A 46,386-nucleotide genomic window follows, 5' to 3' on the forward strand; every position below is an offset into this window, starting at 1 on the left:
ACCTAATGGTCTTTCACCTTGTGTATAATAAGGTGAAAGACCATTAGGTAGATTATCATCAAAAATTATATGTTTAAAATTATTTTTTAATAAAAAACCAATTCTTTTTGAAAAACATACATGGTCATCAAAAATAATTAATGTTTTACTTTTATTTAACTTATGCCAATTTATTTTTGAAATATCTTTATCATAGTAACTAACATCATCATAAATTATTTTTCTATTGGACAAATCAATGTCAATTGAAAAAATATTAGTTTTCTTTAATGTATTTCTTATCAACCATGTAGTTTGACCTCTCCAAACACCAGATTCAATTACATTTGTTGGTTTAATTTTTTTTAGTAAACAATAAACCGCAAAACAATGATCAATTCTCATTCCACTAGTATTATCCTTAATTGGACGTGAATTATAAATTTTTAAAAATGATTTAAATTTAAGTTTTAGATTATCGTTATTAAACATACGATTATGGTGAGCCGTGATGGACTCGAACCATCGACCCATTCCTTAAAAGGGAATTGCTCTACCAACTGAGCTAACGGCCCACAAAATTGATTCATTTTTTTTAAACGAATATTGTGTATATACAGATAATTTTTTTTTTTTCAATTCGTTGAATTTAAAAGTTTTGATTAATTAAGGTTGTTAAATTAAGGAATTTGACATGATTATTCATACAAAATGGCACAGTTACTCTAACTACAACTTATCTATGTATTTATTATGAAAATCATCAAAAGTCCCAGAATAAATATTTTTTCTAATTTGTGACATTAATTCTTGATAAAAATTAATATTATGAAGCGTCAATAGCATTGAAGCTAATATTTCATTAGTATTAAATAAATGATTTAGATAATTTTTTGAATATTTATTTAAATTAAGATTTTCACAATTTGGATCAAGTGGCGTATTATCATTTTGATACTTATTATTTTTAATATTTACCCTTCCATTCCATGTAAAAGCTAAACCTGTCCTTCCAGATCTGGTAGGTAACACACAATCAAACATATCTATACCTCTTTTGACTGCACCTAAGATATCTGATGGTGTTCCAACACCCATTAAATAGTGAGGTTTGTCGATAGGTAAATATTCTTTGATGTCATCTAAAACATTAAACATTTCAATTTGTGTCTCACCAACTGCTAATCCTCCAATAGCATAACCATCGAAACCAATTTTAACTAATTCCTCAAGTGATTTGAGTCTTAAATCTTTAAATAGACCTCCTTGAACAATTCCAAATAAAGCTTTATGAGGATTGCTCCCAAAAGCTAGTTTAGATCTTTCAGCCCAGTAAAGTGATAAATCCATTGATTTTTTGATTAGATTATAATCATTAGTTTTCTTGGGGCATTCATCCATAATCATGACGATATCTGAATTTAAACCTAATTGTATTCTTATACTCTCCTCTGGACTTAAATAAAATTTTTTACCGTCAACGTGTGAGTTAAAAATAGCCCCCTTCTCCCTATCAATTTTATTTAATTTTGATAGAGACATTACTTGAAAACCACCAGAGTCAGTTAGTATAGGTAAATCACAATTCATAAAATTATGAAGTCCACCAGCAGATTCAATTCTTTCAACACCAGGGCGTATCATTAAATGATAAGTATTTGAGAGGATTATTTCAGAACCTGTTTTTTTAATATCATCTATAGTGCAAGCTTTTACAGTTGCCTGTGTTCCTACAGGCATAAAAGCTGGAGTTTGTATATTACCACGATGTGTTTCGATTAAACCACACCTAGCAAATTTATCTTTTTTTAGAACACTAAAGGCAAACTTTTTTAATGCCATTAAAAAAATTATTGAGATTTAAAACTAATAATTTTATCTGGATCGTTTACGGCACCGTTATTATTTTGATCACCTCTTTTTATTTTATCAACAAATTCCATTCCCTCTATAACTTTTCCAAAAACTGTATATTGTCGATCTAAAAAAGGAGCTGACTGAAAACAAATAAAAAATTGACTATTTGCGCTATTTGGATCCTGAGCTCTTGCCATTGATAAAGTTCCTCTATCATGTGGTAGACTATTAAATTCTTGTTCTAAATCTGGGAAATCTGAACCACCCATACCAGCTCTTCTTAGATCAAAATCTTTTGATTCTGAATTTCCAAATTTTACATCTCCTGTTTGGGCCATAAATCCATCAATAACTCTGTGAAAAACAACATTATCGTATTTACCGCTATTTGCTAATTCCTTAATTCTTTTTACATGATTTGGTGCAACATCTTCAAATAATTCAATTTTAACGTCGCCATCTTTTAATTTTAATATCATTATATTCTCCTCAGCTATTAATTGATTGGTAATAAATAAAAACAAAATAATTATTTTAATAAAAATTTTATTCATATTTCTCTTTTAAAGACTTGATTGTACTTTTGGTAGTAAATTTTTTAATATCTCCTTTTAATTTAACAATCTCTTTCACAAATTTAGATGAAATAATTTGATTTTCTACATCAGACATTAAAAAAATTGTTTCAATATTTTGGTTCAATTTTCTATTCATTCCAGCTAATTGAAATTCATATTCAAAATCAGATACAGCTCTTAATCCTCTTAAAATAATGTTTGATTTATATTTTTTACATAAATCAGTGGTTAATGAGCCAAAAGAAACTACTTTTATTTTTTTTCTATTTAATCTTAAATCTTTAAATAAAGCTTTATTAACTATTTCTATTCTTTCACCAGAGCTGAATAGATAATTTTTATTACTTTCGTCAGAAACACCTACTACAATTTTATCAAATAATTTTAATGATTTTTTTATTACATCTATGTGTCCAAAAGTAATTGGATCAAATGTTCCAGGATAAATTGCAATTTTACTCATTAAATTAAATTATCATCAATTTTAATAGCTGAAACAACTTTTTCTTCTCCTGATAACTTAATTATTCTAACTCCTTGAGTATTTCTGCCTGCGGTTCTAATTTCTTTAACAGCAACCCTTATAACCCTACCTTTGTTAGTAGAGATTAAAATTTCATCACCCTCAAAAACAGGAAAGGATGAAGTAATATTTCCATTTCTTGGTGAATTTACTATTCCTATAATTCCTTTACCACCTCTATTAGTAACTCTGTAATCTACATGAGAAGTCTTTTTACCATAACCGTTTTCACTTATTGATAAAACAAATTTTTCTTTAGCTTTTAATTCAGATTTTTCTTCTTTTGATTTTTTGCCATTTTTATTAATTTTATCATTATCAATAACTGACAAAGATACTATCTGATCATTTGGTGCTAACTCTATTCCTTTAATTCCTTTAGATGATCTACCCTTAAAAACTCTTAACTTCTTTGCCTCAAATCTAATGCATTTTCCAAATTTTGTACTTAAAATTATATCTTGATTATCTTTACAAATTTTAACACCTACAATTTTATCATTACTATCCAATTTCATTGCAATTTTTCCCGATGCATTAATTGATGAAAAATCTTCTAAACTATTTTTTCTTACTTTACCTTGTGCTGTAGCAAAAATAATTTGATAATTTTTTAAATCAGTTTCTTCCTCAGGCATTGGCATAATTGAGCTTATTGCTTGATGACTTTTCAAAGGTAAAATATTAAATAAAGATTTTCCTTTTGATGAAGATGATCCCTCTGGTATTTTCCATGCTTTGATCTTGTAAACTAAACCCTCGGTAGAAAAGAAAAGTACCGAAGTATGAGTATTTACAGATAATGTTTGAACAACGGAGTCTTGATCTCTAGTTGTTATGCCTGATTTTCCCTTACCACCTCTTTTTTGTTTTTTCACTCCATCTAAGGAACCTCTTTTTATGTATCCTTGTAATGTAACTGTAATTATTACTGATTGTTTTTGAATGGTTTCTTCAATATCATAATTTAAAACTGCATCTATAATTTTAGTTCTTCTTGGAATAGCAAATTTCTCTTTAATATTTTTTAATTCTTCGCTAATTACTTTTAAAAGTTCTTTTTTTGATGAAATTATCTTTTTATATTTAGCGATTAGTTCAGCTAGTTTTTTTATTTCAACTTCGATTTCATTTATTCCTAATGCAGTTAATTTTTGAAGTCTTAATTCTAAAATAGCTATAACTTGTGGTTCTGATAAAGAATAAAGGTTTCTACCTTTTTTTCCCTCTACTAAAGAGATTAATTTTTGAGATTTATTTATTTTCCATTTGGTTTTTAGAATTGATATTTTAGCATCATCAGGTGTTTTGGATGATCGAATAATTTTTATTATTTTATCTAAATTTTCAACTGAAACAGATAATCCTATTAATATATGAGCACGTTCCTCAGCTTTTTGAAGATCATATTTAGTTTTTTTAATTACAACATCTTCTCTAAAAGTTAAAAAATTAGATAAAAAATCTTTTAGTGTGCAAGTTTGTGGTTTTCCATCAACAATAGCTAAAGTATTAAAACCAAAAGAACTTTCTATTTGAGTATTTTTATATAATTGTCTCTTTATTGTTTCAGGCTCAACACCATTTCTTAAATCTATAGCAACTCTTATACCTTCTCTGTTTGACTCGTCTCTAATATCTCTTATTCCTTCAATTTTTTTCTCTCTTACTAATTGAGCAATTCTTTCATTTAAAACAGATTTATTAACTTGATAAGGTATAGAAGTTATTACCAATCTTTCACGTCCATTTTTTTGTTGTTCAATTGAGATTTCGCCTCGAATCTTAAAGGAGCCTCTTCCATTATTATATCCTTGTTTAATTATATCTTTACCTATAATTACACCACCGGTTGGAAAATCTGGACCAGGTATATGTTTCATTAACTCTCTAATCTTAATATCTTTGTTCTCAATTAAGGCCAAGGCACCATCTATAATTTCACCTAAGTTATGAGGAGGTATACTGGTTGCCATACCAACAGCAATGCCACCAGCTCCATTTACTAATAAATTTGGAAACTGTGCTGGTAAAACACTAGGTTCTTTTTCGGTTTCATCGTAATTACTTTTGAAAGTAATTGTATTTTTCTCAATATCATCAATCAAATATTGAGAAACTTTTGACAAACGAGTTTCGGTATACCTCATTGCAGCAGCAGGATCACCATCTATAGAGCCAAAATTTCCTTGACCTTGAATTAGTGGTAAGCTCATAGAGAAATCTTGAACCATTCTAACTAAAGCATCATAAACAGATTGATCACCATGAGGGTGATATTTACCAATAACGTCTCCAACTATTCTTGCAGATTTTCTAAATTGTTTTGACCAATCATATCCACCTTTATACATTGCATATAAAATTCTTCTATGAACAGGTTTTAATCCATCCCTTACATCAGGAAGTGCACGACTCACAATTACACTCATTGCATATGAAAGATATGATGAGCTCATCTCATCATGCATTGAGATTAATTTTATATTTTTATCTTTAAACTCTTCTGTATTTTTCATAGATATTAAAATGGAATTTCATCATCCATATCTGACACCTGTGAAGAATCCTCAATGTTGTTTTGTTGAGATGTGTCGTTTTGAATTCCACCACTAGAATTACTTCCACCTAACATTGTAAGTGAAGAGTTATATCCTTGTATAACTATTTCAGTTGAGTATTTATCTTGTCCAGATTGTTCATCTTTCCATTTTCTTGTTGTAAGTTGTCCCTCAACATATACTTGAGCACCTTTTTTTAAATATTGCTGAACTACATTTACTAGACCTTCATTAAATACAACTACACGGTGCCACTCAGTTTTTTCTTTCCTTTCGCCAGTGTTTTTATCTTTCCAGGATTGACTTGTTGCAAGACTTAATCTGGCTACACTTTTGCCATTTGCCATTTGTTTAATTTCAGGATCTGCGCCCAAACGACCAATTAATAATACTTTATTTAAACTTCCAGCCATAATATTTAATATTTGTTAAATTAGTTAATTAGAATTATATCACAATTCTTCTGAATATTAATTTTATTAACTCAAAGCAACTAAAATTATGATGAAAAAGATAGTTATTAAGGGCGCTAAAGAACATAATTTGAAGAATGTTACTGTAGAGATTCCAAAAGACAAATTTGTGGTCATAACAGGTCTATCAGGGTCAGGAAAATCATCTTTAGCTTTTGATACTATCTACGCAGAGGGTCAAAGAAGATATGTGGAAAGTTTATCTGCCTATGCACGTCAATTTTTAGATAAAATGAAGAAACCAAATGTTGATTTAATAGAAGGATTAAGTCCAGCTATTGCAATCGAGCAAAAAAATACCTCAAAAAACCCAAGATCTACTGTTGCAACTGTAACAGAAATATATGATTACATGAGGGTCTTATATGCTAGGGCAGGTATACCCTACTCACCATTTACAGGTAAACCAATAACCTCACAAACAATTACTCAAATAGTAGATTTAATTAAAAAATTACCAAAAAAATCAACAATATATATTTATGCTCCAGTGGTAAGAGGACGTAAAGGTGAATATAAAAAAGATATTTTAAGTTACAAGAGAAGAGGATTTAGAAAAATTAAAATTGATAATGTTTTATATGATATAGAAAAATCCCCCAATTTAGATAAAAAACTTAAACATGATATTTCAGTCTTAGTCGATAGAATAGTTTTAAATTCAAAACTTGGTAACAGGTTAGCTGAAAGCATTGAAACAGCTATAAATTTAGCTAACGGTTTAGTTTTTGTAGAATATGAAGATGAAACACTTCCTCAAAAATTTAGAAAAATTGAAAAATTAATTTACTCTACAAAGTTTGCATGTCCTGAGAGTGGTTTTACAATTGAGGAAATTGAGCCGAGACTTTTTTCGTTTAATAGTCCCTATGGAGCGTGTGAAGAGTGTGAGGGGATTGGAATGAAATTAAATGTTGATCCAAACTTAGTCGTCCCTGATGAAAGAAAAAGTTTAGCAGATGGAGCTATTGAACCTTGGTCAAAATCAACCACACTATATTATGCACAAACTTTAGCATCTTTAGCTAAACATTATGGTTTTTCTTTAGATGAAAAATGGAAAAAATTACCAAAAAAAATTAAAGATATTATTCTTTATGGTTCTGATGAAGATGAGATTAAATTTAATTATGACGATGGTTACGAGAAATATTCTTATAAAAAAACTTTTGAAGGTGTAATTAATAATCTTGAACGAAGATTTCTAGAGTCTGATAGTGAATGGAAAAGAGAGGCAATAGCTGAATATCAATCAGACACAGCTTGTGAAGCCTGTAATGGTGATAGATTAAAAGAAGAAGCCTTATGTGTAAAAATAAATGATCTTAATATTAGTGAAGTAACAAAAAAATCTATTTTAGATGCGGCAGAATGGTTTAAAAATTTAGAAAATAATCTTGATAAAAGACAATTTAAAATTGCTGAACATGTTTTAAAAGAAATAAACGAAAGATTAAACTTTCTATTAAATGTTGGTCTAGATTATTTAACATTGTCTAGAGAGTCTGGAACTTTGTCAGGTGGTGAAGCTCAAAGAATAAGATTAGCTTCACAAATTGGATCTGGTTTAACAGGTGTTTTATATGTTTTGGATGAACCTTCAATTGGATTACACCAAAAAGATAATGTTAAACTGATTAATGCACTAAAAAGATTACGAGATCTTGGTAATACTGTTATTGTTGTAGAGCATGATACCGAAACAATGGAAAATGCGGATCATATTATTGATCTCGGCCCTGAAGCTGGAAGTAATGGCGGCGAGATAACAGCTCAAGGATCATATGATGAAATTAAAAAAGATAAAAATAGTATTACTGGGCAGTATCTTGCTAATAAAAAAACAATTGAAATTCCTAAAACTCGACGTTTAGCTAAAAATGGAAGGTTTGTAGAAATCAATGGCGCAAGTGGAAATAATCTAAATAATGTAAATCTTAAAATTCCAACTGGAACTTTTACCTGTGTTACTGGTGTTTCAGGAAGTGGTAAATCTACTCTAATATTGCAAACTCTATTTCATGCTTTAAATTTAACTTTAAATAATAAAGCAAGAAAAGCACCTAAATCATTTAAAGGATATAAAGGTGTAGAATTGATTGATAAAATAATTGATATTGACCAGTCTCCAATTGGGAGAACACCTAGATCAAATCCTGCAACATATACTGGAGCCTTTGGGCCTATTAGAGATTGGTTTACAAGCCTACCAGAGTCCAAAACAAGAGGATATAAACCAGGAAGATTTTCTTTTAATGTTAAAGGAGGCAGATGTGAAGCATGTGAGGGTGATGGTGTAATCACTTATGAAATGCATTTTTTACCTGATGTTTATATACAGTGTGATGAATGTAAGGGTACAAGATACAATAGAGAAACTTTAGAAATTAAATTCAAAGGCAAAAGTATCGCAGATGTTTTAGATATGTCAGTTGATGAAGGGTGTGATTATTTTGAAAATATATCTAATATAAAAACAAAATTATTAACTCTTAAAAAAGTTGGATTAGGTTATATAAAAATTGGTCAGCAAGCAACTACGCTATCTGGAGGTGAAGCACAACGAATTAAGCTTGCAAAAGAACTTTCAAAAAGATCAACAGGAAGAACTATGTATATTTTAGATGAACCAACCACAGGTTTGCATCAACATGATATTAAAAAACTTTTAGAAATACTTCATACATTTGTAAAACTTGGGAACACAGTAGTTGTTATTGAACATAATTTAGATGTAATTAAAACAGCAGACTACATTGTGGATATGGGGCCTGAGGGTGGCGTGAAAGGTGGAAATATTGTCGCCGAAGGAAAACCTGAAGAAGTAAGCAAAGTTAAGGAAAGTTATACCGGTCAATTTTTAAAACCTCTATTAGCTTAAATTTAACAACTTAAAAATATCAAAAAATTAGTGTATAATTATACAGAATCATGAGTAATTTATTGTCATCATTATCAAAAACAATTCACACATCACTTGCGTTAGCAATAATATTGTTTTTAGGATTATTTTATTTAAACGATGGAATAGCTATTGATACATTATTCTGGAGCTGGTTGTTTAGATATATACATGTAATTGTTGCAATTATGTGGATTGGATTACTTTGGTATTTCAATTTTGTTCAAATTCCAAATATGGGTAAAATTCCAGATGAACAAAAACCAGCTATTGGCAAAGTAATAGCTCCAGCAGCATTATTTTATTTTAGATGGGCTGCAGCATTAACTGTTCTTTCGGGATTAATTCTTGCTCTTCTTAATGGATATCTTCATGATGCAATGACTTTAAGCATTGGTTCAGGTGTACCAAAACATACCGCAATTGGAATTGGAATGTGGTTAGGAATAATAATGGCATTTAATGTATGGTTTGTAATTTGGCCAAATCAAAAAAGAGCTTTAGGAATAATTGAGACAGATCCTGAAACAAAAGCCAAGTCAGCTAAAACTGCAATGCTATTCTCAAGAACAAATACTTTGTTATCATTACCAATGTTACTTACGATGGTAATAGCTCAAAATTTATATTAAATTATTTTTTATCGTCTTCTCTAAGGACAGTTTTTTGAGAAACTCGTAGTCTAACCAATACAGTGTTGGCTATATAAATAGAAGAATAAGTTCCAAAAACAACTCCTAGTATCATTGCTAACGAAAATCCTTTTAATATTTCTCCTCCGAAAAAATAAATTGCTAATAAAGCAAGTAAAGTAGTTGCTGAGGTTATTATAGTTCTAGATAAAGTTTCATTGATAGAAATATTTGTTAATTCAAAAATTTTTATATCAGAATATTTTCTTAAATTTTCACGCACACGGTCAAATATAACCACAGTATCATTCATAGAATATCCAACTATTGTTAAAACAGCTGCTATAATTGATAAGTTTATTTCTAAACTAAATAGTGAAAAAAATCCCAGTGTTACAATTACATCATGGAATAAAGCTAGAATTGCCCCTAGACTAAATTGCCATTCAAATCTAATCCAAATGTAAATTAGCATTAATGCTAATGACAAAGATATTGCTATCACCCCTGATTTTAATAATTCGGCACTAACTTTTGGTCCAACATTTTCAACTCTTCTAAAATCGTAGTTGTTTCCAAAAGATTTGTCTAAGTTTGCTTTAATTTCTTCAATAATGTTCTTTTTATTATCTTTATTTTCGAATTTCACTAAAAAATCAGTATCATTACCAAATTTCTTAACTGAAACATCTCCTAAGTCCATTTGATTAAATCTATCTCTTAATGAACTAACATTTATTTTTGAATCTGAAGCTCTTAATTCAATTAATGTACCACCTTTAAAGTCTATACCAAAATTAAGCCCTTTAAATATTAACAGTAACAATGAAACAACAATTAAAATTGATGAAAGTAAATTAAAGTGATTATAATATTTATTAAAAGCAATCATTAGATTAATTTTTCCTTATCTTTATTTCTTGATACATAAATACTAGTGAATAATCTTGCTATAAAATAGACTGAAAATAGTGTTGTAAATATTCCGACTCCTAAGGTTACAGCAAAACCTTTAACTGGACCTGAACCCATGAAAAACAAAATAATTGCTGCTAACAATGTAGTAATATTAGCATCTAAAATTGCTGTTCTCGATTTGGTATAACCACCATCAAAAGCCAAAATGTTATTGGTCTCGTCTTTTAGTTCTTCTTTAATCCTCTCAAAAATTAAAACGTTTGCATCAACTGCCATACCTACAGTTAGAATAATTCCTGCTATACCAGGCAATGTTAAAGTTGCTTCAAATAAAGTTAAAACACCCAAAAGAATAAACAAATTAACTATCAATGTTACATTGGTAATTAATCCAAAAATTTTATATTTTACAAACATAAAAATTATTACCAACATAAAACCTATTGCTAAGGCAATCATTCCTGCATTAATTGAATCTTGTCCAAGATCAGGTCCAACCGTTCTTTCTTCAATAATTTCTAATGGAGCTGGTAATGCTCCTGATCTTAATAATAAAGCTAGATCAGTTGCTGTTTGAAAAGTAAATCCACCACTTATCTGACCAGACCCACTGGCAATCGTATCTCTAACTACAGGTGCGCTAATAATTTTACCATCTAAAACAATTGCCAATTGTTTTCCAATACCAGTTGAGGTTGCCTTACCAAACCTTTTTGCGCCTACTCTATCTAAAGTAAATGAAACAATTGTTTGGTTAGCTTGTGTGTCCATTTTTGGTTGAGCATCAAGTAAATTTTCACCACTTATTATAATTCTTTTACTAACTGTGGCCTCTTCTAGACCATTTTCAAATTTTAACTTTTCAACACCAAAACGATCATTTTTGTCATTCGTTACAAATCGAAAAGTAAGGTTGGCAGTTTTACCAAGCAATGATTTTATTCTCATCGGATCGTCTAATCCAGGTAGCTCTACTAAAATTCGGTTATTTCCTCTTTTAAGTATATTGGGTTCATTAGTTCCAACTTCATCTACCCTTCTTCTAACTATTTCTATAGCTTGATCTTGAGAAGAAGTTTTAAGTTTAATTAAACCCTGTTTTGAAAAATTAACTTTAAAATTTAAACCTGTATCCTCAATTTCTAACTGATGTGATTTAAATCTTGGGTAATAAGGGTTAAGATCACTATTTTCATCCTGAAAAACATCTAAGATTGATTGCTTATCATTTTCTATTACATTAAAAAAAATATTTTGATTTTCTATCTTTATGTTGTTGATTTTAATATTTTTTTCTTTGAAGTAATTTCTAATAGTTGTTGTTAAGTTTTGTAGTTTTTGTTCAATTACAGGTTCATTATCAATTTCAAGTAATAGATATGATCCACCCTGAAGGTCTAATCCTAGATTAATTTTTTTATCAAAAAAATTATCATCAAATTTAAAAAGATTTGATGAAGCTATTAAAATAAATAAAACTGAAAAAAGAGTTATAAATAAAATTCTTAACTTAGAGAAATAAAGCACTTAACTAAAAATAATTATTTTTTAACTTCTTGAGTATTTGTATTAACAAGACTTTGAATACCAGTTGATTTAACTATCTCAACCTTTACATTTTCAGCAATTTCTACTTCAACTTTATCATTATCAATTAGTCTCTCCACTGTACCTGTAATTCCACCAGAAGTAATAACCTTGTCACCTCTTTTTAGACTTTCAACCATTGCCTTATGCTCTTTAACTTTTTTTTGCTGTGGTCTGATTAAGAAAAAATAAAAAATAACAAAAATTAAAATTAACGGTATAAATTGTCCTATTCCTGAGCCTTCCATAAATCTCCTTATAAATTATGTGAATACTTATACTATCTATGTAATTAAAACAACTTTATTTAGCTGAAATCAATTCCAAATTATTCATATACGGTCGCAATACCTTAGGAACAATAATCGAACCATCTTTTTGTTGATAGTTTTCTAGTACAGCAATTAAAGTTCTGCCCACAGCTAAACCACTTCCATTTAATGTTCCAACAAAAACAGTTTCCTTGTTTTTATTTTTATATCTTGATTTCATTCTTTGGGCCTGAAATGTTGAGCAAGAAGAGCATGATGATATTTCGCGATACTTGTTTTCTGATGGTAACCACACTTCAATATCATAGGTTTTTTCAGCACTGAAACCCATATCACCCGAACATAAAATTACTTTTCTATATGGTAATTCTAACTTATTCAGTATATCTGTTGCACAGTTTGTCATTCGCTCTAATTCTTCAAGACAATTTTCTTTTTCAACAATACTGACCATCTCAACTTTATAAAATTGGTGTTGTCTAATCATTCCTTTGGTATCTTTTCCATAACTACCTGCTTCTTTTCTAAAACATGGGGTTGAAGCAACAAATCTCATTGGTAAATCTTTTTGGTCAACAATTTTATCTTTAACAATGTTTGTTAAGATTACTTCAGCAGTTGGAATTAAAAATTTTCTATCTGATCCTTCATCAAATTTTATTTCAAATTGATCGTTTTCAAATTTTGGTAATTGGCCTGTTCCATACATTGTATTATCAGAGGCAATCAATGGAGGTGAGATCTCTTGATAACCATTTTGAACAATATGAGTATCTAACATAAAGTTAGATAAAGCTCGTTCTAGTAATGCTAACTCTTTTTTTACAAATACAAATCTTGATCCAGTGGTTTTTGTTGCAAGATCAAAATCAAGCATACCTAATTTTTCACCAAGTTCGTAATGAGATTTTGGTTTAAATTCAAACTCAGGAACTTTTCCAGCTTTTAAAACTTCTGCATTATCATTTTCATCTTTCCCATTTGGAACATCTTGATGAGGTATATTTGGTATACTTGATAAAATATTATCTAATTCAGTTTTAGTATTTTTTTGCTGCTCGGTAATCTTTTCTAATTCTGTAGATATTTCTTTAGATTTTTTGAATAAACTTTCATCTTTAGATTTTGAAATATCTTTTTTTTCTTTTTCTAAATTTTCTTTCTTTTGAATTAAATCTCTATTTAACTCATCAAGCTTTTTTAAATTATTAAAATCAATTTTAACTGAACGTTTTTCAAGATCTTTTTCAAATTTTGAAAAATCCTTTCTAATTTCTTTTAAATTATGCATCAGTTTTTTCTAAATTTTTGTTTTCTATAAATTTTACTGAAAATATTGATAATTCATATAAAATTAATAATGGAATTGCTAAACCTATTTGAGTAATTGGATCTGGTGGTGTAAGTAATGCAGCAGCAGTAAATATAATTACTACCACATACTTTCTTCTTTCTTTTAAAAATTGACTGTCGACAACTCCTATTCTTGCTAATAAACTTAAGACTATGGGTAGTTGGAAACTTATTCCAAATGCAAAAATTAACTTCATAACAAGTGACAAGTATTCATTTACTTTAGCTTCTAATTGAATTGGTAGACTTGTAGACATCCCTGTACTTTCAAATGACAAAAAGAATTTAATTGCAAGAGGCATTATCAAATAGTAAACAAGCATACCTCCTAAAAAGAAAAGGATTGGTGTTAATACAAGATATGGAAGTATGGCAACTTTTTCATGTTTATATAATCCTGGTGCAATAAATTTCCATATTTGCATTAGAATAAATGGACAGGTCACAAAAAAAGCTGTGAAAAAAGATACCTTAATATAAGTTAAAAAAGTTTCCTGTAAGGCGGTAAAAATAAGCCTTCTATCAGATCCATCATCTTTTACAGCTTGAGCAAATGGATCAACTAAAAAACCGTATATGTGTTCTGCAAATACGTAACAAATAACAAAAAAGATTATTAGAAATATAAAACTATGTATTAATCTTTTTCTTAGTTCTGTTAGATGGCTAACAAATCCACCTTCATTTTCTTCATTGCTCATCTTTTTTTGTTTCTTTTTTTATTTCATTATCAATTTTTTCATCATCAATTTCTAAATTAGAAACTTCATTTTGAATGTTGCTCACATATCTTTTTGCAGTCCCTATCCAAGATCCTGCTTTCTTTAACATGATTGGAAAATCTTTAGGACCGAGAACAACAATTGCGATACCAACAACAATTAATATCTCAAACCAACCAATAGTAGGCATGTGATTTAATCTTTGTTTTCTGAGTCTTTATTTTCGTCGGATATATTTTTTGGCTCTGTATCGTCAGTAACATCTGACGCCATTCCTTTTTTGAAACTTTTAATTCCCTTAGCTACATCACCCATCAGACTAGAGATTTTACCTCGTCCAAATAATAAGACTACTAATATAACTACGATTGCTATTTGCCAAATTCCTATGCTCATGAAAAACTTATAACCTTTTTATGGTAAATTTAAAAGTTACTTTTTTGTTAATCTTTCTCTTCTGTCTCAAGAGTGCTGTTTAACATCTCGTCAATATTAGAATAAATATCCTCTTTTTTTTCTTCTTGTTTTTCTTTGAAGAATTTTCCAGTTCCAAAAATTGCATTATCAACACTAGAATTGTCTATTAATCCAGCAGCACCTAATTCATCAATCGTTGGTAAATCAGATAATTTTTGAAGATTAAAATGACTTAAAAATTCATCAGTTGTAACATATTGTATTGGTCTACCAGGCACATCTTTACGGCCACCTGGCTTTACCCAATTAAGCTCCATCAATATTTCAAGAGTATTGGTTCCAAATGCAACACCTCTTATCTCCTCAATCTCCGCTCTAGTAACTGGCTGGTGATAAACAATTATAGCTAAAGTCTCAACTGCAGCTCTAGAAAGTTTTTTTTCAACCGTCCTTTCTTGTGACATAATATTTGACAAGTTAGGAGAAGTTCTGAAAGACCACTTTTCTTTTATGCAAACTAGATTAATTCCACGTTTAGAGTATTCTTGCTGCAACTTTTCTAATGATTTAGATACGCTACCTTTTTTAGTAACTTTGCTTTCGATTGTATCAACATCTAATGGTTCAGCAGCAGCAAAAATTACTGCTTCAATTTCTTTTTCCAAATCAGATAACTTAGATGGAAATTTAACGATATTATCTTTTGAAATTTTTTCTTTTTTAATCATTATTTTCCTTCACATAAATATCATCAAATAATTTATCTTGTTTCATTGTCAGGTTTCCTTCTTTAACTAATTCTAATGAACCAGCAAAAATTCCTGCTTTCCCAGTACGTTTAAATTTTGAGCCGCTTTTAAAATTTTTGGGAATTAAATCATCTAATTTTTTCCAATCAATTAATTTACCAAAAAACTCTCTTATAGTTTTAATTCCATCCTCTGCAGTAAAGACTGGTAATTTTGGAATATTCATTTTTTGAAAGTCTTTGGTCATAATAATTGTTGAATATGACTTAAGTAGTTCAAATAAACTTAGATTATACTCTGTGCTATAAATAGATCTTATATTTCCTTTCATTCCTCTTGATCGAATTTCTCTACCCAGTCTTTTTCTTTTTAGCATTTGTTCAGAAAGTAATCTTATTAGTTCTAATTTTTTTAATTGTAATTTTAATTTTTCAGCAACTTCTTGAACTTTAAATTCTTCTTCTGGAGTTCCCGGAAGTAATAGTTTAGATTTCAAATATGCTAACCAAGTTGCCATCAATAAATATTCTGAAGCAATTTCTAAATTTAAATCTTTTTCTTTTGTAATATAATCATGAAATTGATCTGCTAGCTTTGTAATTGATATCTCTTCAAGATCTACTTTTTGAGCTTTTGCTAAATCTAAAAGTACATCTAGAGGACCATTATAGTTATTGATATCAACATTAAATAATGCAGAATCAGAATTAGTCATGCTTTGATATTAACTTAAAATTTTATAAAATAACGATGTTTTTTTTATAATGAAATTACTTACCATTGGTGAATTATCACCAACTACCTTCATTTCAGACAATTTACCATTACAATGAAGAGCAAGATTACAACCTGCACTAAACGTTTTAATAGTATTAGTTTTTAAATCGTCTTTTAAACTTTTCATTGATAAATCATCTGAAATTAAAATGTTTTTAAAACCAATTTTTTTTCTAATTAAATTTATAATTTCTTTAGAGTGTGTAGCTGTATTTAATCTATCAATGCTTCGATATATTACATGTGCTGTCATTGCAAAATAGCTTAGTTTTTTCTTGAATGGAAAAAAATCATTTTTATTCAAATAATTTAAGTTTTTAGTAACTGTAGGAGTAAATTTATGACTATCTACCTTAGCTAATCCATGCCCTGGTATGTGTTTCATCACAGTTCCAATCGAATTTTCATGAAAATAATCAATGCAAATATCTCCAATTTTAGAGATATTTTTTTTATTTTTTGAAAAAGACCTATCACCAATAATGTTGCTGGCGCCTTTAACTCGAAGATCTAAAACAGGAACAGTATTTATATTAACACCAATTGATTTAAGCAAATACGAAGTTTTATCGATAAATAATTTATAAATAATATTAAATTTTTTCTTATCTTTTGTGAATAAATTACCAAAATATTCAGAAGACAAATTATCAAATGAAATAATTTTACCTAGTCGATTTACTCGTCCACCTTCTTGATCAATTAATATTGGGTATTTTTTGTCTTTAAATATCTTTTTTATTTTATCAGTTAATTTTTTAGTTTGTTCAATTGAATTTATGTTTCTTGAAAATAAAATAACTCCCCATGGTTTATATTTCCTTAAAAAAGCAATCTCTTTCTTTGATAATATTGATGATTTTAAACCAACAATAAAAGCTCTTCTATTCTTAATCATTTTCTAAAAGTTTCCAAAAATTAAACTTTTTTTTCTTTTTTTTATTTGTTTGCTTAACGTATTCTATTACATTTTGTGTATCATTTTCCAAAACAGGTAAATTTTTTGAATATATTTTAATTTTTTCATCATTGTTTTTATAAGATCTGTATGATTTTTTTTTATTTTCATCTGAAAAATAATATCTACCAGTCAAAAAAATAAATAAAGCAATTACAACAATAAAGATTAAATACTTAATTTCTTTTAGCATTACATTTTATCAGGTGTATCAACACCAACTATGTCCATTCCAGATTTTACAACGTTAGATATTGCTTTTAAAAAAATTAATTTATCTGGTGAAACTGTTTTTTGATCATTAATAAATCTTTTTTCTGGGTTTTGTTTACCAAGGTTCCAATACGAATGGAATTCTGAAGCAAGATCATATAAATAAACAGGTACTCTATGTGGTTCTAATTTTGAACTAGCTGCATCGATACATTTTGGCCATTCTGAAATCTTTTTTAAAATTTTGATCTCATCATTTGAGTATTCAAAACTAAAATCATCTAATTCAATTTTTGAATTTAAATCTTTATCAATATGTCTAAAGACAGATGAAATTCTAGCATAACAATATTGAACATAATATAAAGGATTATCTTTAGATTTTTCTTTTACAGCATCAAAATCAAAATCTAATTCCACATCACTACTTCTGTTAAGCATGATGAATCTAGTTGCATCTTTTCCAACTTCTTCAATTAAATCATCAACCGTAATGTAGTCACCTTTTCTTTTAGACATCTTAAATGGTTTGTTATCTTTAATTAATTTTACAAGCTGACTAATTTTACAAATCAATTTATCTTTTTTTCCTGATAGAGCTTCAACTGAGGATGAAATTCTTTTGATGTAACCAGCATGATCTGCACCAAGAATATTTATTAAATAATCAAATTTACGATCTATTTTATTTTTATGATAAGCAACATCACTTGCAAAATAAGTCCATGTTCCATCTGACTTTTGTAATGCTCTATCTTTATCATCGCCAAAATCAGTAGATTTAAAAAGTAACTGTTCTCTTTCTACCCAGTTTTTATCATCTTCACCAGCTGGAGCTTTAATTTTTCCTTTGTATACAAATTTATTCTTTTCTAAAAATTTTATTACACTCTCTACTTCGTTGTTCGAAACAATACTTTTTTCACTAACAAAATTATCGTGGTTAATTCCTAAACTCTTAAGGTTATTTTTAATTAAAAGTAGCGCCTGTTCTATAGATAAAGCTGTTAACTTATCGCTTATTTGCTCATAATCATTAAAATTTAAATCTGAATTATCCGAAACTATATTTTTTGCAAAATCAACAAGGTAATCTCCTGGATACAAATCAGGATTATCTTGAGGAAATGTTTCGTTAAATTTTACTTCCCTAATTCTAAAGTATACAGATTTTGTAAAATTTATAATCTGGTTACCATAATCATTTACATAATACTCTTTTGTAACCTTGTGTTTATTAAATATTAACACATTAGATATGACATCACCTAAAATAGCTCCTCTACAATGACCAACATGCAAAGGTCCTGTAGGATTAGCTGATACAAATTCAACTAAATAATTATTTTTTTTCTCTTTTTCATTAATTCCAAATTTTTCAGAGTTATCAATTATTTCTTTAATAAAGTTTGACCAAAAAGATGGCTTAAATTTAATATTTATAAAACCAGGTTTGGCAACTGATATGTTTTCAATTAGTTCATCACTATTTTTTATTTCATGTGCTAGTTTTTCTGCTAATTGTATTGGAGAGGTTTTATTTAGTTTAAATAAAACCATTGCAACATTAGTTGAAATATCACAATCAAATTTTGGAGGCGGTATTTCCGCATTAATACCATTGAAACTTTCTGGAACGATAAGTTGATTTTTTTTACTAAGTTCAACAATAATAGATTTAATTTTATCTAAATATAATTCAAAAATATTCATTTATTATCGTTATAAAGGTTAATTGCGTATCTGTCTGTCATACCAGATATAAAATCTGAAATAGCTCTATATTTGTCTTTAGTCAATTGCTCTTTAGTAAGAAATTTTCTAGGATTTGATTTAATTATTTTAAATAATTTCTTAATTATCATTTTGCCTCTTTGATTCTTATTAAGCACCGATTTATTGTCATACATTCTATGTCTTAAAAATGATTTAATTTCTTGTTCTGAATTTACTATTTTACCTGAAAAAGAAACTATTAGTTGATTTGATTTTGATACGTCTTTTAATGACTTAATTTTAAATTTTTTAATATTTTTTTCTGTATTACTTAGTAAATCTCTTATCATAATATCTATTGAGTCTCTTATGATTTGGTAAATAGCAATTTTATAATTTTTTTTATTTATTTTGTTTTTATATCTTTGGTAAATATTTTTGAAAAAATCTAATTCTACTAATTCTTCAAGCTTAAATAAATTAGCTTTGATTCCATCCTGAATATCATGGTTATTATAGGCAATATCATCTGATATTGCTGATATTTGAGCTTCTAATGATGGATACGTATTAAAGTTAATCTTATTTTTGAAAACTTTTGATCCAATTAGTTTGTTGATCATGCTTAAATCATCTACTGGTCCATTATGTTTTAAAAGTCCCTCTAAAGTTTCAAGAGTTAAATTTAATCCAGCAAATTTAAAATATTTATTCTCTAAAAACATTACTATTCTTAGTGTCTGAAGATTGTGATCGAAACCTCCATAATTTTGCATACATTCATCTAAAGAATCCTCTCCTGCATGGCCAAATGGAGTATGACCTAAATCATGAGCAAGACTTAAGGTTTCAGCTAAATCTTCGTTTAATTTTAGATATTTTGCAATTGATCTTGCTATTTGAGCAACCTCAATTGAATGAGTAATCCTGGTTCTAAAATGATCCCCTTCTGTGTTAACAAATACTTGGGTTTTATGCTTTAATCTTCTAAATGACGCGCTGTGAATTATACGATCTCTGTCGCGTTGAAAAGGAGATCTGTATTTTGAATTAGCTTCTTTATTAAGTCTGCCTTTACTTTTAAATACGCCTAACAAAGTGTCTTTTTTCATCCTTTAATTTAAATAATTAAGTATTATATTAGTAATATCAGTGTTCAGACATGATTAAAGAAATTAAATTTACGGATAAAGCGTTAAAACAAATAGATAATTTGTTATCAAAAAAAGACAAAGGATCATTCTTCAGAATCGCTATCAAAGGTGGAGGTTGTTCTGGTTTTCAATATGAATTTACATTTGATAAATCAAAACAAGATGATGATTTAAATTATCAAAATATTTTAATTGATAAAACCTCAGCTGATTTGCTTAAAGGATCTGAGGTTGATTATGTTTCTGAACTTATAGGTGAGCAATTCAAAATATCTAATCCACAAACCAAATCTTCATGTGGTTGTGGAGTGTCTTTCTCACTTTAATGCTCATTTCATCTTGGAATGTAAACTCGGTAAGAGCAAGAATTGAAAATATCAAAAGCTATTTATTAAAATATAAACCTGATATTTTAATGATGCAGGAAATCAAAACTGAAGATGTTAATTTTCCATATGATGATTTTTCATCAATGGACTATGAAAGTCATGTATTTGGTCAAAAAAGCTATAATGGTGTAGCGATCATCTCAAAAAATAAATTAAAAAATGTCAAAACAGATTTAATTAAGGATAAGTTAAAACAATCAAGAATAATTTCAGCAGAATTTGAACATAAGAAAAAAAATATACAATTAATAAATATTTATACCCCTAATGGTAATCCTGTGGATACTGAAAAATATGATTATAAAAAAGATTGGCTTGATCAATTAATAAAACAATTAAAAACTTTATCTAAAAAAAATTCAAATATTATTCTAGCAGGCGATTTCAATATAATCCCTTCAGCTGAAGATGTTTACAATGTTAAAAGTTTTGAAGATGACGCATTATACCGACTTGAAATAAGAAAAAAATTTAGAGAAATGATTAATCTTGGTTTTAATGACGTCTACAGACATTTTCATGAGGATAAAGAAGGATATACATTTTGGGATTATATGAGAGGTGCATGGCAAAAAAATAATGGGATGAGGATTGATCATTTTTTAGTTTCAAATTCTATAATTGATCAAATTAAAGATATTAATATTAATAAAGATCCACGTGGAAGAGAAAAACCTTCTGATCACACTCCAATTGAGATTAATTTAGCTTAAAGATTTAATTTTATTTACTAATTCTTCGTTAATATTTCTTGGACCAGTATCCATTCTATTCTTGTGACGTCTTTCTCCAGGTAATCTTACTTCACCCATTGATTTCATTTTTTCAAAAAATTCGTCAGCATGTTTTTGCCAATTAGTACCTGAAGTTTTATCTGGGTTAATGGCTAGTATGAATTCACCGCCACTTGGAGGACCACCATCATTATTATCTTTGGCAGCAGTTTCAAAACTAAAATTATCTCCAACTAATGCACCTGCCATTAATTCTACCATCATTGCAATAGCAGATCCCTTATAACCACCAAATGGTAATAAAACTCCACCATCAGCAATTTCGCCTGGATCCGTTGTTTCTTTACCATCTTTAGTTAATCCAGTTCCAAGTGGAACTTTGTGCCCTTCTCTTTTAGCAACTTGAACTTCACCCATTGCCATTGAAGCTGTTGCCATATCATAAACAACTGGTGTTTTACCTGGACGTGGCCAAGCAAATGAAATTGGATTTGTTCCAAATAATGGCTTTATAGCACCGGCAGGTGCTACAGCAGGCTTGTAAGATGTACAAGCATAGGCAACTAAACCATCTTCTGCTAATTTTTCTGTTTCAGGCCACATAGCAGCCATATGATGAGAATTATTTATTGCTAAAACAGCTACACCATTTTCTTTTGCTGCTTTTGCTAATTCAGGCAATCCTTTATTTAAAACAACGGGTGCTAAACAATTATTACCTTCAACTTTTATTACAGATGGAGATATTTTTTTTACTTCGGGTTTCCCTTTACCATTTATCTTTCCACCTTTAAGGCCTATTACATAAGCTGGTAACCTGAATAAACCATGGGATACAGAACCATCTCTCTCAGCATTTCTTATCAAGTCTGATAAAATTGATGCTGTTTCATCATTACAACCATTTGCCAAAAGAGTTTTTTTAGCTAATTCAAATATTTCGTCTAAAGTTAATGAAACTGTGCTCATTATTTTGATTTACATTTTTTACATAAACCAAAAAATTCTAAATTGTATTTGCTATATTTCATTCCGGAATCATCTGAAAAATTAGATAAATATTTTGATAGTTTTGAATTACTTATTTCAGATACATTTTCACAACTTTCACAAATTGAAAAAGCTGTTGCTTTTGAAATCTGACAGCTTGAATTTTGACAAGCTATAAAAGCATTTCTGCTTTCAATCTTATGGATTTTTCCTATTTCAACTAATTTATCTAATGCTCTGTAAACTTGTAGTGGCGCTTTAATTCCTTTTTTTTGAACATTAAAAAGGATTGAATAAGCTTTCATTGGTCCACCAGATTTATCAATTAAGTCAAAAATTATTTTTTGATTTTTGGAAAGGTTATGTTCTTTTTGCATCTTTAAATTCTTATCAATATGTTATCAGTTTTTCAATTTAATCGATTGTTTTATTTTAAATAAAGACAGTATAAATAATACCAACGAGGCAGCTATTATAGATGGTCCTGAAGATGTATTAAATTCTAAGGAAGAATATAAACCTAATACAACAGACAGTAATCCACCAATAATTGAAAATAACACCATCTTTTGAGGGCTATCAGAAATATTTCTAGCCATCGCAGCTGGTATAATTAGCATACCTGTGATCAATAATAACCCTACCATTTTTATTGATATGGCTATTACAGCAGCCATAAGAATTGTAAAAATAGCTTTTGCTCTATCAGGGTTTAACCCTTCTGCTTCTGCTAATTCATAATTAACTGTAGATGCAAACAACGGTTTCCAAATCAATTTAAGAACTAATAAAATTAAAGCTCCTCCAGTCCAAATAATCAATAAATCATCAGTTGTTACAGCTAATATATCACCAAATAATAGACCCATAATATCAAAACGAATAAATGTTAAAAAACCTATTACTACTAATCCAACAGCTAATGAAGAATGAGCTAAAAGACCAAGCAAAGCATCTCCAGGTAAATTAGTTTTTTTCTGTAGTTGAATTAGAATTAATGCAATTACTGAAGAAATTAAAAACACTGAAATAGCTATATTTAAATCTAAAGTATATGCCATTGTCACACCAAGAAGTGCTGAATGAGCTAATGTATCACCAAAATAAGATAATCTTCTCCATACTACAAAACAACCTAATGGTCCTGTAACAAATGCAATTCCTATTCCTGCAAATAATGCTCTTATAAAAAAATCATCAAACATATTAATTTTTCTTTATTTCTCCCTCATCAGAATGAACGTGGTCATGTTTATGTTCATATACAGAAAGAATTTGAGATGCTTGTTCGCCAAATAAGGATTTATATTCATTGTTTTTAGCAACATCCATTGGTGATCCAGAGCAACATACATGACCATTTAAACAAACAACATGATCAGTTGCGGTCATGACTGTATGTAGATCATGTGAGATTAATAGAATTCCACAATTTAGTGTATCAGAAATTCTTTTTATTAATTCATACAAAGCAATCTCACCAGTGTAATCAACTCCTTGAACAGGTTCATCAAGAACTAATAATTCAGGTTTTTTTGAAATAGCTCTTGCAATTAAAACTCTTTGAAATTCACCACCTGACAAATTTCCTAAATTTTTATTCTTAAGATGGATAACACCTGTTAATGTAAGTGCTTCATCTATTGTCTCATCTTTAATATTTTCAGTTAGACGCATAAAATCATAAACTCTTAAGGGTAAGGTCCAATCAATAGATATTTTTTGAGGAACATATCCAACTTTATTTGTGTATTTCTCAACACTTCCTTCTATGTTTTTGTAAATTCCCAATGCAATTTTTGCGGTAGTACTTTTTCCAGAGCCATTAGGTCCAATAAGTGTAACGATTTTCCCTTTTTCAACAGTTAATGAAACACCTTCCACTAGCCATTTATCATTTTGTTTAAAACCAGCGTTATTTAATTTTACTAATGTACTATTTTCTGAGCTCATATATTGCTTGACTTATAAATGTTATATTATTACATAACGTTATATTATAACAACCAATTAAATTACTTATTATGAAAAATATTAAAAAAATACCACTTATATTCTCAATATTATCAATTCTAACATTCTTTACACCAGCAAATGCTGAAATAAAAGTAGTTGCTTCTATTAAACCAATTCATTCATTAGCTAGTTACTTAATGGATGGTATTGCTAAACCTGATTTAATAGTGGATGGATATGCTTCTCCACACGGATTTGCAATGAAACCTTCACACGCAAAAATGCTTCAAAATGCTGACTTAATATTTTGGGTTGGTGAAGATCTAGAAAGTTTTTTGGAAAAACCATTGAGTTCAATTGCTAAGAAAGCAGAAAAAATTGAATTAATGGAAACTAAAGGATTACAGGTATTAAAATTTAGAGAGAGAAATATTTTTGACGAACATGATCATGACGATCATGGACATGATGACCATGGTAAAAAAGAAGATGATCATGACGATCATGGACATGATGACCATGGTAAAAAAGAAGATGATCACGACGATCATGGACATGATGACCATGGTAAAAAAGAAGATGATCACGACCATGACGATCATGGTAAAAAGGAAGATGATCACGACCATGACGATCATGGTAAAAAAGAGGATGATCATGACGACCACGGACATGACGATCATGATGGACATGCGCATGGTGAATTTGATCCACACATTTGGTTGGACCCAATTAATGCAAAAGCTATGTTAAATGAAATGGCAGAACATTTAATTGAAAATGATCCTAAAAATGAAGCTAAATATAAAAGTAATTTAGCTAAAGCTTTACAAGAAATCGATAAACTTACAATTGATGTAATGACTGATTTAAGTAGCAGTGTTGCTTCAATTGTATTCCATGATGCTTATCAGTATTTTGAGAAAAGATTTAATGTAAATATATTAGGTGCTTTTACTGTTAATACAGATGTAATGCCTGGAGCAGAACAACTAGCAGAAATCAGAGAGATAATTGAACACGATAAAGTTGCTTGTGTGTTCTCAGAGCCTCAATTTAACCCTGATATTATTAAAGCTGTCGCAAAAGATATGAATATTAAAACTGGAGTAGTTGACCCATTAGGAGCAACATTAGACCCAGGAAAAGACTTATATTTCAATTTAATTAGAAATATGTCTGCATCTTTCAAAGGTTGTTAATTTAAAATTAGGTTTAATCCGGGAATTTTTTTAAATTCTCGGATTAACAAATAATTATTACTGTTATTTAATCTCACAAAAAACATTGTATTTATTTTAAAGAAGATTTATTTTCTTTCATAATCTGACTATATGAATGATTTAAATTTATATAAAAAAAATGGCTTTCTTGTTAAAGAAAATCTAATTTCTCAAGCAAAGATAAATAAAATTAATAAAATTGTTAATGAAGTAATTTCAAAAGAAAAAAAAAGAAAAAAAACTAATGGTGCAAATGGAACTCAATCCTATAATAATTACCATTTTGTATACAATTCAGGTTCTTCAAAAAATAAAGAAATTTTAAGACTAAATAATCCTCAGAACAGACATAAAGTTTTCTATGAATTATCTAGAGATAAAAGAATTATATCTATAGCTAAAAAATTGTTAGGTGGAACAGTTAGATTTCATCTAGGTAAATTAAATTTTAAGCTTCCTAATAAGAAAAAAGGTAGTGAAATTGGATGGCATCAAGATTGGGCTTTTTACCCACATACAAACGATGATTTAATTACAGTTGGCATATATTTAGATGATTGCTACGAAAAAAATGGGCCACTTAAAATAATAAAGAATTCACACAAAAAGAAATTGTACAGCCACCACAGCAAAGAAAATTATTTTGTTGGAAAAATAGACACTAAGAAAAATAAAATAGGAACTAAGGATAGTGTTTCCATAACTGGAACGGCTGGAACAGTAGTATTTTTTCATTGTAGATCAGTTCATGGGTCTGGGCACAATCAAATGAATAACTCAAGACCCTTAATTTTATTTGGTTATAGAGCTTGTGATGCGTGGCCATTAATCAATGATGGAAACCCTCATCCTGAAGTTGATTTAGAAAATTATGATAAAAATATCATTGTAGGAAATAAATCAATAAAACCAAGATTGACTAAAGTTCCAACCATAATCCCACTGCCTAAGAAGAAACATTATGTTTCTATCTACGAACTTCAAAAAAATTAGATTAAATTTTAAATTAGAGAATAACCAGAGGATCTTACAGTCCTTATAAGTTCTTTTTTATTTTGGATATTAATTGATTTTCTTAATCTTCTGATATGAACATCAATAGTTCTGCTTTCAACATTTATATTGTTGGGCCAAACATTTTCTAAAATCTGATCTCTTGAATAAACTCTCTTTGGATTTACCAAAAAAAATTCTAGTAACCTAAATTCCGTAGGTCCAAGTTGTATTTCTTTTTTATCTCTGTAAACTCTTTTTTCAATCCTATCTAAAACTAAATCTTCAAACTCTAAATTATCAGATACAGTGTTAGGGTTAGATCTTCTTAAAACAGCTTTAATTCTAGCCATAAGCTCATTAAAACTAAATGGTTTAGTTAAATAATCATCAACACCGCTATCTAAACCTTTTATTTTATCTTCCTCTTCGCCTTTAGCGGTTAACATAATTACAGGTAAATTTTTGATACTATTGTCTTTTCTAATATTTTTACAAATTTCAATACCGGAGAGATCAGGCAGCATCCAATCTAATAAAAGTAAATCCGGCTGAAATTTTTTTAATTCTTTTAAGCCATCATTGCCATTTACTGATGATGAAACTATAAAACCATTTTTTTCTAGATTATGTTGAACTAATTGAATTATTGAAGGTTCGTCCTCAATAATAAATATTTTGCCATTCATTTTATTGCTGAATAACTTTTCCTTTAGGTCTGCTTCCTTTTAAATATTCACCTTTAATTAAAAAACATATTGACTCGGCAATATTTGTTATATGATCACCTGCTCTTTCAAGATTTTTTGTTGCAAAAATTAAATGTGTTGAAAAGTCTAAATTCTTTTTATCTTTAGAGAGAAAATCAATTACACTTTCCATAGCAATATAAGTAAGGTCATCGACTTGTTCGTCTTTTTCCCACACTTCTTTTGCTTTATCATAATTTTTGTTAACATAACTATCGAGTACATCATTTAACTGCTTTATAACTAAATCACCTAGTCTTTTTAAATTACCTAAAAGTTCCTCAGGTAAATCTAATGGAAGAGGTTTAACTTTCTTTGCATTACTTTTAGACAAATCTCCAATTCTTTCTAAATCTTGAGATATTTTTAATGAGCTAATTGTTTCTCTTAAATCAATTGCCATTGGCGCTCTCTTTACCAACAATGTCATTATTTGAGTATCAATTTTAGATCTGAATTTATTTATTTCATCATCACTTTTAATAATTTTATCAATTGAATCTTTATCAACTTTAATTACCGCATCCATTGAATCAACTAATTGAGATTCGGTTAGACTTCCCATTTTTATAACAGAGTCTATTAAGTGCCTTAATTCTTCTTCATAAGATTTTACTGTGTGTTCATTGCTCATAATTTATCCAAATCTACCTGTAATATAGTCTTGTGTCATTTTATTGTCAGGATTTTTAAAAATTTTCTCTGTTTTGCCTACTTCGATTAATTTACCAAGGTGAAAAAACCCTGTTTTCTGCGAAACTCTAACTGCCTGTGCCATTGAATGCGTCACAATTACAATAGTGTAAGTTTTTTTTAGTTCATCAATTAATTCTTCAATTTTTGCCGTTGCAATAGGGTCTAGAGCAGAACAAGGTTCGTCCATTAATATAACTTCAGGATTAACAGAAATTGCTCTAGCAATACAAAGACGTTGTTGTTGACCACCAGAAAGACCAGTTCCAGGTTCATCGAGTCTATCTTTAACTTCTTCCCACAATGCAGCTTTCTTTAAACTATTTTCCACGATTTCATCTAATTCACTTTTAGTTTCACCTTTTCCATGAATTTTTGGACCATAAGAAATATTATCATATATGCTTTTTGGAAATGGGTTTGGTTTTTGAAAAACCATTCCTACTCTTTCTCTTAAAGATACTACATCTAAATTTTTATCGTTGATTTCAACACCATCTATTTCAATTTTTCCAGATACTTTACAAATATCGATTACATCGTTCATGCGGTTAATACATCTAATAAAGGTAGATTTTCCACATCCTGATGGCCCAATTAAAGCAGTAACTTCTTTTTCGTTTAAATCTAAATTCACATCAAACAAAGCTTGTTTTTCTCCATAATAGACATTTAGATTTTTAGATTTTATTTTTACATTATTCATTAGTTCCATCTTTTCTCAAATTTTTGTCTTAAGTATACTGCTAAAAAATTCATTACAATCAAAAAACTTAATAACATCATAATAGTGGCTGATGTTTTTTCAACAAACCCTCTCTCAGCAGATTCTGACCATAAATAGACTTGTACGGGTAAAGATGAAGAAGGATCAATTGGTGTTGATGGAATATCAACAACAAAAGCTACCATTCCTATCAAAATTAATGGAGCTGTTTCTCCTAATGCTTGTGCTAATCCAATAATAGTTCCTGACAAAGTACCAGGTAAAGCTAAAGGAACTACATGATGAAATACAGATTGAAATTTTGATGCACCTACTGCTAACGCACCTTCTCTTATTGATGGCGGTACCGCCTTCAAAGAAGCCCTACAAGGAATTATTATTCTAGGTAAGGTCATAAGCGCCAAAGTGATACCAGCTACCAGAGGAGTAGATCTTGGTAATTGAATTGTAGCTAGAAGTATTTGAAGAGCCAATAAACCATAAACAATTGAAGGTACAGCGGCCAAGTTATTAATATTTATTTCTATGAAATCAGTGATTTTATTTTTAGGTGCAAATTCCTCCAGGTAGATCGAAGCTAATACTGCTACTGGGAATGCCAATAATAAACAAATTAAAATACTATAAAAAGAACCTACAAGAGCACCACCTATACCAGCTATTTCTGGATCTCTTGAGTCTCCATTTTTAAAAAAGTAATTATTAAAATTTTTAGTGATTGTTTTATTTTCTACTAAGACATCATAAATTTCTAACTGGAAATTGGAAATTCTTCTCCTGTCTTCAGGTAAATCTCTTGGATAATTCCCCTTATGTAATTGATCAATATCATCTGAGGCCGTGATTTCTAAATTAATTTTTTTACCGATTAAATTTTTATTATTTAAAAAAGCTTTTTTTATTTCAATTTCAGCATCAGTTGTAAAAAGTTCTATAAGCGCATCTTCTTCATCCATGTTTTTTGCTGGATATACCTTTAGCAAACTTTCTATCGTAATATCAAAAAAGTCAGCCTCTAATATTTCTTCTTCGGATGCCCCAGGTTCCAATTCAAGAAGGTCTTTATCATAGAAAACCTCAACATTTATTGCTGTTTTCATAAATGCAGAACTACCTTTAGAAAAAATGTTATGCACTAAAATCAAAACAAATAACAAAGCGAAAAAAATTGATGCTAGACCATAAAACCTAAATCTTTTTTCTGCATTATGTCTTTTCTTAAGTCTTTGTTCTTTAGTCATACTTTTCTCGATATTTTTTAACAGCTCTTTGAGCAATGTAATTCAAAATTAAGGTTGCAATAAATAATGTTAACCCTAGAGCAAATGCAGATTGTGTTTTAGGGCTATCAAACTCTTGGTCACCAACTAAAATCATAACTATTTGAGTTGTGATTGTTGTGGTTGATTCAAGAGGATTTATAGTAAGGTTTGCAGCTAGACCCGCAGCCATCACAACGATCATAGTTTCACCTATTGCTCTTGAGACTGCTAAAAGAATAGAACCTATTATTCCCGGTAAAGCCGCAGGTATAACTACTTTTTTAATTGTTTCAGATTTTGTAGCACCAATTGCATATGAACCATCTCTAAGTGATTGAGGGACAGAATTAATTACATCATCTGATAAGGATGAGACATACGGTATGATCATTATACCCATTATCAATCCTGCTGCCAAAGCACTTTCTGATGAAACTGTTAAACCAAAATTTTCTCCAATTTGTCTAAAAAAAGGTCCAACTGTTAAAGCTGCAAAAAAACCATAAACAACAGTTGGAATACCTGCTAAAATTTCGATTATTGGTTTTGAAATCCTTCTAATTTTTAATGAGGCGTATTCTGCCATATAAATTCCTGAAAAAAGTCCAATTGGAACTGCAACTAACATTGCTATGAATGCAATAAAAGTTGTTCCAGCAATTAAAGGAATAAAACCGAAAGCATCCTTTAATTCTTCAAATTCTGCTGCAGTAATTGAAGAGGCATCTCTTACAAAAGCTCTTTGTGGGCTCCAATTTGTTCCAAATAAATAATCAAAAATATTAATTACAGAAAAAAATTTAATACTTTCAAATAATAATGAAAAAATTATTCCTAGTGTTGTTAAAATTGCAATAAGAGATGATACAAACAATAAGCCTTTTAATATAATTTCTACATCATCTCTTGCTTTATTATTTTTGTTAATTTTTTTTAAGGAATAAATTACCGATACTATTACTATAGCAAAAATTAGTACAACTTTTGAATTTGTAAAAAGATTAATAAATTTTGCATAAGCAAGTGCACTTTCTCTTAAAATACTGTCAATATCACCAAAATAAGTTCCTAAATGAATAGCTTTGATTTTTTCATAAATTAAATTAGCTTCATTTTTGTCATTAAAAATAGCCCCTTGATTTGCTGCAGTTTCAATTATTATTGATTTAATTATTACAGGCTCAAATAATGACCATATTAATAAAAAAACTAGAGAAGGAATTGAACACCATAAAACAAGGTAATATCCATAAAATTTAGGTAATGCATTTAATTTAATATTTTTTTCGATTGCAATACTTTTAGTTTTTGATCTTCCATAAAAAAATAATGATAGAGAAAATATTGTTATTAAAAATATTAGAACGAAGTTCATTCGAGGTTTCTATAACTTTTAAATGTTACATTTTTGTTACAAACTAACTCTGAAATTGAAATTAAATAAAAGGCCAGTATTTACTGGCCTTTTATTGGGGATAAGTTTAAATTTATTTGATACTTATTGTGTTTAAATCCAAAGCAGCTGTTCTTGTTATTTGGTATTCTTTAGATGCTAAAGGGACTAATCCTATTTTCGCTAAGTAACCTCTGTTACTCATAGCTTTTTTAGAAGTGAACTCTTTTAAAAATTCCTGAATGCCAGGAATTACACCTATGTGAGCTTTTTTAACATAAAAAAACAAGGGTCTTGCTATCGGATAAGAGTAATCTTGAATACCTTCTAAAGATGGTTGAACTCCTTCAACAGAGGATGCTTTAACCTTATCTTTATTAGCAACTAGATAACTATAACCAAAAAAACCAAAAGCATCAGGGTTAGATGTAAGTTTTTGTACAATTAAAGTATCATTTTCACCTGCTTCTACAGCGTAACCATCTTCTCTAATTTTAGCACATTCTTTTTTAGCTTTATCACCAAATAAAGATTTAGCAGTTTTTGTACATCCTTTAACCATTACAAGAGAATTCCATGCGTCTCTAGTACCAGAAGTTGGAGGAGCAACTAAAATTTCAATTTTTTTATTAGGAAGACTTGCATCTATATCACTCCATTTTTTGTATGGATTTTCAACAAGTTTACCATCAACATCAACTTTAGCAGCTAAAGCTCTCCACAATTGCTCTTTTGTAAAATCTGCATCTGGAGCACTAACAGCATGTGCAAATGAAATTCCATCATTGCCTACTACAATTTCAATAATTTCGGAAACTCCATTTTTTTCACATAAAGTTTTTTCCTTAGGTTTAATTGCTCTTGAAGCATTAGTAATATCTGGATGATTAGCACCAACTCCAGCACAGAATAATTTCATTCCACCACCTGTTCCTGTACTTTCAATAACTGGTGTTTTGAATTTTCCACTTTTACCAAACTTTTCTGCAACTACTGTTGCATAAGGGTAAACAGTTGATGACCCCACTATTTTGATTTGATCTCTTGAGTAACTTGATGTCGTAAAACCAATTACTAAAAGAAAGCCTATAAATATACTTGTTAATTTATTCATATTTCTCCTTGTTAAATTCATAATGCAAAACTAAATAATTCTGATTCTTAAATACTTTATTAAAGGAAGGTTAAACTTTTGTTACAACGACTAACTTTTTAGTTGAATTACAAAGGATTAAATTTGATATCTATTGTAGTTCCTTTATTTTCAACACTATTAATGTCCATCTCAGCTCTATGTTGTGAGACTAAATGTTTTACAATCGCTAATCCAAGACCCGTACCACCTACACTTCGACTTTTACTCGGATCAACAGTAAAAAATCTCTCAGTGATTCTATGTATAGATTCTTTTGGAATACCTATTCCCTGATCTGCTACTGAAACAGTATTAAACCCACCATCTTTTTTAGCAGTGATTGTAATTTCTTTATTTTTATCACTGTATTTAATTGAATTATCGATAAGATTAGTAAAAATTTCTATTAATTTATCCCTATCACCAATTATTTTAAAATTATCAGTTTTGTTAAATTTAATACTAATATTGTTTTTACTAATTATTTTTTCATAAGTTTTAATAACATAATCAATCAATTCTATAAGATCTATTTCATGTGTTGGTCGTATATGTTCCTGTAATTCAATTTTAGATAATGACAATAAATCTCTGATTAAATTTTCCATTCTCTCAGATTGAGAGCTCATTACTGGTAATAAATTAGTTACTTCCGAATTCTTTTTTAAATCTGAATTATTTTCAAATGTTTCAAGTCCCATTTTAATGGATTGTAGAGGTGTTCTAAGCTCATGTGATACGTTAGCTACAAAATCAGATTTTAATTGTTGGAATTTATGGAATTCAGTTAAATCCCTTATGAATAAGACACAACATACTTCATCAAAAAATAGATTATTCTGGTCAAGGTAAATTGTTATATTTAATCTTTGAACAGCTTGATTTCTAATTTCAATTTCAAGATCTGAAATATTGTTACCCTCAAATGATTTATCAATTGAACTTAAAAGATCAGGGTTTCTTAAAAAGCCACTTATATTCTCATCTAGTTTTATCTGAAATAATTTATTAGCAGAGTTGTTGCTAAAAAGAATTTTTTTACCTTTATCTAAAATTATTATTCCTTCAGGAATATAATTTAATAAATCATAAATATTTTTTCTATAGTCTTTATTTTCTACAACTTTAATTTGATCATTATTATCTTTAGTTTCAGTTTTAATACCTAATACTTTTTCTTTTTTTAATAATAGATAAGTAAGAAGAACAATTATTACTAATAAAATTATTGTTAATAACTCCATTACTTCACTCTACCATATACATCTTGATATCTAACAATATCACTTTCCTTCAAAATTGAACCAACTTGAGCTTCAACAATTTTTACAGGTTTTTTTCCTGAGTTTTGAACTCTATGGATTGCCTCTAACGGAATGAATATATGTTCACCAGGTTTTTTAATTATAATATCTTTATTAAGCGTTATTTTGGCATTACCTTGGGTGACTAACCAATGTTCAGCTCGGTGATGGTGTTTTTGTAAACTTAAGATTCCTTTTGGTTTTACATATAGTTCTTTTATTAAAAATTCTTTTCCTTCAAATAAATTGGTGTATCTGCCCCATGGACGGTAATACACATTTTTTTTCTTTATATATTTGTTTTTATTTTTGTCATACATCTTCAGAATTTCTTTCCAACTACCAAGATCTGACCAAGGTATATCTAATTTGATAGCGTTAATTTGTTTGGTTTTTTCAAGAATTGCATAATCAAATGATTTGGCGGTTGCTTTTATAAATGAAGCTTTATTTAAGCGATAAGTATTAGCTTTATATTTTGCTTTATTAACTGCATTTACACAATTTTTATAAGTTTTAGGTTGATATTTTTTAAAGTTATTAATAATGGAGTCTTTTCGGAGATAAAACATCCCTGAATTCCAATAACCTTTATTCTTTATAATTTGTTTTGCTTTAGCTTCTTTTGGTTTTTCAATAAATCTTGTTACTTTATTAATATTTCCTTTAATTTTTTTAGTTAAAAAATAACCATAATCACTAGTTGGAGATTTAGGTTTAATTCCAAAAACAAATATATTTTCTTTATTTAGATTTAATTTATTTTTGTTTATTGCCTTATTAAAAATACTCATTTTTTCAATCAGATGATCTGCTGTAAAAAATATTAAAGGCTGATGGTCTGGAATATCTTTAATTAAAGCAGTGCTTAAAATAGCTGGTGCAGTGTTCCTTTTAGCTGGTTCTACAACAATTTTATATTTATTTATTTTGTTTTTTCTTAAATGCTGTTTTACTTTGCTTAAGTATTTCTTATTAGTGCTAATAATTGGAGGGTCGTAAATTGATGCTTTAGTTCTCTCAAGTGTTTTTCCAAGTAAAGTCCAATTACCAAAATCAATAAACTGCTTTGCTTGATGATTTTTAGAATTTGGCCAAAGTCGAGTTCCAGCACCTCCACATAAAATAACTGGACGAATTTTCATTAAATTTCTGAATAATCCTTAACTTCTTTTTTCTTACCTGGATGAGTTGGTGCACCTAAATACGCAGGTCCAACTGTTTGTGCATATTTCCATAAAGTACCAGATCCAAAATCTGATTTTCTAGCCTTCCATTTTCTTTTTCTTGTAGCTAATTCTTTTTTAGAAAGTCTTACGTTGATTGTTCCTTTTTTAGCATCGATATCAATGATGTCACCTGTACGTAAAAGGCCTATAGGACCCCCTAGAGCGGCCTCAGGGCCTACGTGACCCACACAAAAGCCTCTAGTGGCTCCAGAGAACCTACCGTCAGTAATAAGGGCTACTTTCTCCCCTTTTCCCTGTCCATAAATTGCACTTGTTGTCGATAACATTTCTCTCATACCAGGGCCTCCGACAGGTCCTTCGTATCTAATTATAATTACATCACCATCATTATACTTTTTGCTTTGAACAGCTTTCATTGCACTTTCCTCATTTTCAAAGCATCTTGCTTTTCCAGTAAATTGTAATTTTTTAAGTCCTGCAACTTTAACAATTGCACCCTCTGGAGCTAAATTTCCTTTCAATCCAACAACACCTCCTGTTGTTGATAATGGATTTTTATAAGATCTCATTACTTTTTGTTTTGGATTAAATTTAATTTCTTTTAAATTTTCCTTCATAGTTTTTCCAGTAACAGTCATGCAGTTACCATGAATATATCCGCCTTCATATAAAGTTTTTAATAACATTGGAACACCACCTGCTAACCACATATCTTTTGCAACATATTTTCCACCTGGTTTTAAATCTGCAAGATAAGGTGTTCTTTTGAAAATTTTAGCAACATCCATTAAGTCAAATTTAATACCTGCTTCGTTCGCAATAGCAGGTAAATGTAATCCTGCATTTGTTGATCCACCAGTTGCAGCAACAACTGTTGCAGCGTTTTCTAGAGCTTTTCTTGTAACAATATCTCTTGGTTTAATTCCTTTTTTCAAAAGGTTCATAACTGTTTTACCGCTAGCTTTTGCGTATTTATCTCTTTCTTCATATGGAGCTGGTGTTCCTGCTGAATAAGGTAATGCTAATCCAATTGCTTCAGACACACATGCCATTGTATTTGCAGTAAATTGTCCACCACAAGCACCTGCACTAGGACAAGCAACTAATTCTAATTTTCTAAGTTCTGCAGCAGACATTTGACCTGTTGAATGTTTTCCAACCGCCTCAAATACATCCACAACTGTTACATCTTTTCCTTTATATTTGCCTGGAAGGATTGATCCACCATATATAAATACACTTGGTACATTCAGTCTAACCATAGACATCATTAGACCTGGTAAGGATTTATCACATCCTGCAATACCAACTAAAGCATCATAACAATGGCCTCTTACCGTAAGTTCAGCAGAATCTGCTATTACTTCTCTGGATATTAATGATGACTTCATTCCTTCATGACCCATTGCAATACCATCAGTTACAGTAATTGTGCAAAATTCTCTTGGGGTTCCACCATTAGCTCTAACTCCTTTTTTAACTGATTGAGCCTGTCTCATTAGAGCAATATTACAAGGAGCTGCCTCATTCCATGTGGAAACGACGCCAACAAAAGGTTTTGCTACATCTTTCTCAGTTTCTCCCATAGCATAGTAAAACGATCTATGTGGAGCCCTGTCTGCTCCTAATGATGTATGTCTGCTTGGAAGTTTCTTTTTATTGAATTTAGCCATTATATACCCTTTATTGTTACTGATATTTTCTCAATATCATTCTTTAAATTATTATAATTATTTTTTTCTTGTTCAACAATCTCTTTTGGAGCTCGATCAACAAAACTCTTATTCTCCAATCTCTGAGATATTTTATTCATCTCTTGCTCTAATCTACTTTGTTTATTTGTTAAATTTTCTTTTATTAATTTTAAATCAACATCTTTATCAAAATAAATCTTAAACAAATCACCAGAAACAACCATTGTCGCAGCTGGTTTATCTAAATCCTTATCTAATATGCTGTTTATTCTTCCTAGTTTTTTTAGAATAATTTCATTTGTATTAATAAAGTCTTTTTGATTTTTATTAATATTGCTTATTGAGACATCAATAAATGAACCTGGACTTACATTTAACTCATTTTTGAATGATCTAATCTCTGAAATAATGTTGATGATATTTTCAACTTGTTCGGTGCTACTATCCTTGTTTATTTCTCCAGATAACCAATTTTTAAGCATCAAATAATCACTACCGTCATTATCAAATTTATTTTTGAGCCAGATTTCTTCAGTTACAAAAGGAATAAAAGGATGTAGTAAAATTAAAATTTGTTTAAATACAAAAGATGATACTTTTTTTACCTCTGCTTTAGCTTTTTCATCATCTGAAAAGAGTATAGTTTTAGATAGTTCTAAATACCAATCACAATACGAATGCCATGCAAATTGATAGGCATTTTTAGCAGCTTCATCAAATCTATAATCTTCAAGGTTTTTTTGTATTTTGTTTTTAGTTTCAACAAGTTCTGAATAAATCCATTTGTTAATATTTAAATTTAAACTTGGAACTTTTTCTATATCTTTAAAATCACATTCATTAGTGATTAAAAAATTATTTGCATTCCATAATTTATTTAAAAAATTTCTATAACCTTTTACTCTATCCTCAGAAAGCTTAACATCAGTTCCTGGTGAAGCCATTGACAGTAAAGTAAATCTAAGTGCATCTGCACTATATTTCTCAATTAAATCTAAAGGATCAATTACATTTCCTTTCGATTTAGACATTTTCTGCCCTTTTTCATCCCTAACTAACGCATGAACATAAATATCCTTAAAAGGTTCTTTGTTTAAAAATTCAGTTCCAAACATAATCATCCTAGCTACCCAAAAAAATATAATATCAAAGCCTGTAACTAATACTGATGTTGGATAAAATTTATCTACATAGTTATTATCATCTGGCCAACCAAGTGTAGCAAAAGGCCATAAGCCAGATGAGAACCAAGTGTCTAAAACATCTGGATCACGATTTAATTTAACATCTTTACCGTAATGTTTTTTTGCTTGTTGTTTTGCATCATTTTCATTTTCTGCAACAAAAATTTTTTTATCTGGACCATACCAGGCAGGAATTTGATGTCCCCACCAAAGTTGTCTTGAAATACACCATGGCTCAATATTATTCATCCATTGAAAATAAGTTTTTGACCAATTCTCAGGAAAGAAATTTGTCTTTTTTGAATTAACAACTTCTTTAGCTTTAATAGATAATTTACCTGCATCAGCAAACCATTGTTCTGTTAAGAAAGGTTCAATTATTGAATTAGATCTATCCCCATAAGGAACTTTATTTTTTATATTCTCCTCTTTTACAAAAAATTCTTTTTCTTTAAGTTCTTGCAAAATTTTTTTTCTTGCTTCAGACCTATCCAGACCTACGTAAGTTTGTGGGGCATTTTTATTTATTTTACCTGCTTCAGTGAAAATATTTATAATTTCAAGATTGTTTCTTTGACCAACTTCATAGTCATTAAAATCATGAGCAGGAGTTATTTTTAATGCTCCAGTTCCTTGTTCAGGATCTGCATAGTCATCCTCAATAATTTTTATTTTTCTTCCAACAATTGGAATGGTAACCGTTTTTCCAACAAAGGATTTAAATCGTTCATCTTTTGAATTTACAGCTATAGCTGTATCACCAAGCATAGTTTCGGGTCTTGTTGTTGCAATTGTAATAAATTCTTCAGTACCGTCTATTGGATATCTGATGAAATAAATTTTAGAATTTACCTCTCTTTGATCTACTTCTAGGTCTGAAATAGCTGTTTTTAAAACTGTATCCCAATTAACTAATTTCTTATCTTTATAGATTAGACCTTTGTTGTAAAGATCTACAAAAACCTTAATTACTGACTTAGATAAATTCTCATCCATTGTGAAGGCATTTCTCGACCAATCACAAGAACAACCAAGTTTTTTTAATTGGTTAATAATGATGTCTCCATATTGCTCTTTCCATTCCCAAACTTTTTCAATAAATTTTTCTCTACCAATTTCATTTTTATCAATTTTTTCAGAGGTCAATTTTTTCTCTACTAATGCTTGTGTAGCAATTCCAGCATGGTCTGTACCTGGTTGCCATAAAGTTTCAAAATTATTCATCCTATGATAACGAACTAACAAATCTTGAATAGAATTATTAAGTGCATGTCCCATATGTAAACTACCTGTCACATTTGGTGGAGGAATTACAATTGAGAATTTTTTTGAATTTTCTCTAGGTTTAAAAAGACCATTTTTTTCCCAATAAGAATAAATTCTATTTTCTACATCAGAATGTATATATTTCTCGCTACTCATTGATTTTAAAGTTTATAATTTAATAATCTAAATTAACAATAATCAATTTGGATCGTTATTTAATAGACTAATAGAAAAAATTTATTATAAAAAGGCATCTGTAGCTATTAGTTAAAAATAAGATGGCAACGTGGCGGAATGGTTACGCAGAGGATTGCAAATCCTTGTATCCCGGTTCGATTCCGGGCGTTGCCTCCAAAAAAATTCTTGTTTTAGTTATAAAAAAAAGTAAGTTGGCTTTTTACATTCCTCGGTAGCTCAGTTGGTAGAGCAGTTGACTGTTAATCAATTGGTCGCAGGTTCGAGTCCTGCCCGAGGAGCCAGAAATAAAATGTTAAAATAAACTTTGTATTAAACTCTACTAGGGTCTTAATTAAATTTTAATTAAACTGCTTTTGAAATTCCTGAACCTGAAATTTGTAAAGATTTATTAAATTTTAATTTTTGATCAGCATTAAGTTCTGAATATAATTTTACTAAAAAATTATAATTAACATTCATGTGACCTTCCTGTGATTTTTCTAAATTAACTAAATATTCTGAAAAATCTTCAAAGAAATAATTAATTGGAACTTTTAAATAATTTGCAAGTTGAAGTAATCTTATCGAACTTACACCGTTTGTCCCTTTCTCATACTTTTGGATTTGTTGAAATGTTACATTAATTGCTTTTGCTACTTTAGTTTGAGTTAAACCTAAAGCTAATCTTCTTAGCTTAAGCTTGTTGCCTAAGTGTTTATTGAAATTATCTTCCATTAAGACCCCTCTTAATTAAATTTTATAAAGCTCATTCAACCTATTTATTAATGTTACTGCAATAGAAAAATTTATTTTTTTTTGTAAGAAATTTGAAATAATCAAAATACTGTCAAGCATTAGTTGAATGGAAAATAAACATATTTAGATTGCTTTAATCTAAATTTATTGCCTTAAATTAATATATTTTTTACAGTATTTGACTTAAAAACAGCTTGGTCCTATCACTCTTAGGGTTAGCAAAAAACTCTTTTGTTTCAGCTCTTTCAACAATCATTCCTTCATCCATAAAAATAACCTCATCAGCTACCTCTTTAGCAAATCCCATCTCATGAGTAACAACTATCATTGTCATACCTTGGTTTGCTAAATCAACCATTACGTCTAAAACTTCTTTAATCATTTCTGGATCAAGAGCTGATGTAGGCTCATCAAACAACATTATTTTTGGTTCCATACAAAGTGCTCTAGCAATGGCAACTCTTTGTTGTTGACCACCTGATAATTGACCAGGAAACTTGTGTGCTTGATCAAGAATTTGAACTCTTTCTAAATGTTTTAAAGCCAATTCTTCAGCTTCTTTTTTTGGCATTTTTTTTACCCAAATTGGTGCAAGAGTACAATTATCTACAATTGATAAATGAGGGAATAAATTAAACTGTTGGAATACCATTCCAACTTCTGCTCTAATTTGTTCAATATTTTTTGTATCTTCAGTTAAAGTGTTTCCATCAACAATAATATCACCTTGCTGATGTTCTTCTAATCTATTGATACATCTAATTAATGTAGATTTACCTGATCCTGATGGGCCACAAACAACAATTTTTTCTTTTGGCTTAACCTCTAGATTAATATCTTTTAAAACTTGAAAATCACCAAACCATTTATTTACATTTTTTATTTGAATAATACTTTCAGACATAATTTATCGCTCTGTTTTATATTTCTGTTCTAGATTATAGCTATACTTACTCATTGCATAACAAATAATCCAGAAAATTATTGCAGCAAAAACATAGCCTTCCATAGCAAAACCTAACCACTCTGGATTAGTTTTGGCTAAATTTAACATTCCTACTATTTCAAGTAAACCAACTACAAATATTAGAGGAGTATCTTTAACTAAAGCTAAAAAAGTATTAGCAATACCTGGAATTACTAATTTTAAAGCTTGAGGAAGAATTACAAATATATGCATTCTCCAATATCCCATACCTAATGATTTTGCAGCTTCGTATTGACCACGTGGTAATGCTTGTAAACCTCCTCTAATAACTTCAGCAACATAAGCCGCTTCAAACAAAGAAATAGCTATTATACATCTCACCAATTTATCTATAAAAAAATCTGCAGGTAAAAACATTGGAAACATCACAGCAGACATAAATAAAACTGTAATTAACGGAACGCCTCTCCAAAATTCAATAAAACCAATTGATATATATCTTATTAATGGAAAATCTGATCTTCTACCAAGAGCAAATGCCATTCCTATAGGAAAACAGAAAATTAAACAGAAAAATGAAATTATAAATGTAAGTGATAATCCTCCCCAAGCTCCAGTTTCGACCCAATTTAATCCATCAAGTTTACCTAATTCAATTAATTCCTCGTAAAAGATGAAATATTTTAAAGCGATATAAAGAGTAATTGGCACAAATATAAAATAATAAAATTTAAATTTACTTGGAATAAAGAAACCAATAATTATTGAAATTACCGCTGCGATTATTCCGTAAGAAAAGTCAAAAAATACAGGACCACCTGATATAAAGAAGAAAATAAATAGGAATGCAATAAATGGATAAATTACAACATAATATAAAGTTAAATATTTTTTAAATTTTTCTGTAGCAAAATATCCTACAGAACCTAAAAGAGCTAAGGCAATAAAAGATAAATTTATTCTCCACTGTTCTGCATTTGGATACATTCCATACATAAATCTTCTAAACCAGACTTTTATGTAAGTCCAACAAGCACCAGTGCCTGAGCAAACATCTTTACTATCACCAGCAAAACTTGCATCAACCACGAACCAACTTAAAACTGGTGGTATTGATTTAATAATTACAAATATAATTAATAGGGATAAGATTGCATTAAAATTACTTGTATTAATATTTTTATTTACTTGATCTAGAAATTTATTACCACTGTGTTCAATTCTAATAAAATACAGTCCTATAAAACCTAATATAATTGGAATTATAAAGCTTAATGATTGAGGTAAAAATCCAGTGATGTTTAAACTAAAGAATGAATTAAGAAAAACATCAATAACACTAATAACAAATAAAAATGAACCCATGTATAAATAGGTAGTCAAATTATCTTTATTTGGTTTTAAAAAATTAATTTTTGACATTTATTTTTCCTTAATAGCAATTTTTTTATTGTACCAATTCATAAGAATTGAAATTGAAATACTTAGGCTTAGGTAGGTAAACATCGTTATTGAAACTATTTCAATCGCTTTACCAGTTTGCATTAATGCAGTTCCTGCAAAAACTAGTACTAGATCAGGATAAGCAATTGCAGCAGCTAATGAAGAATTCTTAGTTAAATTTAAATATTGGTTTGTTGTTGGTGGAATAATAATTCTTAATGCTTGTGGCATAACAACTAATTTTAAAACTTGGTTAGGATTCAATCCAATTGATGCAGCTGCTTCTTTTTGACCTTTACCTACACCTTGAATTCCAGCTCTTACACACTCAGCAATAAAAGTTGCTGTATATAATGCCAGCGATAAAGTTAAAGCTATTAATTCAGGGGGTAAACTTATACCACCTTCATATTTAAATGATGTAGCAGCTAATTGCTTTAATTTAGGAATTTCAAATGATAAACTTACACCACCTATTAAAAAACTTAGCAAAGGTAATATAAAAATTAAACCTACTGATATCCAAAATACTGGTAATTGTTTACCTTGCGTTTCTTGAACTTTTCTTGCATGAATTTTAATTACAACTATTGCAATTATTGCTGCAATTATTGAATATAAAAATACATTAAGATTTTCCCAAACAAATGCTGGAACATATAAACCTTTAATCGTTAAGAAAAAAACACCTAATATCGCATCCGCATCCTGAGGCAATGGTAGAGCTCTTAAAGCAGCAAAATACCAAAAAAATATTTGTAAAAGTAATGGGATGTTTCTAAAGAATTCTACGTAAAAAGCAGCAAACTGATTTATTAAATAGTTAGGCGAGAGTCTTGCAACACCAACAATAACACCTAAAATTGTTGCAATAATAATTCCAATTACAGAAACTAAAATAGTATTAAGTAAACCAACTAAATAAGCTCTAAAATATGAATGTGACCCATCATATTCAATAAGAGAAAACTGAACATCAAAAGATGACTCTTGAGAAAGAAACCCATATCCAAAATCAATACCTCTATTCTCCATATTGATTTGGGCGTTATATGTAAAAAATCCAAAAACTAATATTACAACTAAAACGGTAATTAATTGGGGAATGATTTTTTGTAATTTCAGGTCCATTTGAACGCTTATAAAAAAAAGGGCTAGAAAAATCTAGCCCTTTTTAATTAGTTAAATGTGCAATTATCTTGCAGGTGGTACATAAAGAATTCCACCTTTAGTCCATAATTCATTTGGACCTCTATCAGGTAAAATTCCAGTGTCAGCTATATTTCTTTTGTAGCTTTCACCATAGTTACCAACTTGCTTAATAATTCTTAAGCTCCACTCATTGTCTAGACCAAAAGCAGCACCTAATTCACCTTCAGCACCAACTAGTCTTTTAACGGCTGGGTTATCTGAAGTTTTCATTGAGTCTGCGTTTGCAGATGTGATTCCATACTCTTCTGCTTCGATCATAGCATTTAAAGACCATCTAACGATATCTTCCCATACTGAGTCACCTTGTCTTACAACTGGTCCTAAAGGCTCTTTAGAAACAGTTTCAGGTAATACAATGTGTTCATCTGGGTTAGACATTTTAGTTCTTTGTGCAGCTAGACCTGATTTATCAGTAGTGTATGTATCACATCTACCAGCATCATAAGCAGCTACAACTTCATCAGCTTTTTCGAAAGCAACTGGCTCATAAGAAATTCCTTTAGAGTTAAAGAAGTCTCTCATATTTAACTCAGTTGTTGTACCAATGTTTGTACAAGCTGAGATACCATCTTTGAATTGGCTTGTTGAAGTAATACCAGAACTTTTTCTGACCATGAAACCTTGACCATCGTAGAAGTTTACTCCAACGAAAGTAAGTCCGATATCAGCATCTCTAGAAAGAGTCCAAGTTGTGTTTCTTGATAAGATATCAATCTCACCAGAAGTTAAAGCTGTAAATCTTTCTTTAGCACTTAATGGTGTAAACTTAACTTTGTTTGCATCACCTAGCACTGCAGCAGCTACCGCTCTACATACATCAACGTCAATACCAGTCCAATTTCCTGCTGCATCAGCATTAGAAAATCCTGGAAGACCTTGAGATACTCCACATCTTACAAAACCTTTCTTTTGAGTGTTTTTAAGTGTTTTAGATTTTTTAGCAGCCATAGTTTCTGTTGTAAAAGTAAACAACACTGCAACCATAGCAACTAAAGAAGTTAATTGTTTTAAGTATTTAAACATTATTCTTCCTTTATGTTATTTTTATTTGTTAACAAATAATTCAAAATTACTTTTGAATATTCTTAATTTAAGCATGTTAGAAAATAGTGTTCAAGAAAAAATAATATAGTAATCAGATTTAATCCAAATTCTCGTCAAGCAAAATTATATATGATTAATGCGTTAAAAACTAAGAAATGGCGCGCCCTGAAGGATTCGAACCTACGACCCTCGGTTTAGAAAACCGATGCTCTATCCAGCTGAGCTAAGGGCGCAAAATTTATTGTATATATAATACTAAATTAATTTTTAAAAAGGAATTTTTTAGCAATCAACAATAAAGATAACAGTTCAACCCTTCCGATAATCATAAAAAATATGAGAAAATATTTGGTTAAAAAGTGCAAATTTTGAAAATCAAAGTCCGATATACCATAAGCAGATGAATTAACTGTATTCATCAATGTCAATACAGCTAATTTAAATGAGTATTCAAATTGAATGTTGGACAATGATAGTAAGATAGTTAAAGAAAAAAGAGAAATAACAAAAATTAATATTGTTAGAAAATATTTATTTATGTCTTTATTATCAAAATTAATTTTAGAAAAAACTAATTTATTCATAAATACATTTTTTGGCCTACTAAAAGAAAGAATTTGATTAATAGAATATTTAGTTAAAGAATATACTTTTAAAAACCTTAAACCTGAGCTTGTGGAAAAAAAAGATCCGCCAATAATTACAAGTAAGATATATATAAAATGTAGGTTAGCTTGATCAACTTCAAGAGAAATACCAATATTAGAAATGCTACTTACTAAAGATAAAAAACTGAATATGAAATTTGCATCATAACTAAAGAAAACAAAAAATATACTCACAACTACAATAAAATATAAAAATAAATGTATATCTTCATAAAAGAAATTTAAATTTTTATTTCTTAAAAAAATTAAATTGTATGTAAAAAAAATACTAAAAAAAGAAATCAGCATTAAAAAAGAAAATATAATTATTTGAAAATCATTTATTAAAATTGATGAAAGTTCATTTACAGGAAGAAATCCCCCTGAAGAAATTATTGTCATCGCTAGATTTAGTGAATTAAATGATCTTATTCCAAGAATATTTAGAATAATAAAAATTGATATAGTTAATCCTGAGTATAACAAAAGAATTTTAATTGATTGTTTTAAAATCTCAGTAGAATTAAAAGATAAAAAATTAGTTAAAGATTTTTTTAAACTTTCGTCATAAATATCAATTAAAAAAATAATTGAATATAAAAAATACAATCCACCTATCCATTGTATTGATGATCTCCATAAAATTAAGCCTTGATCGATATGTTTAATATTTTCAAAAACAGTAAAACCTGTTGAAGTAAATCCTGAAACTGCCTCGAATAAAGAATTTAAAAAAGATAAATTATAAATACTTAAATAAAAAGGAATTGATAAAATCAACGGCATTAAAACGTATCCTAATAAAACGGTTAGTATTTTTTCAAATATTGAGGGTTTTTTGGAATCAGTTTTAATTTTATAAAAAATTATTCCAATAACTGCAGAAATAACTAAACTAAAATAATATGTGTTTAGATTTAGATATAAATTAAAATAGTATGAATAAATAATATTTA

45 protein-coding genes and 4 tRNA genes are annotated in these 46,386 nt (G+C 29.1%); 8 read left to right on the top strand and 41 right to left on the bottom strand.

The annotated features are described in order from the left end of the window. The 7 genes from ACTT9Y_RS05870 to ssb all read right to left on the bottom strand — a co-directional run. The coding region (locus tag ACTT9Y_RS05870) for a hypothetical protein (protein WP_440933441.1) at window positions 1-471 on the bottom strand (471 nt) is incomplete at its 3' end. 7 nt (window positions 472-478) lie between these two features. After that, window positions 479-554, bottom strand: a tRNA-Lys gene (locus ACTT9Y_RS05875). A 154-nt stretch (window positions 555-708) separates the two neighbouring features. Then, complete coding sequence (gene tgt / locus ACTT9Y_RS05880) at window positions 709-1,821, bottom strand: tRNA guanosine(34) transglycosylase Tgt (RefSeq protein WP_440933442.1); 1,113 nt, start codon at window positions 1,819-1,821, stop codon at window positions 709-711. An 8-nt stretch (window positions 1,822-1,829) separates the two neighbouring features. Then, window positions 1,830-2,390 (bottom strand): peptidylprolyl isomerase, encoded by a 561-nt coding sequence (locus ACTT9Y_RS05885; RefSeq protein WP_440933443.1) that lies wholly within the window; start codon window positions 2,388-2,390, stop codon window positions 1,830-1,832. Next, window positions 2,383-2,877, bottom strand: a complete 495-nt coding sequence (coaD, locus tag ACTT9Y_RS05890) for a pantetheine-phosphate adenylyltransferase (RefSeq protein ID WP_440933444.1) — start codon at window positions 2,875-2,877, stop codon at window positions 2,383-2,385. The genes ACTT9Y_RS05885 and coaD overlap by 8 nt, the downstream gene beginning before the upstream one ends. Next, window positions 2,877-5,456, bottom strand: coding sequence for a DNA gyrase subunit A (gene gyrA / locus ACTT9Y_RS05895; RefSeq protein WP_440933445.1), 2,580 nt, complete (start codon window positions 5,454-5,456; stop codon window positions 2,877-2,879). Before gyrA ends, coaD begins: the two co-directional genes overlap by 1 nt. A gap of 5 nt (window positions 5,457-5,461) precedes the next feature. After that, window positions 5,462-5,911: a single-stranded DNA-binding protein gene (ssb, locus tag ACTT9Y_RS05900; RefSeq protein ID WP_440933446.1), complete on the bottom strand. Its 450-nt coding sequence runs from the start codon at window positions 5,909-5,911 to the stop codon at window positions 5,462-5,464. Between the two features lie 88 nt (window positions 5,912-5,999). Here ssb and uvrA point away from each other — a divergent pair, with 88 nt between their 5' ends. Continuing rightward, window positions 6,000-8,852, top strand: coding sequence for an excinuclease ABC subunit UvrA (gene uvrA / locus ACTT9Y_RS05905; protein ID WP_440933447.1), 2,853 nt, complete (start codon window positions 6,000-6,002; stop codon window positions 8,850-8,852). A 50-nt stretch (window positions 8,853-8,902) separates the two neighbouring features. Next, window positions 8,903-9,505 carry a urate hydroxylase PuuD gene (locus tag ACTT9Y_RS05910; protein WP_440933448.1) on the top strand — a complete coding sequence of 201 codons (603 nt, stop codon included), beginning with the start codon at window positions 8,903-8,905 and terminating at the stop codon, window positions 9,503-9,505. Between the two features lies 1 nt (window position 9,506). Here ACTT9Y_RS05910 and secF read toward each other — a convergent pair whose 3' ends face one another. Genes secF through ACTT9Y_RS05975 form a run of 13 tightly spaced genes read right to left on the bottom strand, consistent with a single transcriptional unit; the run spans window position 9,507 to window position 20,299 of the window. After that, window positions 9,507-10,397: a protein translocase subunit SecF gene (secF, locus tag ACTT9Y_RS05915; RefSeq protein WP_440933449.1), complete on the bottom strand. Its 891-nt coding sequence runs from the start codon at window positions 10,395-10,397 to the stop codon at window positions 9,507-9,509. Then, window positions 10,397-11,950: a protein translocase subunit SecD gene (secD, locus tag ACTT9Y_RS05920; protein WP_440933450.1), complete on the bottom strand. Its 1,554-nt coding sequence runs from the start codon at window positions 11,948-11,950 to the stop codon at window positions 10,397-10,399. The genes secF and secD overlap by 1 nt, the downstream gene beginning before the upstream one ends. Before the next feature lie 14 nt (window positions 11,951-11,964). Next, a complete protein-coding gene (gene yajC / locus ACTT9Y_RS05925) occupies window positions 11,965-12,258 on the bottom strand; it encodes a preprotein translocase subunit YajC (protein ID WP_440933451.1) in 294 nt (97 codons plus the stop codon). Between the two features lie 55 nt (window positions 12,259-12,313). After that, window positions 12,314-13,573, bottom strand: coding sequence for a serine--tRNA ligase (serS, locus tag ACTT9Y_RS05930; protein WP_440933452.1), 1,260 nt, complete (start codon window positions 13,571-13,573; stop codon window positions 12,314-12,316). Then, entirely contained in the window at window positions 13,566-14,336 is a 771-nt protein-coding gene (tatC, locus tag ACTT9Y_RS05935) for a twin-arginine translocase subunit TatC (protein WP_440933453.1), read from the bottom strand. The genes serS and tatC overlap by 8 nt, the downstream gene beginning before the upstream one ends. Further along, window positions 14,326-14,547: a Sec-independent protein translocase protein TatB gene (gene tatB, locus ACTT9Y_RS05940; RefSeq protein ID WP_440933454.1), complete on the bottom strand. Its 222-nt coding sequence runs from the start codon at window positions 14,545-14,547 to the stop codon at window positions 14,326-14,328. Before tatB ends, tatC begins: the two co-directional genes overlap by 11 nt. 5 nt (window positions 14,548-14,552) lie before the next feature. Beyond that, window positions 14,553-14,753, bottom strand: coding sequence for a twin-arginine translocase TatA/TatE family subunit (gene tatA / locus ACTT9Y_RS05945; RefSeq protein ID WP_023853830.1), 201 nt, complete (start codon window positions 14,751-14,753; stop codon window positions 14,553-14,555). A 47-nt stretch (window positions 14,754-14,800) separates the two neighbouring features. Next, window positions 14,801-15,502 carry an SMC-Scp complex subunit ScpB gene (gene scpB / locus ACTT9Y_RS05950; RefSeq protein WP_440933455.1) on the bottom strand — a complete coding sequence of 234 codons (702 nt, stop codon included), beginning with the start codon at window positions 15,500-15,502 and terminating at the stop codon, window positions 14,801-14,803. Continuing rightward, window positions 15,495-16,238: a segregation and condensation protein A gene (locus tag ACTT9Y_RS05955; protein ID WP_440933456.1), complete on the bottom strand. Its 744-nt coding sequence runs from the start codon at window positions 16,236-16,238 to the stop codon at window positions 15,495-15,497. Before ACTT9Y_RS05955 ends, scpB begins: the two co-directional genes overlap by 8 nt. A gap of 9 nt (window positions 16,239-16,247) precedes the next feature. Next, window positions 16,248-17,198 carry a glycoside hydrolase family 3 N-terminal domain-containing protein gene (locus ACTT9Y_RS05960; RefSeq protein WP_440933457.1) on the bottom strand — a complete coding sequence of 317 codons (951 nt, stop codon included), beginning with the start codon at window positions 17,196-17,198 and terminating at the stop codon, window positions 16,248-16,250. Further along, entirely contained in the window at window positions 17,191-17,451 is a 261-nt protein-coding gene (locus ACTT9Y_RS05965; RefSeq protein ID WP_440933458.1) for a hypothetical protein, read from the bottom strand. The genes ACTT9Y_RS05960 and ACTT9Y_RS05965 overlap by 8 nt, the downstream gene beginning before the upstream one ends. Beyond that, on the bottom strand, window positions 17,451-19,184 hold the full coding sequence (gene argS / locus ACTT9Y_RS05970; protein ID WP_440933459.1) for an arginine--tRNA ligase: 1,734 nt from the start codon (window positions 19,182-19,184) through the stop codon (window positions 17,451-17,453). Before argS ends, ACTT9Y_RS05965 begins: the two co-directional genes overlap by 1 nt. Continuing rightward, complete coding sequence (locus tag ACTT9Y_RS05975) at window positions 19,181-20,299, bottom strand: deoxyguanosinetriphosphate triphosphohydrolase (RefSeq protein ID WP_440933460.1); 1,119 nt, start codon at window positions 20,297-20,299, stop codon at window positions 19,181-19,183. Before ACTT9Y_RS05975 ends, argS begins: the two co-directional genes overlap by 4 nt. Before the next feature lie 50 nt (window positions 20,300-20,349). Between ACTT9Y_RS05975 and ACTT9Y_RS05980 the strand changes: the two genes are divergently transcribed. Continuing rightward, window positions 20,350-20,667, top strand: a complete 318-nt coding sequence (locus ACTT9Y_RS05980; RefSeq protein WP_023853837.1) for a HesB/IscA family protein — start codon at window positions 20,350-20,352, stop codon at window positions 20,665-20,667. Next, window positions 20,667-21,443 (top strand): exodeoxyribonuclease III, encoded by a 777-nt coding sequence (xth, locus tag ACTT9Y_RS05985; protein WP_440933461.1) that lies wholly within the window; start codon window positions 20,667-20,669, stop codon window positions 21,441-21,443. Before ACTT9Y_RS05980 ends, xth begins: the two co-directional genes overlap by 1 nt. On the opposite strand, the gene ACTT9Y_RS05990 is transcribed toward xth, so the two are convergent. Genes ACTT9Y_RS05990 through ACTT9Y_RS06005 form a run of 4 tightly spaced genes read right to left on the bottom strand, consistent with a single transcriptional unit; the run spans window position 21,435 to window position 24,407 of the window. Then, the gene (locus ACTT9Y_RS05990) at window positions 21,435-22,433 is read right to left on the bottom strand and encodes an Ldh family oxidoreductase (protein ID WP_440933462.1); all 999 of its coding nucleotides are present in this window, start codon (window positions 22,431-22,433) and stop codon (window positions 21,435-21,437) included. The two genes, xth and ACTT9Y_RS05990, sit on opposite strands and share 9 nt — an antisense overlap. Beyond that, window positions 22,433-22,831 (bottom strand): Fur family transcriptional regulator, encoded by a 399-nt coding sequence (locus ACTT9Y_RS05995; RefSeq protein WP_440933463.1) that lies wholly within the window; start codon window positions 22,829-22,831, stop codon window positions 22,433-22,435. The genes ACTT9Y_RS05990 and ACTT9Y_RS05995 overlap by 1 nt, the downstream gene beginning before the upstream one ends. Window positions 22,832-22,855: 24 nt before the next feature. Continuing rightward, a complete protein-coding gene (locus tag ACTT9Y_RS06000; protein ID WP_440933464.1) occupies window positions 22,856-23,659 on the bottom strand; it encodes a metal ABC transporter permease in 804 nt (267 codons plus the stop codon). A 1-nt stretch (window position 23,660) separates the two neighbouring features. Beyond that, window positions 23,661-24,407 carry an ATP-binding cassette domain-containing protein gene (locus ACTT9Y_RS06005; RefSeq protein WP_440933465.1) on the bottom strand — a complete coding sequence of 249 codons (747 nt, stop codon included), beginning with the start codon at window positions 24,405-24,407 and terminating at the stop codon, window positions 23,661-23,663. 71 nt (window positions 24,408-24,478) lie between these two features. On the opposite strand from ACTT9Y_RS06005, the gene ACTT9Y_RS06010 reads away from it, so the two are divergent. Both ACTT9Y_RS06010 and ACTT9Y_RS06015 read left to right on the top strand, forming a co-directional pair. After that, window positions 24,479-25,612, top strand: a complete 1,134-nt coding sequence (locus ACTT9Y_RS06010) for a zinc ABC transporter substrate-binding protein (RefSeq protein ID WP_440933466.1) — start codon at window positions 24,479-24,481, stop codon at window positions 25,610-25,612. 132 nt (window positions 25,613-25,744) lie between these two features. Beyond that, window positions 25,745-26,626: a phytanoyl-CoA dioxygenase family protein gene (locus ACTT9Y_RS06015; RefSeq protein ID WP_440926825.1), complete on the top strand. Its 882-nt coding sequence runs from the start codon at window positions 25,745-25,747 to the stop codon at window positions 26,624-26,626. Window positions 26,627-26,634: 8 nt separating this feature from the next. On the opposite strand, the gene phoB is transcribed toward ACTT9Y_RS06015, so the two are convergent. From phoB to ACTT9Y_RS06065, 10 genes are all read right to left on the bottom strand, one after another. After that, a complete protein-coding gene (gene phoB, locus ACTT9Y_RS06020; protein WP_440925305.1) occupies window positions 26,635-27,315 on the bottom strand; it encodes a phosphate regulon transcriptional regulator PhoB in 681 nt (226 codons plus the stop codon). Between the two features lies 1 nt (window position 27,316). After that, entirely contained in the window at window positions 27,317-28,009 is a 693-nt protein-coding gene (phoU, locus tag ACTT9Y_RS06025) for a phosphate signaling complex protein PhoU (RefSeq protein ID WP_440933467.1), read from the bottom strand. A gap of 3 nt (window positions 28,010-28,012) precedes the next feature. Beyond that, window positions 28,013-28,774 (bottom strand): phosphate ABC transporter ATP-binding protein PstB, encoded by a 762-nt coding sequence (pstB, locus tag ACTT9Y_RS06030; RefSeq protein WP_440933468.1) that lies wholly within the window; start codon window positions 28,772-28,774, stop codon window positions 28,013-28,015. Then, the gene (gene pstA, locus ACTT9Y_RS06035; RefSeq protein ID WP_075484534.1) at window positions 28,774-30,036 is read right to left on the bottom strand and encodes a phosphate ABC transporter permease PstA; all 1,263 of its coding nucleotides are present in this window, start codon (window positions 30,034-30,036) and stop codon (window positions 28,774-28,776) included. Before pstA ends, pstB begins: the two co-directional genes overlap by 1 nt. Then, the gene (pstC, locus tag ACTT9Y_RS06040) at window positions 30,029-31,432 is read right to left on the bottom strand and encodes a phosphate ABC transporter permease subunit PstC (protein WP_075484532.1); all 1,404 of its coding nucleotides are present in this window, start codon (window positions 31,430-31,432) and stop codon (window positions 30,029-30,031) included. The genes pstA and pstC overlap by 8 nt, the downstream gene beginning before the upstream one ends. A 112-nt stretch (window positions 31,433-31,544) precedes the next feature. Beyond that, window positions 31,545-32,564, bottom strand: coding sequence for a substrate-binding domain-containing protein (locus ACTT9Y_RS06045; protein WP_440933469.1), 1,020 nt, complete (start codon window positions 32,562-32,564; stop codon window positions 31,545-31,547). Between the two features lie 107 nt (window positions 32,565-32,671). Next, window positions 32,672-33,829, bottom strand: coding sequence for an ATP-binding protein (locus ACTT9Y_RS06050; RefSeq protein ID WP_440933470.1), 1,158 nt, complete (start codon window positions 33,827-33,829; stop codon window positions 32,672-32,674). Continuing rightward, window positions 33,829-35,034, bottom strand: a complete 1,206-nt coding sequence (locus tag ACTT9Y_RS06055; RefSeq protein WP_440933471.1) for a sugar phosphate nucleotidyltransferase — start codon at window positions 35,032-35,034, stop codon at window positions 33,829-33,831. The genes ACTT9Y_RS06050 and ACTT9Y_RS06055 overlap by 1 nt, the downstream gene beginning before the upstream one ends. Next, on the bottom strand, window positions 35,034-36,752 hold the full coding sequence (gene ilvD / locus ACTT9Y_RS06060; protein ID WP_440933472.1) for a dihydroxy-acid dehydratase: 1,719 nt from the start codon (window positions 36,750-36,752) through the stop codon (window positions 35,034-35,036). Before ilvD ends, ACTT9Y_RS06055 begins: the two co-directional genes overlap by 1 nt. Next, a complete protein-coding gene (locus ACTT9Y_RS06065; RefSeq protein WP_440933473.1) occupies window positions 36,752-39,379 on the bottom strand; it encodes a valine--tRNA ligase in 2,628 nt (875 codons plus the stop codon). Before ACTT9Y_RS06065 ends, ilvD begins: the two co-directional genes overlap by 1 nt. Window positions 39,380-39,503: 124 nt before the next feature. Between ACTT9Y_RS06065 and ACTT9Y_RS06070 the strand changes: the two genes are divergently transcribed. Then, a tRNA-Cys gene (locus ACTT9Y_RS06070) sits at window positions 39,504-39,577 on the top strand. Between the two features lie 49 nt (window positions 39,578-39,626). Then, window positions 39,627-39,702 (top strand) — tRNA-Asn (locus tag ACTT9Y_RS06075). Window positions 39,703-39,763: 61 nt separating this feature from the next. Here ACTT9Y_RS06075 and ACTT9Y_RS06080 read toward each other — a convergent pair. From ACTT9Y_RS06080 to ACTT9Y_RS06110, 7 genes are all read right to left on the bottom strand, one after another. Beyond that, entirely contained in the window at window positions 39,764-40,135 is a 372-nt protein-coding gene (locus ACTT9Y_RS06080; protein WP_075504160.1) for a helix-turn-helix domain-containing protein, read from the bottom strand. A 190-nt stretch (window positions 40,136-40,325) separates the two neighbouring features. Next, window positions 40,326-41,060, bottom strand: a complete 735-nt coding sequence (locus ACTT9Y_RS06085; protein ID WP_440926819.1) for an amino acid ABC transporter ATP-binding protein — start codon at window positions 41,058-41,060, stop codon at window positions 40,326-40,328. A 3-nt stretch (window positions 41,061-41,063) separates the two neighbouring features. Continuing rightward, window positions 41,064-42,506: an amino acid ABC transporter permease gene (locus tag ACTT9Y_RS06090; RefSeq protein WP_440933474.1), complete on the bottom strand. Its 1,443-nt coding sequence runs from the start codon at window positions 42,504-42,506 to the stop codon at window positions 41,064-41,066. Beyond that, window positions 42,507-43,652: an amino acid ABC transporter permease gene (locus tag ACTT9Y_RS06095; protein ID WP_440933476.1), complete on the bottom strand. Its 1,146-nt coding sequence runs from the start codon at window positions 43,650-43,652 to the stop codon at window positions 42,507-42,509. A 69-nt stretch (window positions 43,653-43,721) separates the two neighbouring features. Then, window positions 43,722-44,762, bottom strand: a complete 1,041-nt coding sequence (locus ACTT9Y_RS06100; RefSeq protein WP_075484502.1) for an amino acid ABC transporter substrate-binding protein — start codon at window positions 44,760-44,762, stop codon at window positions 43,722-43,724. A gap of 177 nt (window positions 44,763-44,939) precedes the next feature. Then, window positions 44,940-45,016: transfer RNA gene (locus ACTT9Y_RS06105), tRNA-Arg, on the bottom strand. Between the two features lie 27 nt (window positions 45,017-45,043). Beyond that, window positions 45,044-46,386 (bottom strand): TrkH family potassium uptake protein (locus tag ACTT9Y_RS06110; RefSeq protein WP_440933475.1); only part of this gene is annotated, 1,343 nt, incomplete at its 5' end.

This window comes from Candidatus Pelagibacter sp. (assembly GCF_052049995.1).
Classification (GTDB): Bacteria; Pseudomonadota; Alphaproteobacteria; order Pelagibacterales; family Pelagibacteraceae; genus Pelagibacter.

Bases quoted from the DNA above. Each gene is read 5' to 3' on its own strand.
- ACTT9Y_RS06055 (WP_440933471.1), bottom strand. From the start codon at position 35,034: ATGAAAATTCGTCCAGTTATTTTATGTGGAGGTGCTGGAACTCGACTT.
- argS (WP_440933459.1), bottom strand. From the start codon at position 19,184: ATGAATATTTTTGAATTATATTTAGATAAAATTAAATCTATTATTGTT.
- ACTT9Y_RS06010 (WP_440933466.1), top strand. From the start codon at position 24,479: ATGAAAAATATTAAAAAAATACCACTTATATTCTCAATATTATCAATT.
- ACTT9Y_RS05980 (WP_023853837.1), top strand. From the start codon at position 20,350: ATGATTAAAGAAATTAAATTTACGGATAAAGCGTTAAAACAAATAGAT.
- ilvD (WP_440933472.1), bottom strand. From the start codon at position 36,752: ATGGCTAAATTCAATAAAAAGAAACTTCCAAGCAGACATACATCATTA.
- tatA (WP_023853830.1), bottom strand. From the start codon at position 14,753: ATGAGCATAGGAATTTGGCAAATAGCAATCGTAGTTATATTAGTAGTC.
- ACTT9Y_RS06005 (WP_440933465.1), bottom strand. From the start codon at position 24,407: ATGAGCTCAGAAAATAGTACATTAGTAAAATTAAATAACGCTGGTTTT.
- tatB (WP_440933454.1), bottom strand. From the start codon at position 14,547: ATGCCTACTATTGGTTGGTTTGAGATATTAATTGTTGTTGGTATCGCA.
- ACTT9Y_RS06000 (WP_440933464.1), bottom strand. From the start codon at position 23,659: ATGTTTGATGATTTTTTTATAAGAGCATTATTTGCAGGAATAGGAATT.
- uvrA (WP_440933447.1), top strand. From the start codon at position 6,000: ATGATGAAAAAGATAGTTATTAAGGGCGCTAAAGAACATAATTTGAAG.
- ACTT9Y_RS06050 (WP_440933470.1), bottom strand. From the start codon at position 33,829: ATGGAGTTATTAACAATAATTTTATTAGTAATAATTGTTCTTCTTACT.
- scpB (WP_440933455.1), bottom strand. From the start codon at position 15,502: ATGATTAAAAAAGAAAAAATTTCAAAAGATAATATCGTTAAATTTCCA.
- gyrA (WP_440933445.1), bottom strand. From the start codon at position 5,456: ATGAAAAATACAGAAGAGTTTAAAGATAAAAATATAAAATTAATCTCA.
- phoB (WP_440925305.1), bottom strand. From the start codon at position 27,315: ATGAATGGCAAAATATTTATTATTGAGGACGAACCTTCAATAATTCAA.
- yajC (WP_440933451.1), bottom strand. From the start codon at position 12,258: ATGGAAGGCTCAGGAATAGGACAATTTATACCGTTAATTTTAATTTTT.
- ACTT9Y_RS06065 (WP_440933473.1), bottom strand. From the start codon at position 39,379: ATGAGTAGCGAGAAATATATACATTCTGATGTAGAAAATAGAATTTAT.
- ACTT9Y_RS05995 (WP_440933463.1), bottom strand. From the start codon at position 22,831: ATGCAAAAAGAACATAACCTTTCCAAAAATCAAAAAATAATTTTTGAC.
- ACTT9Y_RS05990 (WP_440933462.1), bottom strand. From the start codon at position 22,433: ATGAGCACAGTTTCATTAACTTTAGACGAAATATTTGAATTAGCTAAA.
- ACTT9Y_RS05910 (WP_440933448.1), top strand. From the start codon at position 8,903: ATGAGTAATTTATTGTCATCATTATCAAAAACAATTCACACATCACTT.
- ACTT9Y_RS06015 (WP_440926825.1), top strand. From the start codon at position 25,745: ATGAATGATTTAAATTTATATAAAAAAAATGGCTTTCTTGTTAAAGAA.
- tgt (WP_440933442.1), bottom strand. From the start codon at position 1,821: ATGGCATTAAAAAAGTTTGCCTTTAGTGTTCTAAAAAAAGATAAATTT.
- ACTT9Y_RS06100 (WP_075484502.1), bottom strand. From the start codon at position 44,762: ATGTTTAAATACTTAAAACAATTAACTTCTTTAGTTGCTATGGTTGCA.
- ACTT9Y_RS06045 (WP_440933469.1), bottom strand. From the start codon at position 32,564: ATGAATAAATTAACAAGTATATTTATAGGCTTTCTTTTAGTAATTGGT.
- ssb (WP_440933446.1), bottom strand. From the start codon at position 5,911: ATGGCTGGAAGTTTAAATAAAGTATTATTAATTGGTCGTTTGGGCGCA.
- pstA (WP_075484534.1), bottom strand. From the start codon at position 30,036: ATGACTAAAGAACAAAGACTTAAGAAAAGACATAATGCAGAAAAAAGA.
- coaD (WP_440933444.1), bottom strand. From the start codon at position 2,877: ATGAGTAAAATTGCAATTTATCCTGGAACATTTGATCCAATTACTTTT.
- phoU (WP_440933467.1), bottom strand. From the start codon at position 28,009: ATGAGCAATGAACACACAGTAAAATCTTATGAAGAAGAATTAAGGCAC.
- tatC (WP_440933453.1), bottom strand. From the start codon at position 14,336: ATGAGCAATGAAGAAAATGAAGGTGGATTTGTTAGCCATCTAACAGAA.
- serS (WP_440933452.1), bottom strand. From the start codon at position 13,573: ATGCATAATTTAAAAGAAATTAGAAAGGATTTTTCAAAATTTGAAAAA.
- ACTT9Y_RS05975 (WP_440933460.1), bottom strand. From the start codon at position 20,299: ATGAAAAAAGACACTTTGTTAGGCGTATTTAAAAGTAAAGGCAGACTT.
- ACTT9Y_RS05955 (WP_440933456.1), bottom strand. From the start codon at position 16,238: ATGACTAATTCTGATTCTGCATTATTTAATGTTGATATCAATAACTAT.
- ACTT9Y_RS05960 (WP_440933457.1), bottom strand. From the start codon at position 17,198: ATGATTAAGAATAGAAGAGCTTTTATTGTTGGTTTAAAATCATCAATA.
- xth (WP_440933461.1), top strand. From the start codon at position 20,667: ATGCTCATTTCATCTTGGAATGTAAACTCGGTAAGAGCAAGAATTGAA.
- ACTT9Y_RS05965 (WP_440933458.1), bottom strand. From the start codon at position 17,451: ATGCTAAAAGAAATTAAGTATTTAATCTTTATTGTTGTAATTGCTTTA.
- ACTT9Y_RS06090 (WP_440933474.1), bottom strand. From the start codon at position 42,506: ATGTCAAAAATTAATTTTTTAAAACCAAATAAAGATAATTTGACTACC.
- ACTT9Y_RS06080 (WP_075504160.1), bottom strand. From the start codon at position 40,135: ATGGAAGATAATTTCAATAAACACTTAGGCAACAAGCTTAAGCTAAGA.
- ACTT9Y_RS06085 (WP_440926819.1), bottom strand. From the start codon at position 41,060: ATGTCTGAAAGTATTATTCAAATAAAAAATGTAAATAAATGGTTTGGT.
- pstB (WP_440933468.1), bottom strand. From the start codon at position 28,774: ATGAATAATGTAAAAATAAAATCTAAAAATCTAAATGTCTATTATGGA.
- secF (WP_440933449.1), bottom strand. From the start codon at position 10,397: ATGATTGCTTTTAATAAATATTATAATCACTTTAATTTACTTTCATCA.
- ACTT9Y_RS05885 (WP_440933443.1), bottom strand. From the start codon at position 2,390: ATGAATAAAATTTTTATTAAAATAATTATTTTGTTTTTATTTATTACC.
- pstC (WP_075484532.1), bottom strand. From the start codon at position 31,432: ATGAACTTCGTTCTAATATTTTTAATAACAATATTTTCTCTATCATTA.